This is a genomic window from Psychrobacter sp. MF31 (assembly GCF_012847335.1).
Classification (GTDB): Bacteria; Pseudomonadota; Gammaproteobacteria; order Pseudomonadales; family Moraxellaceae; genus Psychrobacter.
The window spans coordinates 1-57,671 of the sequence record NZ_JABBDX010000007.1; the positions used below are offsets into that span (position 1 = coordinate 1).

Annotated in this window: 46 protein-coding genes, 3 tRNA genes and 1 rRNA gene (1 of these 50 running past the window's edge); 25 read left to right on the top strand and 25 right to left on the bottom strand. The window is 46.4% G+C overall.

All coding sequences use genetic code 11. From position 1 onward, the window contains the following. Position 1: 1 nt before the first annotated feature. The 3 genes from rrf to parE all read left to right on the top strand — a co-directional run bounded on the left by rrf (position 2) and on the right by parE (position 2,965). Positions 2-115 (top strand): 5S ribosomal RNA (gene rrf, locus HF322_RS09460). Positions 116-340: 225 nt separating this feature from the next. After that, entirely contained in the window at positions 341-988 is a 648-nt protein-coding gene (locus HF322_RS09465) for a YqiA/YcfP family alpha/beta fold hydrolase (protein WP_169393208.1), read from the top strand. A 90-nt stretch (positions 989-1,078) separates the two neighbouring features. Beyond that, positions 1,079-2,965: a DNA topoisomerase IV subunit B gene (gene parE / locus HF322_RS09470; RefSeq protein ID WP_169393209.1), complete on the top strand. Its 1,887-nt coding sequence runs from the start codon at positions 1,079-1,081 to the stop codon at positions 2,963-2,965. Between the two features lie 34 nt (positions 2,966-2,999). Here the strand turns inward: parE and HF322_RS09475 are convergent, their stop codons facing one another. Both HF322_RS09475 and HF322_RS09480 read right to left on the bottom strand, forming a co-directional pair. Continuing rightward, positions 3,000-3,755 (bottom strand): SDR family NAD(P)-dependent oxidoreductase, encoded by a 756-nt coding sequence (locus tag HF322_RS09475; protein WP_169393210.1) that lies wholly within the window; start codon positions 3,753-3,755, stop codon positions 3,000-3,002. Between the two features lie 205 nt (positions 3,756-3,960). Next, positions 3,961-5,691, bottom strand: coding sequence for a mechanosensitive ion channel (locus HF322_RS09480; protein ID WP_169393211.1), 1,731 nt, complete (start codon positions 5,689-5,691; stop codon positions 3,961-3,963). 551 nt (positions 5,692-6,242) lie between these two features. On the opposite strand from HF322_RS09480, the gene HF322_RS09485 reads away from it, so the two are divergent. Next, positions 6,243-6,983, top strand: a complete 741-nt coding sequence (locus HF322_RS09485; RefSeq protein WP_169393212.1) for an FKBP-type peptidyl-prolyl cis-trans isomerase — start codon at positions 6,243-6,245, stop codon at positions 6,981-6,983. 81 nt (positions 6,984-7,064) lie between these two features. Here HF322_RS09485 and argA read toward each other — a convergent pair whose 3' ends face one another. Next, positions 7,065-8,387 (bottom strand): amino-acid N-acetyltransferase, encoded by a 1,323-nt coding sequence (gene argA, locus HF322_RS09490; protein WP_169393213.1) that lies wholly within the window; start codon positions 8,385-8,387, stop codon positions 7,065-7,067. Between the two features lie 293 nt (positions 8,388-8,680). On the opposite strand from argA, the gene HF322_RS09495 reads away from it, so the two are divergent. Beyond that, positions 8,681-9,256: a hypothetical protein gene (locus HF322_RS09495; protein ID WP_169393214.1), complete on the top strand. Its 576-nt coding sequence runs from the start codon at positions 8,681-8,683 to the stop codon at positions 9,254-9,256. Positions 9,257-9,317: 61 nt separating this feature from the next. Here HF322_RS09495 and HF322_RS09500 read toward each other — a convergent pair whose 3' ends face one another. After that, the gene (locus HF322_RS09500) at positions 9,318-10,376 is read right to left on the bottom strand and encodes a patatin-like phospholipase family protein (protein ID WP_169393215.1); all 1,059 of its coding nucleotides are present in this window, start codon (positions 10,374-10,376) and stop codon (positions 9,318-9,320) included. A gap of 196 nt (positions 10,377-10,572) precedes the next feature. On the opposite strand from HF322_RS09500, the gene recG reads away from it, so the two are divergent. The 3 genes from recG (at position 10,573) to HF322_RS09515 (ending at position 17,360) form a co-directional block, all read left to right on the top strand. Further along, positions 10,573-12,852 carry an ATP-dependent DNA helicase RecG gene (gene recG / locus HF322_RS09505; RefSeq protein WP_169393216.1) on the top strand — a complete coding sequence of 760 codons (2,280 nt, stop codon included), beginning with the start codon at positions 10,573-10,575 and terminating at the stop codon, positions 12,850-12,852. A 66-nt stretch (positions 12,853-12,918) separates the two neighbouring features. After that, positions 12,919-14,271 carry an efflux RND transporter periplasmic adaptor subunit gene (locus HF322_RS09510; RefSeq protein WP_169393217.1) on the top strand — a complete coding sequence of 451 codons (1,353 nt, stop codon included), beginning with the start codon at positions 12,919-12,921 and terminating at the stop codon, positions 14,269-14,271. Further along, the gene (locus HF322_RS09515) at positions 14,271-17,360 is read left to right on the top strand and encodes an efflux RND transporter permease subunit (protein WP_169393326.1); all 3,090 of its coding nucleotides are present in this window, start codon (positions 14,271-14,273) and stop codon (positions 17,358-17,360) included. The genes HF322_RS09510 and HF322_RS09515 overlap by 1 nt, the downstream gene beginning before the upstream one ends. Positions 17,361-17,441: 81 nt before the next feature. Here the strand turns inward: HF322_RS09515 and glmS are convergent, their stop codons facing one another. From glmS to hisF, 8 genes are all read right to left on the bottom strand, one after another. Next, entirely contained in the window at positions 17,442-19,286 is a 1,845-nt protein-coding gene (glmS, locus tag HF322_RS09520; protein WP_169393218.1) for a glutamine--fructose-6-phosphate transaminase (isomerizing), read from the bottom strand. Positions 19,287-19,445: 159 nt separating this feature from the next. Then, the gene (locus HF322_RS09525; RefSeq protein ID WP_169393219.1) at positions 19,446-19,817 is read right to left on the bottom strand and encodes a hypothetical protein; all 372 of its coding nucleotides are present in this window, start codon (positions 19,815-19,817) and stop codon (positions 19,446-19,448) included. Between the two features lie 33 nt (positions 19,818-19,850). After that, the gene (gene glmU, locus HF322_RS09530) at positions 19,851-21,227 is read right to left on the bottom strand and encodes a bifunctional UDP-N-acetylglucosamine diphosphorylase/glucosamine-1-phosphate N-acetyltransferase GlmU (RefSeq protein WP_169393220.1); all 1,377 of its coding nucleotides are present in this window, start codon (positions 21,225-21,227) and stop codon (positions 19,851-19,853) included. A gap of 130 nt (positions 21,228-21,357) precedes the next feature. Beyond that, on the bottom strand, positions 21,358-21,957 hold the full coding sequence (locus HF322_RS09535) for a phosphatidylglycerophosphatase A (protein ID WP_169393221.1): 600 nt from the start codon (positions 21,955-21,957) through the stop codon (positions 21,358-21,360). A gap of 40 nt (positions 21,958-21,997) precedes the next feature. Further along, positions 21,998-23,020, bottom strand: a complete 1,023-nt coding sequence (gene thiL / locus HF322_RS09540) for a thiamine-phosphate kinase (protein ID WP_169393222.1) — start codon at positions 23,018-23,020, stop codon at positions 21,998-22,000. Positions 23,021-23,023: 3 nt separating this feature from the next. Further along, positions 23,024-24,172: a transcription antitermination factor NusB gene (gene nusB, locus HF322_RS09545; protein ID WP_223193258.1), complete on the bottom strand. Its 1,149-nt coding sequence runs from the start codon at positions 24,170-24,172 to the stop codon at positions 23,024-23,026. A 333-nt stretch (positions 24,173-24,505) separates the two neighbouring features. Beyond that, positions 24,506-25,021, bottom strand: a complete 516-nt coding sequence (gene ribE, locus HF322_RS09550) for a 6,7-dimethyl-8-ribityllumazine synthase (RefSeq protein WP_169393223.1) — start codon at positions 25,019-25,021, stop codon at positions 24,506-24,508. A gap of 101 nt (positions 25,022-25,122) precedes the next feature. Further along, positions 25,123-25,905 (bottom strand): imidazole glycerol phosphate synthase subunit HisF, encoded by a 783-nt coding sequence (gene hisF, locus HF322_RS09555; RefSeq protein WP_169393224.1) that lies wholly within the window; start codon positions 25,903-25,905, stop codon positions 25,123-25,125. A 110-nt stretch (positions 25,906-26,015) separates the two neighbouring features. Here hisF and HF322_RS09560 point away from each other — a divergent pair, with 110 nt between their 5' ends. The 4 genes from HF322_RS09560 to HF322_RS09575 all read left to right on the top strand — a co-directional run bounded on the left by HF322_RS09560 (position 26,016) and on the right by HF322_RS09575 (position 29,371). After that, on the top strand, positions 26,016-26,876 hold the full coding sequence (locus HF322_RS09560) for a class II glutamine amidotransferase (protein ID WP_169393225.1): 861 nt from the start codon (positions 26,016-26,018) through the stop codon (positions 26,874-26,876). Between the two features lie 172 nt (positions 26,877-27,048). Beyond that, positions 27,049-28,089, top strand: a complete 1,041-nt coding sequence (locus HF322_RS09565; protein WP_169393226.1) for a homoserine kinase — start codon at positions 27,049-27,051, stop codon at positions 28,087-28,089. A 63-nt stretch (positions 28,090-28,152) separates the two neighbouring features. Continuing rightward, positions 28,153-28,440, top strand: coding sequence for a DUF2007 domain-containing protein (locus HF322_RS09570; RefSeq protein ID WP_169393227.1), 288 nt, complete (start codon positions 28,153-28,155; stop codon positions 28,438-28,440). Between the two features lie 25 nt (positions 28,441-28,465). Then, the gene (locus HF322_RS09575; RefSeq protein ID WP_169393328.1) at positions 28,466-29,371 is read left to right on the top strand and encodes a class II glutamine amidotransferase; all 906 of its coding nucleotides are present in this window, start codon (positions 28,466-28,468) and stop codon (positions 29,369-29,371) included. Here HF322_RS09575 and HF322_RS09580 read toward each other — a convergent pair. Beyond that, the gene (locus HF322_RS09580) at positions 29,368-29,916 is read right to left on the bottom strand and encodes a YchJ family protein (RefSeq protein WP_169393228.1); all 549 of its coding nucleotides are present in this window, start codon (positions 29,914-29,916) and stop codon (positions 29,368-29,370) included. The genes HF322_RS09575 and HF322_RS09580 overlap by 4 nt on opposite strands. Then, positions 29,916-30,647: a metal-dependent hydrolase gene (locus HF322_RS09585; RefSeq protein ID WP_169393229.1), complete on the bottom strand. Its 732-nt coding sequence runs from the start codon at positions 30,645-30,647 to the stop codon at positions 29,916-29,918. Before HF322_RS09585 ends, HF322_RS09580 begins: the two co-directional genes overlap by 1 nt. 123 nt (positions 30,648-30,770) lie before the next feature. Here HF322_RS09585 and HF322_RS09590 point away from each other — a divergent pair, with 123 nt between their 5' ends. After that, entirely contained in the window at positions 30,771-31,727 is a 957-nt protein-coding gene (locus tag HF322_RS09590) for a DUF3025 domain-containing protein (RefSeq protein ID WP_169393230.1), read from the top strand. A 202-nt stretch (positions 31,728-31,929) separates the two neighbouring features. Next, the gene (gene acnA / locus HF322_RS09595; protein WP_169393231.1) at positions 31,930-34,776 is read left to right on the top strand and encodes an aconitate hydratase AcnA; all 2,847 of its coding nucleotides are present in this window, start codon (positions 31,930-31,932) and stop codon (positions 34,774-34,776) included. Positions 34,777-34,892: 116 nt separating this feature from the next. Here acnA and HF322_RS09600 read toward each other — a convergent pair whose 3' ends face one another. The 4 genes from HF322_RS09600 to gltX all read right to left on the bottom strand — a co-directional run bounded on the left by HF322_RS09600 (position 34,893) and on the right by gltX (position 38,266). Continuing rightward, complete coding sequence (locus HF322_RS09600; protein WP_169393232.1) at positions 34,893-35,933, bottom strand: hypothetical protein; 1,041 nt, start codon at positions 35,931-35,933, stop codon at positions 34,893-34,895. A gap of 413 nt (positions 35,934-36,346) precedes the next feature. Next, a tRNA-Glu gene (locus HF322_RS09605) sits at positions 36,347-36,422 on the bottom strand. Positions 36,423-36,527: 105 nt separating this feature from the next. Further along, positions 36,528-36,603 (bottom strand) — tRNA-Ala (locus tag HF322_RS09610). 145 nt (positions 36,604-36,748) lie between these two features. Beyond that, positions 36,749-38,266, bottom strand: coding sequence for a glutamate--tRNA ligase (gene gltX, locus HF322_RS09615; protein ID WP_169393233.1), 1,518 nt, complete (start codon positions 38,264-38,266; stop codon positions 36,749-36,751). Positions 38,267-38,473: 207 nt separating this feature from the next. Between gltX and rsmH the strand changes: the two genes are divergently transcribed. From rsmH to HF322_RS09650, 7 genes are all read left to right on the top strand, one after another. After that, complete coding sequence (gene rsmH / locus HF322_RS09620; RefSeq protein ID WP_223193259.1) at positions 38,474-39,577, top strand: 16S rRNA (cytosine(1402)-N(4))-methyltransferase RsmH; 1,104 nt, start codon at positions 38,474-38,476, stop codon at positions 39,575-39,577. Positions 39,578-39,836: 259 nt separating this feature from the next. Then, positions 39,837-40,235: a cell division protein FtsL gene (locus tag HF322_RS09625; RefSeq protein WP_169393234.1), complete on the top strand. Its 399-nt coding sequence runs from the start codon at positions 39,837-39,839 to the stop codon at positions 40,233-40,235. Beyond that, positions 40,232-42,427, top strand: a complete 2,196-nt coding sequence (locus tag HF322_RS09630; RefSeq protein ID WP_223193260.1) for a penicillin-binding protein 2 — start codon at positions 40,232-40,234, stop codon at positions 42,425-42,427. Before HF322_RS09625 ends, HF322_RS09630 begins: the two co-directional genes overlap by 4 nt. A gap of 31 nt (positions 42,428-42,458) precedes the next feature. Then, a complete protein-coding gene (locus HF322_RS09635; RefSeq protein ID WP_169393235.1) occupies positions 42,459-44,078 on the top strand; it encodes a UDP-N-acetylmuramoyl-L-alanyl-D-glutamate--2,6-diaminopimelate ligase in 1,620 nt (539 codons plus the stop codon). Between the two features lie 42 nt (positions 44,079-44,120). Continuing rightward, complete coding sequence (gene murF, locus HF322_RS09640; protein ID WP_169393236.1) at positions 44,121-45,566, top strand: UDP-N-acetylmuramoyl-tripeptide--D-alanyl-D-alanine ligase; 1,446 nt, start codon at positions 44,121-44,123, stop codon at positions 45,564-45,566. Positions 45,567-45,569: 3 nt separating this feature from the next. Beyond that, positions 45,570-46,688: a phospho-N-acetylmuramoyl-pentapeptide-transferase gene (mraY, locus tag HF322_RS09645; protein ID WP_169393237.1), complete on the top strand. Its 1,119-nt coding sequence runs from the start codon at positions 45,570-45,572 to the stop codon at positions 46,686-46,688. 96 nt (positions 46,689-46,784) lie between these two features. Beyond that, the gene (locus HF322_RS09650; protein WP_169393238.1) at positions 46,785-47,681 is read left to right on the top strand and encodes a putative RNA methyltransferase; all 897 of its coding nucleotides are present in this window, start codon (positions 46,785-46,787) and stop codon (positions 47,679-47,681) included. Positions 47,682-47,696: 15 nt separating this feature from the next. On the opposite strand, the gene cls is transcribed toward HF322_RS09650, so the two are convergent. The 5 genes from cls to HF322_RS09675 form a co-directional block, all read right to left on the bottom strand. After that, positions 47,697-49,148 (bottom strand): cardiolipin synthase, encoded by a 1,452-nt coding sequence (gene cls / locus HF322_RS09655; RefSeq protein ID WP_169393239.1) that lies wholly within the window; start codon positions 49,146-49,148, stop codon positions 47,697-47,699. A gap of 77 nt (positions 49,149-49,225) precedes the next feature. Next, a complete protein-coding gene (locus tag HF322_RS09660) occupies positions 49,226-49,504 on the bottom strand; it encodes a YfhL family 4Fe-4S dicluster ferredoxin (protein WP_169393240.1) in 279 nt (92 codons plus the stop codon). A 40-nt stretch (positions 49,505-49,544) separates the two neighbouring features. Continuing rightward, complete coding sequence (yegQ, locus tag HF322_RS09665) at positions 49,545-50,957, bottom strand: tRNA 5-hydroxyuridine modification protein YegQ (protein WP_169393241.1); 1,413 nt, start codon at positions 50,955-50,957, stop codon at positions 49,545-49,547. A 146-nt stretch (positions 50,958-51,103) separates the two neighbouring features. After that, complete coding sequence (locus HF322_RS09670) at positions 51,104-51,904, bottom strand: amidohydrolase (RefSeq protein ID WP_169393242.1); 801 nt, start codon at positions 51,902-51,904, stop codon at positions 51,104-51,106. A gap of 27 nt (positions 51,905-51,931) precedes the next feature. After that, a complete protein-coding gene (locus tag HF322_RS09675; protein WP_169393243.1) occupies positions 51,932-53,221 on the bottom strand; it encodes an SLC13 family permease in 1,290 nt (429 codons plus the stop codon). A 189-nt stretch (positions 53,222-53,410) separates the two neighbouring features. Here HF322_RS09675 and HF322_RS09680 point away from each other — a divergent pair, with 189 nt between their 5' ends. After that, the gene (locus tag HF322_RS09680; RefSeq protein ID WP_169393244.1) at positions 53,411-54,136 is read left to right on the top strand and encodes a GntR family transcriptional regulator; all 726 of its coding nucleotides are present in this window, start codon (positions 53,411-53,413) and stop codon (positions 54,134-54,136) included. Between the two features lie 107 nt (positions 54,137-54,243). Here HF322_RS09680 and HF322_RS09685 read toward each other — a convergent pair whose 3' ends face one another. Beyond that, positions 54,244-54,960: a hypothetical protein gene (locus tag HF322_RS09685; RefSeq protein ID WP_169393245.1), complete on the bottom strand. Its 717-nt coding sequence runs from the start codon at positions 54,958-54,960 to the stop codon at positions 54,244-54,246. Positions 54,961-55,209: 249 nt separating this feature from the next. On the opposite strand from HF322_RS09685, the gene HF322_RS09690 reads away from it, so the two are divergent. Both HF322_RS09690 and HF322_RS09695 read left to right on the top strand, forming a co-directional pair. Beyond that, complete coding sequence (locus HF322_RS09690; protein ID WP_169393246.1) at positions 55,210-55,905, top strand: M15 family metallopeptidase; 696 nt, start codon at positions 55,210-55,212, stop codon at positions 55,903-55,905. 240 nt (positions 55,906-56,145) lie between these two features. Then, positions 56,146-56,409 carry a hypothetical protein gene (locus tag HF322_RS09695; RefSeq protein ID WP_169393247.1) on the top strand — a complete coding sequence of 88 codons (264 nt, stop codon included), beginning with the start codon at positions 56,146-56,148 and terminating at the stop codon, positions 56,407-56,409. Positions 56,410-56,647: 238 nt separating this feature from the next. Here the strand turns inward: HF322_RS09695 and HF322_RS09700 are convergent. Further along, positions 56,648-56,738 (bottom strand) — tRNA-Ser (locus tag HF322_RS09700). A gap of 177 nt (positions 56,739-56,915) precedes the next feature. Between HF322_RS09700 and HF322_RS09705 the strand changes: the two genes are divergently transcribed. Beyond that, positions 56,916-57,671 carry the 5' portion of a DNA/RNA non-specific endonuclease gene (locus HF322_RS09705; RefSeq protein ID WP_169393248.1) on the top strand. Its footprint extends 135 nt past the window's final position, so 756 of the gene's 891 nt are visible here — the first part of the coding sequence; its start codon is at positions 56,916-56,918; the stop codon falls past the right edge of the window.

Consider the following 57,671-nt stretch of genomic DNA (forward strand, 5'->3'; position numbering starts at 1 on the left):
TGCTGACGACAACAGCGCGATGGAACCACCTGATCCCTTCCCGAACTCAGAAGTGAAACGTCGTAGCGCCGATGGTAGTGTGATTCGCTCATGTGAGAGTAGGTCATCGTCAGCTCCTTATTCCAAAAGCCCTCAGCATTAGCTGGGGGCTTTTTTTATGCGTTAATTTTTCTATTTTAATTCGTTGATGTATTTATGCCATACTATTTCATGATTAACGAATAACGATGCCCTGTTTTGTTGATATGGTTATTATAATTGCTGTGATATGCTGATAGTTAACCGCATTTTTTATTTATATATTTTTATCCTATAACAAACATAATAAGTGAGTAAATTTATGAACCTTATCTATATTCATGGTCTAGATAGTGATGCTAACGCGACAAAAGCGCTTTTGTTAGAAGATTACTGCAAAAAATATCATCCTGATATCAACGTATATCGACCCGATTTGAACCAGCCGCCGCAAGTTGTGTTTGATAAGTTATTAAAATTAGTCGCGGCGTTGAGTAAAGACTCTAGCGTGGTATTGGTCGGTAGCTCATTAGGGGGCTATTTTGCAACTTTAGTGAGTAATGAGACGGGCTGTTCTGCGCTACTGGTTAACCCTAGCACCCAGCCGCATTTGACGTTGCAGCGTTTTGATAGTGAAATGAAAGCTGATACTTTGACCTCAGATTTTAACAAGGATAAGGTAATTCATACCACTTCTGGTGGTTGGGAAATTACTAAAGCTGATTTGCAATGGTTTGCGAATCATCCATTATTAGCCGTTGAGAACCCAAGCCAAATTGCAGTGATGCTCAAGCAAGGGGATGAGCTTTTGGATGCCAACTTATCAGCAGCGTTTTATGGTCAGCAAGGCGCGAAAATTATTTTGCAAGATGGCGGCGATCATCGATTTAGCGATTTTGCTGAGCAGTTGCCTTTGGTTTTATCTGAGATTCAAGCATTGGTTAATAAAATGCCAAGCGACACAGTTTGACGCAAAGTTTTAGTGGGTGGCGATAGCGGCATGAATTTTGGTTATAATAGAGCCATGAAATAATTTTTATTTATGCTCAAGGAAGTTGTTGTGAGTCAATATACGACGCAGTCGCTCGAAGTTTTAGAAGGTCTAGATCCGGTTCGCCGCCGTCCAGGAATGTACACCGATACCACGCGCCCCAATCATTTGGCGCAAGAAGTTATTGATAACGCGGTCGATGAAGCGCTTGCTGGGTTTGCCAAAACCATTAAAGTTCAGCTTCATGAAGATGGCTCGCTGTCCGTCGAAGATGACGGTCGCGGTATGCCAACGGACATTCATCCTGAATTTAATCAATCCGGAATTGAGCTGATTTTAACGCGGCTTCATGCCGGTGGTAAGTTTTCAACCTCCAATTATCAAGTTTCAGGCGGTCTTCACGGCGTTGGCATTTCAGTGGTCAACGCGTTATCAAAGCGCGTTGAGGTCACCGTTTGGCGCGATGGCAATCAGTTTGACATGGACTTTGCAAAAGGGGTTCCAACGTCAATTTTAAAGCAGTCGGTCAGCTCAAATAAGCGCAAACGCGGAACGAAGGTGCAATTTTGGGCAGATGAGCAGTTTTTTGATTCCGCTAAATTTAATGTCAAACAGCTCAAGCACAATTTAAAAGCCAAAGCGGTGCTTGCTGCAGGATTAACGATTGAATTTATTGATGATATTCATGATGAAAAGATCGTTTGGCAGTTTGCCGACGGCATGGTTGAGTATTTAAACGAGCAGCTTGATGGGCTTGAGACTTTGCCTGAGCCGCCGTTTTATTATCATTTTGAAGCGAAAGCTGGAGATCGTACGGGGCTTCGCTTTGTTTTATCATGGCTTCCTGAGGGCGGAGCGCCTATTCAAGAAAGTTATGTCAACCTTATCCCGACCGCTCAAGGCGGCACGCACGTCAATGGGCTGCGAACCGGAACATTAGAAGCGCTTCGTGAATTTTGTGATATTCATAATTTATTGCCGCGAAATGTAAAATTGACCGCTGAAGATGTTTGGGATGGGGTAAATTATATTTTATCGCTGACCTTTTCTGAGCCGCAATTTTCTGGGCAAACCAAAGAGCGCTTATCGAGCCGAGAAGCTGCGGGCGCTGTTCAGACGCTTGCCAAAGATGCGTTTAGCCTTTGGCTTAATAAACATGCCGATTTGGGCGCTCAAATTGCAGAACTTGCGATCAATAAAGCCGGTCGACGCTTAAAGTCCGCCAAAAAAGTCGCTCGTAAAAAAATCACCCAAGGTCCTGCGCTTCCTGGAAAGCTTGCGGATTGTCGCGGCGATTTGCGTGATGGCGCGGAGCTGTTTTTGGTGGAAGGGGATTCGGCAGGCGGCAGCGCCAAACAAGCCCGTGATCGTCATTTTCAAGCAATTTTACCGCTTCGTGGTAAGATTTTGAACACTTGGGAAGTGTCCTCCGATACGGTGCTGTCCAGCCAAGAAATTCATGATATTGCCATTGCTATTGGGGTAGATCCGGCGTCTGATGATCTATCCGAGCTGCGTTATGACAAAGTTTGTATTTTAGCGGACGCTGATTCGGACGGGCTGCATATCGCCACTCTAATTTGCGCGCTGTTTGTAAAGCATTTTCCGGCGCTTGTTGAAGCAGGGCATTTATTTGTGGCGATGCCACCGCTTTATCGTATCGATATTGGTCAAAGCGTTCATTATGCGCTCGATGAGGACGAACTTGAGCAGGTCTTAGCAAGCGTTCCCAAAAACAAAAAGGCGCAGATTACCCGTTTTAAAGGTCTTGGAGAGATGAGCGCCGATCAGCTTCGCGAAACCACCATGAATCGCGATACGCGCCGCCTCGTTCAGCTGGATATGGATGACATGGCGGCAACCAGTAGCATGATGGACATGCTGCTTGCCAAAAAACGCGCCAGTGATCGCAAATCTTGGCTTGAGCACAAAGGCAATCTTGCTGATATCGTTTAAGAATGATTTGCTAGATCAAGTTTTAATCACAATGTTAAAAATCATCGTCGCTAATATCAAAGCCGCCATCAACGGGCAAGCTGACGCCTGTAATGGCGGCGGCATCTTGACTGGCTAAAAAGGCAGTCGCCGCCGCAATGGCTTTTGGCGTTGCTGGACAATCCAGTGGCGAAATCGTTGCAAGCGGCGGTTGGTGATCCGCATTTGCGACCAACGCATTAGAATGGACAAGGTTAACGCGAACGCCGTTTTTAGCAAATGACAACGCTAATCTTTGGGTCAAGGTTTGAATGCTGATCTTAGCATCTTGGTAGGCGGCGGATTGATTATTAAAACTGGTTAAAATATTAATAATGCTACCACGGCTTTTTGTAAGCTCGGGCAAAAGCTTTTGGCAAAGCGCTTCAAAGCTTTGGCGGTCGGTTTGGATGGCATGATGCCAGTCATTTTCGGTAGTTTGAGGCGTGCTGCGTACTTCAGCGTTATCTTCAATAGCAAATCCCACTTTATTCACTAAAATATCAATCTTGCCAAAGCGCTGCTTGATTTCTTGAATCATCGTTTGAACTTGGTTTGGATCTTTAATGTCGCAAGTGATGGTTAAATAATTATCGCTTTGAATCCAAGTATTATCATGAGGCAGTTGTTTTGCTGTGCGCGCAAGCTCGTTTGATAAATGCCCAATAAGTACTAAATTTGCGCCTTCACAAGCAAAACGGATGGCAGCGGCTTGACCGATAGTAGATTCCGCACCAATGATAACCACGGTTGATTGCTTAAAGCGCTTCATAATTTTTCATCCTTGATTGTTAGCTTTGATTGTTAAAAGCATATCAAGAGGCACCTAAAAAAGCGAGGGCAGTCAAGTTGTGTAATTGTTGAGATTGGATTGAAGCGTTCTATAAAATGATAGCGGTTTAAATTAAGACAAATTTAGCTACAAAAAAAGACAGCCGAAGCTGCCTTTTTTATCTAAACCATTTTGGTTAAAAAACTTACGACTGAGAGTCATCATCCAATAAATGGTTTAACTCATCGCTCACCTCACGACTGCTAGGGTTAATCGCTGATGGGGTTTGACCCTCGACATGACGATTGCCAAGACTGCTGGTATCAACCGTATCGGTTTTGATATCATGAGCATCAACGCTTGCGGCAGTCGGCGAGGCGCTTCTTGCCGTTGGCGTTACATTAGGCGTGTTGTCGCGAACTGAATCGGCAACTTTATCCATGGTCGTAGTTTTGGTATGGCGCGTGGTATGAACTTTTAAGCCCGTGCGCTCTTCATCCATTTTATCTTGCATTTTACGTAAAAATCTTGCCGCGGCCTCTTGACCGCCAAGACCAAAGGACAAGGCAAAGGCAACTGCAACTGCGCCTAACGTTAAGCCAAAGGCTAAGTTAACGATAGAATCTGCGATTCCCATGGCACGAAGTCCCATGGCAAGCACCAATCCCATGATAAGTACGCGAACGATATTGGCTAAAAATTGTGAGCCTTTTTCTGAGCGCTCAACCACGCCTGCGATAACATTGGCAAGCCAAAAGCCAATAAATAGGATGATGGCGCCCAAGATAATGTTAGCACCAAAGGCAATAAACATACCAATCAAGGCAGAAATCGGCTCAAAGCCAAGCAGATCAGCGGCGGCAATGGCAGCAAACAGCATCGCAAAGAACATGATGGCATGACCGACCAAATCGGCAACCGTTTGATTGCCCATCATTTCTTGTAAGCCGACTTTGGCAGGAAGCTGGTTTAATTGAGTGTTGTTAATCAAGCCTTTGATGATGTCCGCCACCATGCGAACGACATAAAAAGTCACAATCAAAATCGCCGCTGCCATAAAAATATTGGGCAACGCTTCCATGATTTTGTTGAGCATATTGGTGGCTGGGCGGGCAATCACATCCACTTTCAGCGCATTTAATGCAGCAATAATCGTTGGGATAATGACCACTAAAAATGCAAGTGATCCTGCAATATTGGGCACGCTGTTTTGTTCGCTAAGACCAGCTTTTGATGCCAACGCCTGAACATTAAAGGTGGACACCAAATTGGTGACGATACCGCGAACGACTTTGGCGATGATATAGCCCACCACAAAAACGACGCCTGCGATCAAAATGTTCGGGATAAAGCTGAAAATCTTATCAATCATATTGGTAAGCGGGGCAAATAAGCCATTAAGCTGCAACTGACCTAAAACCATCGTCAAAACGACCAGCAAAATGAACCAATATACCATATCAGCAATGGTGCTGCTCATGGGTTTGACGCCCGCTTGAGCGCTTAATTTTTCATCCATCGTGGTTTTTGATAGCGCCGCATTAATCGCCGTTCTTACCACCGTAGCTACCACCCAACCGACGATACCGACTGCAATGGCGCCAATTAGGTTAGGAATAAAGGCAAGCACTTGGTTGACCATATTGGCAAATGGCGTTGAGATGGCGTTTAAATTAAGCTGATTGAGCGCCCCTGAAATGGCAATGATAAAAATAAACCAGAAAATAACTTTAGAAATGATGCCTTCTAAGTCATAAGCTTTTCCGGTGGAGGAATTCATGCGCTCGTTCAGATGAATTTTTGCCAACACGTTTTTCACCAAAGCGGCGATGCCAAGCGCAACCAGCCAGCCGACAATAAAAATTAAAATTGCGCCGATGATCGAGCCGATAGGGCCGCCCAAATAACCATTGAACGGGGTATACATAGGGTTCATGATATCCTCCTTAATAATCATTGCCAGCGTTTATAACTATTATTTCAATAAGCGCTGCAAGAAAAAGGCTGTTTAAGATGTTGTTTTAATTAGAATTGTATTTGAATGGAGATAAGCGCAAATTGGGAAATGAAATTGTATTTTTTACAGTTTTCTTAAAAGGTTAACGTATAAATTTCAAGAAAATTTTGTAAAAAATTACGGAACATTACCAATGACCAGCGCTAATTTAGCTTAACTAATAAGACTTAAAAGTTAAATACAGAAATCTTAACTTATCGCTATAGTTATGTGATAAGTTGTTATTTAAACAGAAGATATTAACAAAGGTTATACATAAGCCGGATAATTTTATTCAATATATAGCCGCTGATTATAAGATTTGCTATGATGAGGGTTAGCTGACCAATCGCAGCTTGGGCGCAAACGCAATTGGTCAATTCAATTTTTTGGCAATTCACCGTAATTGCCATTTATCTGACGACAAACTCCACCTACGATTAAATTAAGTGTTCTAGGCGCTAAGCCTAAGCTTTTATTGAGAGTAATATATGAAAAAAATCACGACGTTGAGCTTAACTGCGCTGGTAAGTGCGATGATCTTAGTTTCAGGTTGCAGCACCAACAATGACGCCAAGCAAACCGCAGCCAAAAGCGTGGCGGTCACCGAACAAAGCCCTGCGACCGAAAAAGTCGGTTATAGCCTAGGCTACATGATGGCTGAAGGCAACAAAGATGCCGTTAAAGATTTAAACCTTGATACCTTTGAAAAAGGCTTTCGTGATGGCTACGAAGGAAAAGAATCGGCGCTAACCCAAGAGCAGATGCAAGAGGTGCTCATGGCGTACCAAAAAGAACAAGAAGAAAAGTTCGTTAAAGACATGCAGTCAAAAGCTGAAGGCAATAAAACCAAAGGTCAAGAATTTTTAGCGCAAAATGCTAAAAAAGAAGGCGTGAAAACGACCGCTTCAGGCTTACAATATAAAGTGATTAAAGAAGGAACGGGCAAATCGCCAAAAGCCACTGACGTTGTTGAAGTCAACTACGAAGGCAAATTGCTTGATGGCACCGTGTTTGATAGCTCGTATGAGCGCGGCGAGCCAATTGAATTCCCACTAAATCAAGTCATTGCAGGCTGGACGGAAGGGCTTCAGCTGATGAAAGAAGGCGGAAAATACGAGTTCTTTATCCCTTCAGATTTGGCGTATGGGGAAGCAGGAAATTCAGGAATTGAGCCAAACAGCACCTTGATTTTTACCGTTGAGCTATTAAAAGTCAAACCTGCTAAGTAAGCTTAGCTTTTTATTTTAAATGTTAAATAAAAAAGCCCTCAAATTGAAGGCTTTTTTATTAAGTCATCGTTAAAAAACCGATTACAGCAGTTTTTCAAAAACTTTTGAGTTGCGACCGTTGTGATACTGCTTTAAGCGCTCAGCTGGCAGGGCAGAAGCATCAACTTCAACAAAACCTTGCTCAACAAACCAATGCGCGGTTCGGGTGGTCAAAACAAACAGCTTTTGTAAACCATGACTTCGGGCTTGCTGCTCTAAAAACGCCAGCAAGTCAGCACCGCGATTGCCTTTTCGGTAGTCGGGATGGACAGCAACGCAAGCCACTTCAGCTGATGTGCTATCGAGTTGGTGCAGGGCGGCGCAGCCTAAAATCATGCCGTCGCGCTCAATGACGCTATAGCGATCGATCTCTTGCTCTAAGCGCTCACGCGAGCGCGGCACTAAAATGCCCTCAGCTTCAAGCGGCGCAAGCAGTTCAGTCAAGCCGACCACATCATCAATTTCGGCGTGGCGAATTTCTTCATAAGGGTCGTGGCTAATGAGCGTTCCTGAGCCATCACGGGTGAACAGCTCCTCAAGTAGCGCGCCGTCTTTGGCGTAAGAGATGATATGCGTTCTGTGAACGCCTTCACGGCAAGCTTTGGCGGCGCAATATAAAAAGTAGTTGATCTCGCAGTTTAAATCGCGGTCGCGTAAAAAGCGGTCGACTTCATTAGGAATCATTTCGCGAAGCAGGCGACCGTTGTCATTGATGCCGGTTTCTTCGCCTAAAAAGATCAGCTTATCGGCGCCTAAAGCCACCGCCGCGCTTAATGCCACATCTTCGCCCAATAAGTTAAAGACCTCACCGGTTGCCGAATAACCCATTGATCCTAAAATGACGATATGGTTGTGCTGCAAGTTATTTTTAATGGCATCAACGTCGATGGCGCGAACTTCACCGGTCATTTGATAATCAACGCCATCGCGAACGCCAAACGGTCTTGCGGTAACAAAGTTTCCTGAAACGGCATCAATTCTTGAGCCAAACATCGGCGAGTTGGCAAGTCCCATGGACAGCTGAGCTTCGATTTGCAGGCGAATGGAGCCGACGGCTTGCAGGATCGCTGGCATGGCTTCGCGCGGGGTGACGCGGATGTCATGATGAAGGGGTGAGGTAATTCCGGTGCCGGTTAGGTTTTTTTCAATTTGCGGTCTTGCGCCATGAACCAAAACCAGCTTGATGCCAAGGCTATGAAGGAGCGCAAAATCGTGAATCAGGTTGCTAAAATTGGGGTGATTGACCGCCTCACCGCCAAACATAATCACGAACGTTTTGCCGCGATGGGTGTTGATATAAGGGGCGGAATTGCGGAACCAATGAACGTAGTCGGGGTTGATTTGGGGCATGGCGTTTGTCATCATAAAAACGGTTAATCACTCAAAAAGCGGGCAAATCAGGCAGCTGCCGCGCAATAAAAAATTGTTGAAGGCTTTTGATTTACCATAGCAAAAAACAGCAAATTGGGCTATCTTTTATTTTAATAAGTAAAGGCATTACCCAACGATTTTGCAAATACATAACGGCAACAAGGCATTAGTATGATGCTAAAGGCTTTTTGTTATGCTAAAGTTTAAGTCACGTTGCTGACTTATCACATTCAAACGATGGTCGCATTTAGCCTGACCAAATCGATCTATTAGGAATTAACCGTATCATGAAAAAACGCAATCCTTTATCTCAGCCGTTCACGAAAGGCAGCGCTCATCGCTTATTTTTTGTCGTCGCAGGAACTTTGATTAGCGCGATGGCGGTCACACAAGCCTCAGCCATGCTGCCAACGCCTGAGCCTGTCATTGACAACCCAGCCGCCGTTCAAGCCGCCAGCAATTCAAACGCCCAAGCCGTTGCCACCAAAATTACCGCGTCTTTATTAAGCGTTGATGCCAATGGTCGTGAAACGCTCGTTCCGGTGACCGCAAGCACACGATTGCAAGCGGGAAATATCATTGAATATCAAGGCTATTTTACCAATACCAATCCTGATCGCGTTCGCAAAATGACGGTGACCATGAGCATCCCTGAGCAGGTCGAATTGCTGGGTAATGTCAGCCCTGATTTTGCCTTTGCCAGCACAGACAGTGCAAACTTTGCCCGAATGCCGCTTCGTGGTCAAGTCAACGGTCAAACTCAAGAAATCCCGCTGCAATATTACCAAGCGCTGCGTTGGGATTTAGAAGGTGTTGGATTGAACGATACGGTCATGGTGAAATACCGCGCCCGCGTGAAATAATCGCGATTAAAACTTAGGTTAAAAAAAGCGCTTGGTCACCTTGTCACAAGCGCTTTTTTTATTAAGGCATCGTTTTGGGGTAATTTGCAATGAGCTTTTGAATGTCAGGAAGTTTTGCCAAGGTAGCTTTTTCGCCCTCATGGATTAACGCGGCGCGCTCGCGGGTATCGACAAAGCTTATTTGACCGACCTCAGGGATAATCAGCACATCAGCGCGCAAAGCTTCGCGGGTGATGGGCGCGTTTGGTGCCGCTGTTGCATTAGCATGATTGACCGCCGCTTTATTTATGTTTTTATCGATCGCCGCGCCATTTTGCAATGGGCGATAAAGTCCGCTGGCGATACTTTGCTCAAACAATCCCCAAAAGCTGGCTAACGATTTAATATCGATGGGTTGACCGTTTTTTAGTTTTGCCAATTGCGCTTGAGTTTCTATAGGCGGTTTTGCGGCGGTGACATCCACGGCAATTACGATATCTGCGCCCAAATCACGAGCGCTATCGACGGGAACGAGGCTTGATACGCCGCCATCGATGTATTTTTTACCTACTTTTTCGGGAATTCTCGGGGCGATAAACAGATTTGGAACACTGCAAGACGCTTGAACGGCAAGCCCTGCGTCTCCAAAATCCAGCACCGTTTTTGCTAAAGTATCGCGCTCAGTGGCAAGGGCGGCAAACTTAATGGGAAAGGCTTCTATCGGTCGGTTATTGACTTGTTTATTGATAAAGTTTTTTAATTTAATCCCTTCAACAAAGCCTTGGTTGGAAAAGGTAAAATCCATAAGGGCGCTGTCGGGCGTGGCAATCGTGACTTTTTTTAACTGATCCACGCTCATGCCGCTGGCGTAAAGGCTGCCAACTAAACTGCCCATGCTGGTGCCAACGATGATGTCGGGCTTGATGCCATTGTCCTCAAGCGCTTTGATGACGCCGACATGAGCAATGCCTTTTGCCGCGCCGCCACCTAAAACTAAAGCAACTTTTGGGGTTTTAGAGGCGGGCGCAGCAAGCGGCTGGCTTGGCGGTGAGCTTTGGCAAGCGCTGGTGGTCAGGACGCTAAACGTAATAATCAGGGCAGTAGTAAAGCGCGAAAACGCCATTTGAGCAGAAAACATCATAAAAAACTCAGTAAATTGTGAATAAACCCAAGACCTTAAGCTAAAAAAGCACCATTGAGGTCTAAAGCGGTCATTTATAGACGCATGATTACTAAATTGCCTCTCATAATCAAGCGATTTGTCAGCTATAATGAATTCGATAAGCTGTTGATTATAGGGCGTTAACCAATTAATTTTATGAATTTAAGGTGAGTAAATGCCAGCGGCAACCTTTTCGTCTTCTCGATTGCAATCACCGCAAGCTTTTGATTTGCCCGTGACGGCGCTGGCGGGCGTTGGCGCGAAAGTTGCTGATCAGTTGGCGCAGCTGAACATCAATCGTGTGTTTGATTTGCTGCTGCATTTGCCGCGTGATTATGAAGACCGCAGCCGTCAGGTGATGATTGAGGACACCACGCACGGTCAATCAGCGCTGATTGTGGCGCGCGTTGTTCACGTTGAGCAAAAAAGTGGCGGTTTAACTGTCATCGTCGATGATGGTACAGGCGCGCTTGGGCTGCGGTTTTTCAAAGCGTATCCAAGTTTACTGCAAACCATGAGTTTGGGCGCGCGATTGCAACTGTTTGGCGAAATCAAAATCAGCCGTTATGGCAGGCAGCTGCATCACCCTGAATATCAAGTAATGAGTGAAAATCAGCCGCTGGTCAATTCAGGACTTCAGCCCATTTACCCCACGGTCAAAGGGCTTCATCAAAACAAACTGCGGACGCTGATTAAGCTTGCGCTGCAAACTGTTCGCCAAGAAGCGCTGCCGATGACGCTATTTACCAAAGCTGATTTTGAGGTGGTGGCAGATTTGCCATTAACCAAGCCGCAAGATGGAACGGTAAGCGAGGATAATCCGGTCAGCCTCATGATGACCCAAGATTTATTTTTAAGCCAACATGGCGCGGACAAACGCTCGCCCAATGAGCGCGCCTGCTTTCATGCAGCGCAAAGCCCGTTTAATTTGACGATTTTTGAGGCGCTGGTGCTGCTGCACACGCCGCCGCTTTATACCGATATTAACAAGCAGTTTGAACTTTTAAATCAACTGCTTGAGCGCTCGCATGCTGCTTGTCAGCGCTTAATTATTGAGGAGCTGACCGCGCATCAATTAAGCTTGCTGTATCGCCGCGAGCAGCTGCACCAGTTTAAGGCGCCAAAATGCAATAGCGATAGCCCCCTTTTCCAAAAGCTATTAAGCAATTTACCCTTTGCGTTAACGGGCGCGCAATCAAGAGTTATTGGGGATATCAGCCGTGATTTGGCAACCTCCATCCCCATGCTCAGGCTGATTCAAGGCGATGTTGGCGCAGGCAAAACGTTGGTTGCCGCCGCCGCCGCTTGTTTTGCCTTAGATAGTGGCTGGCAAGTGGCGATTATGGCGCCGACTGAGATTTTAGCCGAGCAGCATTTATTGAATTTTAAGCAGTGGTTTGCGCCATTAGGCATTGGTGTGGGCTGGCTTGCCGGAAAGCAAACGGCGCGCGAGCGAAAAGAGGCGCTGACGGCTATTATTGAAAACGATGTTCAAATCGTGGTCGGAACCCATGCGCTATTTCAAGAGCAGGTTCAGTTTGCCAAATTGGGACTGGTCATTATTGACGAGCAGCACCGCTTTGGCGTTGAGCAACGAATGGCGCTTGCCAATAAAGGCGTTGCTGGCAGCACCCCGCATCAGCTGATTATGACCGCAACACCGATTCCGAGGACGCTTGCGATGAGCGTTTTTGGGGATATGGACACCTCGATCATTGATGAGCTGCCACCCGGTCGAACGCCCATTACCACGGTGATGGTGGATCGCAATCGCCGCGATGAGGTCATTGAGCGCATTGCGGTGAACTGTGCGGCAGGTCGGCAAGCGTACTGGGTTTGCCCGCTAGTTGAGGAGTCGACCGCTTTGGATGCTCAAGCGGCTGAGGCAACCTTCGCTGATTTAAATGAGCGTTTAAACATTAATATCGGTCTGGTTCATGGCAAAATGAAACCGGCAGAAAAACAAGCAGTCATGCAGGATTTTAAATCAGGAGCGCTTGATTTGCTGGTAGCTACCACTGTGATTGAGGTTGGCGTTGACGTTCCTAATGCGTCTTTAATGGTCATTGAAAACGCTGAGCGCCTAGGGCTATCACAATTGCATCAGCTTCGCGGTCGTGTGGGTCGCGGCGCCGCAAAAAGCTTTTGCGTGCTGCTTTATCAGTCGCCTTTGTCGGAAACCGGCATTGAGCGCTTAAACGTGCTTCGTGACAGCACTGACGGCTTTGTCATTGCCGAAAAAGACTTGGCACTTCGCGGCCCGGGTGAACTTTTGGGAAAACGGCAAACCGGAAATGTCGATTATTACTTAGCGGATTTGGCGCGCGATGAGTGCTTGATTGCCATTGCCCAAAAATTGGCGGTGCATTTAATCAAAGACAAATCGCGAAAAGCAGATGTGAGCCGCTTGATTGCGCGCTGGATGCCCAAAGCCCACCAATATACCAATGCTTAAAATATCAACGCTAACCATCAACAACTAAAATATTGTAAAAATTGAAACACTGACAATGAGACCATTATGAGTAATGCCAATTTGCCTGAGGACAAACCCACTTTACCTGAGGAGGAGGTGGCGCAATTGCCGCCAAAAAACGTTGAGTTGCCAAATACCGAGCCGCTTGAGGTTCCGCCGTACCGTCAACCCGCGCAGGCTAAGAAAAACTTTTCCAACAACTGGTTTTGGCTTGCTGCTGCCATGGTTGCGATGCTGGCAATCGGCATTTTTTTTGGCAAATACTTGGGTAAAAATGACGATAATGCGCCTAAAGCAACGGCTACTCCCAACCAATCCGCGCCTGCTAGTGAAGCGTTGACCACCAACACCGAAGCCACGGCTGACGAGGCGGTGCTTTCGGTCGAAGCGATCAGCCCAAGTTTGGATAGTGTTGGCAGCACCTTAAGCGCGGATGGCACGATTGAACCTAAAGAAATCGCCAATGTGAGCGCCAAAGTCAGCGGCGTTGCCATTGAGCGCATTTTGGTTGAAGAAGGTCAAAGCGTCAAAGCCGGTCAAGTCTTGGCGATTTTTGATACCGACGCCATGAAGCAGCAAGTACTGCAAGCTGAAGCGGACGTTTCCGAAGCCGAAGCCACCCTTGCCAATGCCAAAACCGATGCCGCTCGCGTGTTACCGCTGCTTGAAATTGATGCGATCAGCCGCCAAGAAGCCGACCGCTATCGAACCCAGCAAGTCCAAGCAGAAGCAATGCTGCAATCCGCGCGAGCACGGCTCAACGCTCAGCGCCTAGCGGTGAATAACGCTCAAGTGGTCGCGCCGGTGTCCGGTGTCATCAGCGAAAAAATCGCCGAAGTCGGCATGGTTGCCGGTGGTGATCCGCTATTTACCATTATTAAAGATGGCAAACTTGAATGGCATGCCGATATTGACCCCAAACAAGTCGGTGAGGTCAAAGTTGGTACGGCGGTCAAAGTCAGCTTGCCGAACAACCAATCGGTCATGGGCGAAGTTCGTAAAATTGCCCCAACGGCGGACAACAACCGCAAAATCACCATCTTTGCCACGCTTGCTCAAAGTAATTCCGCCCGAGCTGGCATGTACCAAAAAGGCGAGTTTTTATTGGGAAATGATCAGCTGCAAACCGTACCAAACAGCGCGATTGTCAGCAATGATGGCTACGATTACGTCATGCTCATCACCGATATTAAAGAGATTGATGGCAAAAAATTAGGAAAAATCGTTCAAGAAAAAGTGACCGTTGGCGAGCATTTGGGCGATAAAGTCAGCCTAACCACCCCAATTGATGCCAAAAGCCAACTCGTCAAGCAAGGCGGCAGCTTTTTAAATGATGGCGATATCGTCCGTTTGGTTGCGCCTGATGACCAAACGGCGCCAAAAAAGGTCACCTCATGATGAACTTTTCGGCGTATTCCATTAAAAATCCGCTCGTCGCGATTTTACTGTTTGTCTTATTAACCATGGGCGGGCTGTTTGGCTTTCATCAAATGAAAGTTCAGCAGTTCCCCGATATTGACTTGCCTGCCGTGGTGGTCACAGTCACTTTACCGGGCGCGGCGCCCTTTCAGCTTGAAAATGACGTTGCTAAAAAAATCGAAAACCGCTTAACCAGCATCACTGGCATCAAGCACATCACCAGCACCCTGCAAACGGGCGCGGCAACGATCGTGACGGAGTTTGTCCTTGATAAAGACATTCAAGAAGCGGTCGATGATGTTCGCTCCGCCGTTGGCGAAGTTCGTGGTGATTTGCCCGCCGCCGCCAACGACCCAATTATCACTAAAGTATCGACCTCAGGGTTTCCAGTCGTCACTTATTCGGTGACCGGCGACAACATGAGCGTTGAGGACTTGTCTTGGTTTGTCGATGACACCATCACCAAGCGCTTATCGGACATCAAAGGCGTCGGTGCGATCAGCCGAATCGGTGGTCTTGAGCGACAAATTACCGTGGCGGCTGACCCGATTGCCTTAAGCGGTCTTGAATTTCCCATTTCGCAGTTGTCGCAGCAAATCAGCGGCATTCAGCAAGACAGCTCAGGCGGTGAAGCGGAAGTGGGCAACACCACCCAAACCATCCGCGTGTTAGGCGCGGTTGAGCGCGCCCGCGAGCTGAACGACTTGCAAATCGCCATTCCAACGGGCGGCACGCAAGCGCTTGGTCGAATGGCGCAAGTGACCGATGGCGCAGCTGACCCAAGCTCGGTGGCTAAATTGGACGGTCAAACGGTGGTTGCCTTTAACATCAGCCGATCGCGCGGCGCCAGTGAAGTTGAGGTTAATAAACTGGTCGATATTGAGCTTGCCAAGCTTGAGCGCGAAATGGGTAAAATTAAAATCGAAAAGGTTTATGACCGCGCAACGCCCGTCGCCGAAGACTACCAAGCCTCGCTACGAATGCTGATCGAAGGCGGTATTTTGGCGGTCGTCGTAGTATTTTTATTTTTGCGCAATATCCGAGCGACCATTGTTGCCGCGGTGGCGCTGCCATTGTCGGTCATCCCAACATTTTTGGGAATGTATCTGTTCGATTTTAGCTTAAATATTATCTCGCTGTTAGCGCTGTCGTTAGTCATTGGCGTGTTGGTTGATGATGCGATTGTCGAAGTTGAAAACATCATCCGCCATTTACGAATGGGAAAATCGCCGTATGAAGCAGCAATGGAAGCGGCGGACGAAATTGGTCTGGCGGTGATTGCCACCACGTTTACTTTGATTGCGGTGTTTTTACCGACCGCCTTTATGAGCGGCATTGTTGGTCAGTTTTTTCGGCAGTTTGGTTGGACAGCGGCGATGGCAATTTTTGCCTCGCTGTTGGTGGCGCGACTGGTGACGCCCATGATGGCGGCGTATATTTTGCGACCCGAAAAGCCGCGAGCTGAAAAGCGCAGCCGCGTGATGGAGGGCTACCTAAAGTTGGTGGCTTGGACACTGCGCTTTCGCTGGTTGACCATTGGCGTGACATTGCTGCTTTTTATTGCCTCATTAAGCTTGGTCAAACTGTTACCGACCGCCTTTATTCCGGACAATGATATTGACCAAACCCGCGTTGAAATTGAGCTGACGCCCGATGTTGAGCTTGCTGATACCGAACGGGTGACCCAATTAGCAGCGGCTAAAATTGCTAAGTTGCCTGCCGTTCGCCATATTTTTTCCTCTGTTGGCGAAGGTCAAGCGTCGATGGGGTCAGATTCAAGCGGCGGTAAATCTAAAAATATCGCAGGGCTGGATATCGTTCTTGCGCCAAGAGCCGAGCGCGCCTCTAAATCCGAAGTCGAGCAGCAAATCAGCGCCATTGTTGCGGACGTTCCAAGCGCGCGCTTTACCGTTGGCTTATCCAGTGGCGGCGAGTCGGGGTATAACTTTTCATTGACCAGCAGCAACCCGCGCGTTCTTGAGCAAACGGTTCAAAAACTGATGAGCGAAATTCGAAAACTGCCGCAAGCAGGCGATGTAACCAGCGATCGCAGCTTACCGCGACCTGAACTTGCGGTCAAACCTGACCGCCTTGCGATGGCAGATTTTGGCGTGACCACCCAAGATGTGGCGACCACCTTGCGAATTGCAACCGTGGGCGATTACGAGCAAAGCCTATCGAAGCTCAATCTTGACTCGCGGCAAATCCCAATTGTGGTTCGCCTGCCGGATATCGCCAAGCAAAATATCAATCAGTTAGAAGCGCTTTATGTGCCAAGCGCTCGTCCGCAAGGTCAAGGCGTCCGCGTCGGCGACGTGGCGGATTTAAGCTTTGGTACAGGGCCTGCTCAAATCAAACGGCTAGACCGTGAGCGCGCCATCAGCATCACCGTTCAGCCATCAGGCGGCGAGCTTGGCGACTTGGTCACGGCGGTAAAAGCGCTGCCAACCATGCAAAATCTGCCGGCAAGCCTTAGTCTTATTGAACAAGGTCAAGCAGAAAACATGGCAGAGCTGTTTACCGGCTTTGTGGTTGCCATGTCAGTGGGGATTGTTTGTATTTTGGGCGTGCTGATTTTGCTCTTTGGGCGCTTACTTCAGCCGTTTACTATTTTGATGGCGCTGCCACTGTCCATTGGCGGTGCGTTTGCAGGGCTGGTATTGACGGGCAGCAGCTTATCGATGCCCTCGATGATTGGTTTTATTATGCTCATGGGAATCGCAACCAAAAACTCCATTTTGCTTGTTGATTATGCGCTTATTGCTCAGCGCAGGGGTCTGCCGCGCTTTGAGGCGATCATGGATTCTTGTAAAAAGCGCGCCCGACCTATCATCATGACCAGCATTGCGATGGGCGCGGGAATGATGCCACTGGTGCTTGGTTGGGGGGAAGCTGACCCGACGTTTCGCAGACCAATGGCGGCCGCCGTCCTTGGTGGATTGGTCACCTCAACGCTGCTGAGCTTGATTGTCATTCCGGTGATTTATATTTTAATGGATGACTTATCCAATTGGTTTGCTAAATGGCTGGTGCCGCATGGGAAGCATAAGACAGAAATTAAGCATTAAAAATTTGCCAATATAACAAAAAGCCCTTATACTAAAATAAGGGTTTTTTTATAAAAAATATAATTAAATCAAGGACTTATATCATTCAACCGTAACCGATTTTGCGAGGTTCCGAGGCTGATCCACATCCGTTCCGCGCATGACCGCAACGTGGTAGGACAGCAGCTGAACCGGAACGCTATAAACAATCGGCGCTAAAGTTTCGCAAACGTCAGGGACACTGACCACATGGGTGCGCTCATCGGCGCTCATTTGGCTGCTTTCACTGGCAAACACAAACAGCTCACCGTGACGGGCGTGAACTTCTTGCATGTTGGCTTTGAGCTTATCAAACATACTGTCTTTTGGCGCAAGAACCACAATCGGCATGTCTTTATCAACCAAGGCTAGCGGACCATGTTTCAGCTCTCCTGCTGCATAGCCTTCAGCGTGGATATAAGAGATTTCTTTAAGTTTGAGCGCGCCTTCTAAGGCGATCGGGAACTGCAAACCGCGACCTAAAAACAAGCAGCTTTTTTTATCTTCAAAGCGCTCGCTCATTTCTTGAATGGCGCCGTCTAAATGCAGGCTTGCATACAACTGCCCAGGTAGCTCTTGAATTTGAGCAAGTAGCGTCGTTAAAATATCGGGTTGAATGCGCTCTTGGGTGACGCCAATTTTCAGCACCAATAGCATGAGCGCTGCCAATTGCGTGGTAAACGCTTTGGTTGAGGCAACGCCAATCTCAGGACCTGCAAGCGTTGGCAAAAAGATATCCGTTTCACGAACTAACGAGGACGTTGCAACGTTACAAAGCGCTAGCGTGACTAAGCCTTCAGGCTCTTGGCTTTGAATATCGCGAAGCGCAGATAAGGTGTCCGCCGTTTCACCCGATTGTGAAATGCAAATCACCAGCGAGTGATCAACGACTACCGGATTGCGGTAGCGAAACTCGCTTGCCACTTCCACCGAGCAAGGCAGTCGCGTTAGATTTTCAAACCAATATTTTGCCACAAGTCCTGCGTGGTAACTGGTGCCGCAAGCAATGACTTGGATATGGCGAACGCCTTTGAGCGCGGCTTCATGACGCTGCAAAAAGTCCGCGCGAAGCTGCTCCGTGTTGCCATTATCGATTCCCATTTCAAGCGTTTTGGCGACGGCATCCGGCTGCTCGTAAATTTCTTTAAGCATATAATGTTTAAATTCGCCTTTATCGGCGTTGTGCTGTTTGGCATCAATTTCATGGATTTTGCGGGTCACTTTTTGACCATCAGCAAAGACTTCAATGCCATGACGGGTGAGTTTGGCAATGTCGCCTTCTTCTAAATACATAAAACGGTTGGTAACTGGAAGTAATGCCAACTGGTCGGAGGCGATAAAGTTCTCACCAATCCCAACGCCAATGACCAAGGGTGATCCCAAACGAACGGTAATCAGTTCCTCTGGGCAATCGACGTGAATAATCCCTAAGGCAAATGCGCCATGAAGTCTTGGAATCACCGCGCGAACGGCTTCTAGCAAATCAGGATTTTGCTTATAAAGGTCGTGGATTAAATGAGCGACCACTTCGGTATCGGTTTGCGAAGTGAACGTATAGCCTTTGGCAATCAGCTCATCTTTAAGCTCGCTATAGTTTTCAACGATGCCATTGTGAACGACGGCGATTTTGCCCGACACGTGCGGATGGGCATTTTTTTGCGCAGGCTCGCCGTGGGTTGCCCAGCGCGTGTGCGCAATACCGATATGACCGTTAAAAAACTCAGGATTTTCGTTTACCGCATCGACCAACGCTTGAACTTTTCCCACTTGGCGTTCACGGTGCAGCTCGCCATTTTGAATGACGCTGAGTCCCGCTGAGTCATAGCCGCGGTATTCTAAGCGCTTAAGACCTTCTAATAAAATATTGGCGATATTGCGCTCAGCAACTGCTCCGACGATTCCACACATGGCTTATCCTTAATAGCTTTCATTAAATAGGGGTAATCACTTTAATGCGTTTTTAGGCACTAAAGCTTAATCGCTAACCTAGCGTTTATAAACAATTAAGCAGCCCCACAATCATTGCCGCGCTGCTTAAATTAAAATAAGTTAATTGTTAAAAGTTATTTAAAATTCTGAACCTTTGGTAAATTCAAACCGCTCGCCTTCTACCGTTTTGATCCGTTCTAAGCCATTTTTCGGCGCAAGCAATTTTGCTGGGATATCATTGACCACGCCCTCATTGCTGCCATAGGTAAACACCACAATTTCAGCGCCATTAGGGTAAGTAATAATATAGCGCTGATAAGTTTGGCTTAAATTATCAGGAAACATCCCAACGCCCCAATTGGCTTTGCAAGTTCCTGAGTATTTAAGCACGTTTTTAGCGTTAACATAGTTGCAATGAGCATCATATTCAATGGTAGTTCCGGCAACGGCTTGCAAGCTTGACCCAAAAATGACCACAATCAATAAACGTTTTAATAAATCATTGATCATTGCCGTCTTCTTTTGGGTCAATTTGACCCGGCGCTATTTTTTTGTGGGTCGCTCCCAATTGTCTTTTTGAGTTTGGCGAGCGCGACCAAAGGCTAATGCGTTTTCATTAACATCATGCGTAATGGTTGATCCAGCAGCAACGGTTGCGCCTTTGCCAAGGGTCACAGGAGCAACCAAGCTTGAATTAGAACCCACAAAAACATCATCTTCAATGGTCGTTTGTGACTTATTCACCCCATCATAATTGCAAGTGATGACGCCGGCGCCAATATTGACATTGTCACCAACGATCGCATCGCCAATATAGCTTAAGTGGTTGACCTTGCTGCCTTCGCCGATGACTGATTTTTTCACTTCAACAAAGTTACCGATTTTACTGCGGTCAGCAAGCTTTGACTTAGGTCGCAAATGCGCAAAAGGTCCCACATCGACGCCTGCGCCAACTTCTGCTTCATCAATCACGCAATACGGCTTGATATGGCAAGCATTACCGATGGTGGATTGTTTAATCACGCAGCCGGCTTCAATATAAACGTTGTCGCCAAGCTTGCAGTCGCCTTCAAAGACGACGCCAACATCCACAAAAACGTCCTGACCGGCAGTGACGCTACCGCGAATATCAACGCGGGAAGGGTCGGCAAACTGAACGCCGGCAACTTGCAGGTCTTCAACCAATTTACCTTGCCAAGAGCGCTCAAGGGTGGCTAATTGCTGACGGTTATTGACGCCTTCAATTTCAAAAGCATGCTCAGGCTCAATGGTGGCAATCACAAGATTATCCGCGACCGCCAATTTAACGATATCAGTTAAATAGTATTCTTGTTGAGCATTGTCATTGCTAAGTTTTGGTAAGTATTTATGCAGTAGCGCATTGTCCACGCAATAAATGCCGCTGTTAATCTCGCAAATAGCGCGCTCGGCATCACTGGCATCTTTTTGCTCAACGATGGCGGTAACCAAACCTTGATCATCACGCTTAATCCGACCAAGACCAAACGGATTATCAACGGTTAAGGTGAGCATTGATAAGCCGTCTTTATTCGCAGCTTTTAGCGCCGCCAAGGTTTTTTGGCTAACGAGTGGCACATCGCCATATAAAATGAGGCTTTGACCGTCTTTTGGCAGATGCGGCAGTACCATTTTGACCGCATGACCCGTTCCTAATTGCTCGGACTGAGCCACCCAAGTGATTTGGCTACCCGTATAGTCGCGGCTGATTTGCTCTTGGACTTGGTCGCCGCCAAAACCAAACACCACAATGGTATCATCGACCGTCAGCTGCTGGCAGGTATCAAGAACGTGACCTAAAAGCGGCTTTCCAGCAAGTGTTTGTAATACTTTAGGTTTTGCCGATTGCATCCGCGTGCCTTTGCCCGCAGCAAGAATAATCACAGATAAAGAGGAGGTCATAAAAGCCCTACAAATGTAACAAAATATCGGTGATTATAACGTAAATTCGATTTTAAACAAATGCTTTGCTGTCGCTGCTTTGTATCATTAAAACAACGCGATATTAAGAACTTTAGAGCGTTAAAAGCTATTACTTAGCAATATAGAAAATCACATTATAAATGATGACCCAAGTTGCCGCGGCCATCACTCCAGCAATGATGTCATCAAGCATAATGCCAAGACCACCCGCCACTTTTTTATCTGCCCAAGCAATCGGTGGCGGCTTTAAAATATCGAAAAAGCGGAATAAGACAAATGCGGCAATAAGCGCAACGAGAGAAAAAGGCTGTAAAATATTTTGCCAGTAACTTCCTAGCATCGCGTTTTGAAAAGTCAGCAAATACGACAGCGGAAGCAAGGTAATCCAAATTCCCGACCACTCATCCCAAACGATGTGCGGATCGTCGTGAACGCCCATCATTTCAGACGTTCGACCACAAAACCAAACGCCGATAACGCAAGATAAAATCGTTAACATTAAAAACGGAACAAAGCCAAGCGCCATCAAGATCACACCGGCAATCAAGCCACCAACCGTTCCCCAAGTCCCCGGAGCGTGTCGCGGCAAACCACTACCAAGACCAAGCGCGAGCCAATAAACCGCCGTATCCAAAGCGCTGGCATCTTTAGGAAGGGGCGGGCAATCATTGGCTTGTCGAATATCGGGCTTGGTTAGCTCATCGCTCATAGTGTTCCTTTAAAAGTTATCTTAAAAAGTAACCTTAAATTTAACTGTTAAAATGTTGATAGCCGGACAATGGCGGCAGTTTGTCAAAAGGTGCGGGATTTAAGCTTGATAACCTTGAGTTTTGATAAAAAAGTTGCGGCTGTGATGGCGAATAAAGACTTGGATTACCTTCAACTTGCTGAGCAATCACCTCGCCAATACAAGTCACTTGAGTATAACTATCAGGCGGAGCGATATGTGCAGGCAAAGTAAATGCCAACTCATAATCATCGCCGCCGGTCAATTGGCAAAATAGCCGCTCGGTAAGATTAGCTTTTGCAAGCTCTGAACTGGTCGGCAATTTTTCCAAATCAATTCGCATATCAACGCCGCTTTGCTGGCAAATATGGCTTAAATCTTGATAAAGTCCGTCTGAAATGTCAATCATTGCTCCGGTGACTATTTTGCCCAAACGTTGACCTAACGCGGCGCGCGGTGTTGGCATATCAAGGCGATGGCGTAAACTTTTGCCAATGTCGCTATGAGGGTTTTTCAGCGCAAAGCTAGCATCGCCAAGCGTTCCTGAAACGTAAACCTTATCACCAACGTTTGCGCCCGAGCGATAAACCGGCGTGGCATCTTTGGTCAAAATGCCTTGAGCGCTGACGCTAATCACCAACTGCTCGCTGCGCGTGGTATCGCCGCCAATGAGCGCAATATTAAACGCATTGCAGGCGTGAAAAATGCCTTGAGCAAACTCGTTGAGCCAAGATTTTTTTGCTAAGCGCTCAGGCAGAGCAAGCGCCAACAGTAAGCTGTGCGGCGCTGCCCCCATTGCGGCAATATCAGAAACATTAACCGCAACGGCTTTATAACCAATGGCAAAGGCTAAGCGCTCAACCGCGTCCCAATCGCCGCTAAAATGCCGACCTTGAACGAGGGTATCGATGCAGCTGACCAAGCGCGCGCCAATAGGCAGGATCGTTACCGCCGCATCATCACCGATGCCTTTTTGGATATCGCTTTGGCGCGTCAAAGTTTGCTTTTGGTTAAAAATCTGCTCAATAAGGTCAAATTCGGTCATGGCTTAGCTATTATTGTCGTTGTTGGAGTTGTCGTCATCACGGCGCGGTCTATCAGAGCGCGGCTTATCAAAACGTGGCTTGTCCGATTTTGATTTATCAAAGCGCGGCTTACCACCATTTGACGGCGATTTTTTAAACGGTTTTTTATCGCGATTTGGGGTGTCTTTATCGCGGCGTTTATCATCGCGATTCGCGCTGCCGCGTTTAGAGTCATCGCGATTAAACTTGCCGCTTTTTGGCTTATCGCTTCTGTTTCTGCCGTCTTTGCCTTTTCCGTCTTTGCTTTTATCGCCTCGGTTGAAACTGCCTTTTGGTTGGTCTTTTTTTACAAAGTCGCGATTGCTACGGTTGTCTTTGTTATCGCGAGCGCTTGCCAAATCACTTGTTGAATTTACCGCTTCATTGTCAAGATTGTGTCTTTCGCGCTTGATGCCAGTTTTATTGGCGCTGATTCGCGGTTTGTCGGAGGGCACGTCTTCACGTGGCTGATTTTGTTCGGCAAGCAAGGTTTTTTTATTGATGATGGTGACGTTTTTGGCGTTGGGCAGCGCTTTGGCAGTTGAGGATTTTTGAGTGCGCGGATTGACATCGTTTTCAGCGGCAACTTCAACGGCACGAAGGCTTGCGGCAAGTTTATCAAGGACAGCATTGATGAGTTTATGAGCGTCAGTGGCGCCAAAATGGTTGTTGAGCTTCATGGCTTCATCAAGAACCACTTTATAAGGGATTTCAAGGCGCGATTGCAATTCATAAGCGCCAATCAACAAAATGGCGTGTTCAACGGCGTCAATTTGGGTCAAGTCACGGTCAAGCTGCTCGCGGATCAGGGTATCAAGCGCGTCGATTTGCTCAGGGATGTCGCGCATCATTTCGTGATAATAGCCCAAATGCACGGTATGCATGGCGTTATTGGCGCGCGTTCTTGCGGCGATATCATGCGGCGCATTGCTTTTCCAGTCGCGCAGACCTTCAACGTCGAACCGATGGTCGGTCATGAGCCACTCATAAATGCCTTGCAAGGCAAAACGGCGTGCCTTTCGCATGGCGGCGTGACCGGTTTTGTAACTTGATTCGCTCATATCAAAGCTTTGGTCGGATTCACTTGCCGGAGTCATAGGGGCAGGTTGAGGGCGATTGAATTGGTCAGTCATAACTAAAAAATACCTAATGAGATTTGGTTTTTAAAAATCGCAAAATCAAAAGCTTATCGCCATGATAAAGCAAAATGTGCCGCAAGATGTTAAATAATGGTAAGGGGTTGCCAATTTTGGCAAATAAAACCAATTTGGCAAATCCTTGTCACAACGTCGCCAAAACGTGATGACTTTAAATTAAAAAAAGCAAAAAATAACAGGACAGATCTTTTAATAAAAGCCGTTATTTTAATAAAAAATGAAAAAATTTACCGCTAATTTTTTACAAAAGCGGTAAATTTATAAGCAATACAATAAAAAAGCCGATCTAAATAACAGGCAAGCTAGCAATTATTCGTCGTCAACGCCATTATCAAGCTGCGACAATACCGCAATCATTTCAAGGGCAACCATGGCGGCTTCCGCGCCTTTGTTTCCGGCTTTAGTTCCTGAGCGCTCAATGGCTTGCTCAATGCTGTCGGTGGTGAGCACGCCGTTGGTGACCGGAATGTTGTAGTCGGTTGCCACTCGCGATAAGCCTTTTGCCGACTCGCTTGCGACGAAATCAAAATGCGGCGTACTGCCACGGATAATGGCCCCAAGTGCCACAATCGCATCAAAACGGTCAGATTCTGCCGCTTGCTGAGCGACCAATGGCAACTCAAACGCACCTGGAACACGAATGACAGTGATGTTGCTTCCTGAAACGCCGTGACGAAGTAGGGCATCAATGGCGCCATCAACTAAAGATTCCACCACAAAGCCGTTAAAACGAGCAACGACGATGCCAATACGAGCATCGGTGTTTTGGTGAAGCGCGCCATCAATATGGGTGACCGCTGAGCGCTCATCTTGTAAATTGGTCATAACTTGTCCTTTTGTAATCAGATTTGGGAATTGGCAATTTTTAATGTTAATTAGGCTTTTTTGAATAAAACAAATAAGTTAGCGCTATCATAGCATTTTTTTTAAAATCGCATGGGAATTCCTTTGGCTGCCATAAATTCTTTGGCTTCTAAAATGGTGTGCTCGCCGAAGTGAAAAATACTTGCCGCAAGAACGGCATCCGCGCCGCCCTCTAACACGCCGTCTGCCAAATGCTGCAAATTGCCAACGCCGCCTGACGCAATAACCGGAACGCTCACGCGGTTAGTAATCGCGCGCATCAATGCCAAATCGTAGCCTTTACGTGTGCCATCGCCATCCATTGATGTCACCAGCAGCTCACCTGCGCCCAATTCCGCCATTTTTTGTGACCAGTCAACCGCATCAATTCCGGTAGGCTTTCTGCCGCCGTGGGTGAAAATCTCCCATTTTGGGGTTAATACGCCATCGACCATCACGTCATCAACGCGTTTGGCGTCAATGGCAGCAACAATACATTGGTTGCCAAATTTTTGCGCCGCCTCGCCAACAAATTCAGGGGTGAAAACCGCCGCCGAGTTAATCGCCACTTTATCTGCGCCTGCATTTAGCAAATTGCGAATGTCCTCAATTTTGCGAACGCCGCCGCCAACGGTTAGCGGTACAAATACCGTTTCGGCAATGCGCTCAACCATGTGGTAGGTGGTATCGCGACCGTGATGGGTGGCGGTAATGTCCAAAAAGGTAATCTCGTCCGCGCCTTGCTCATTGTAGCGTCGGGCAATCTCAACAGGGTCGCCCGCGTCTTTGATATCGACAAATTGAACGCCTTTGACCACTCTGCCATTGTCCACATCAAGACAAGGAATAATTCGTTTTGCTAGCATAAAACCGCCTACTCGATCGCGCCATAATACCGCGCAAGAATTCAAAGAAAATCACCGTGAAATGCTATAATACGCGGAACTATTTTACAAAACAAACGCTAAGGTCGACTATGTGCCAACTGCTTGCCATGAATAGCAAAAATCCTGCCGATATCGGCTTTTCGTTCACCGGATTCCGCGCTCGCGGCGGTCTGACCGACAGTCACACCGACGGCTTTGGCATTGCCTATTTTGAGCCAAATGGGCTTCGGCTATATTGCGACGACCATTCAGCGGTTGAGTCGCCACTTGCCGAGCTTGTGAGCCAAACCAAAACCCAAGCTTGTAATGTCATCGCCCACATCCGAAAGTCCGACGATGATTTACTTTGTAACGCTCACCCCTTTACCCGCGAGATTTGGGGCGAGTCTTGGGTGTTTTCGCACAATGGTAAAATGACGATTCAAGACGCGTTAAATGGTGATCCCGTTCCTAACGACCATCATCAAAACGCAGCTTGCCATCATCGCCCGATTGGTGATACTGATTCTGAATTTGCCTTTTGTTATTTGCTCAATCAGCCCAAAGCCCGCTTTGATAGCAAGCCGGATGAGCAAACGCTGTTTAAATTTTTAAAAGATCAGTGCCGCTTTTTGGCGCAATTTGGTATTTTTAATTGCCTGCTTTCTAATGGCGATTGGCTGCTGAGCTACGCCAACACGCTGCTGTTTTATGTCACGCGGCAAGCACCGTTTAGCAAAGCGACCTTGATTGATGTGGACTTACAAATAGATTTTGCAATAATGAATGACACTGATGATGTCATGACCATTATCGCGACGACGCCATTAACTCATGATGAATCGTGGCAGCAATTGGCAGTCAATGAGTGCGTCATCTTTAAAAATGGCGATATCGTTTATCAAGATATGCCAAACCCACCTGAATATTTATCCATTGAAGAAGGGCTAGAAATTGCTCAAAATGCTTAAATTTTAAGAAAGCCAATTTTAACATTTGCTAATCTGCCGGTTAACGGTCACTATTATTCAACCGTAACCAAAACAACCCAAGCTAAAACCTTCAAAAACGCTCGTTTTTACGTTTAATTTTTTTCAATATTTATTTTTTAATGTTTATTTTTAATGCCAAAAGTGAGAAGCCATGTCCGTCTATACCCAGCTAACCGATGACCAGTTTTCAGAATTTTGCGCCCAATTTGGCGTTGATTTTGCCCGCGCCATTCCCATCACTCAAGGCATTAAAAATTCCAACTGGTTTATTGAAACCACGGCAAATACCGACGGCAAGCCTGACTTTGTGTTTACCTTATTTGAAGAACGCCCGCCAAGTGACATCGAAAAAATGGCAGTGATTTTAAATCAATTGTCAGGAAAATTGCCCGTTGCTGCCCCAAAAGCATTGATTAATAGCGAAAAAAATGACGTTAATAATGCTAAAAATGGTAAAAGCAGCGGCAGCCAATTTGTCATCCATTATGACAATAAAGCGATCACTTTAGTGCCGTGCTTGGCAGGCGAGCACCCTAATCAGACCACCGAAACAATGTGCTTTGATATGGGAGCGGCTTTGGCGGTGCTTCATGAAACCTTGCAAAGTCTGCACCCAATGGAAGATTTTGGTGTGGCGCTTTATCCGTGGGACAGCGTTCGTGATCGTGAAATGCAGTTTATGCCAAGTGACGAAGCCAAACTTATGGGCGATATTTGGCGCGCTTATGATGTCTTGCCGCTAAGTGATTTGCCAAAAGGGCTTTGTCATCTCGACATGTTTGCTGACAACACGCTTTGGGATTTAACGGACAACAGCGCCACCTTAACCGGACTGCTTGATTTTACCGAGGTCAGCGTTGAGCATTACGTCATGGACATTGCCATTACCATCAATGATTTTTGCACCACTTGGGGCTTTGCAGAAACAGGCGAATCGGTTGATTTTGACCGCAAAAAAATGACCGCGTTTTTACAAGGTTATGAGTCCAAACGCGCCCTTGATAACAATGAAAAAAGCGCGCTGCCCGTGATGCTGGCACAAGCGGCGGTAATCTTTTGGCTACTTCGCTTAAACGTCATTCACTACAACCGAACCGAAGGGCGAACTGGCGACAACATTATGGTGAAAAATCCGGATTTAATGAAACGCTTGGCGGCGTATCATTGGTCGCATGTTGAAAAAGCCAATTAACTACTAACAATAAGCGCTAACATAGCTAAAATAACAGTAGCCATCAACGAAAAGGATATTCAAATGACTAATAAGGTCGATAACTGGCAAAAGCTTGCGCGCTACGACACCAACATTCAAGGCGAATTGCACGCCAATTTATTAAAAAATAATGGCATTGAGGTGTCGTTGCAAGCACTAAGCGCCTTGCCGGGGCTAAATTCTGGCATCGTGCTTTGGGTTCAGCAGGATGATTTGGCAAAAGCTCAGCGCATTTTAAATGACATTGCCGTTGATGTGGATATGGATAGCGCTGATATGAATGGCGACGATGACTTAGGCGCGATTGATGAGCGCGGCAATGGGAAATAGAGACAATCAAAGCGGTAGCGAAACTATGTGTCAACTGTTAGGAATGAACTGTAACAACCCAACCGATATCGGCTTTAGCTTTTCGGGGTTTCGGCAGCGCGGCGGCAATACTGACCGCCATGAGGACGGCTTTGGCATTGCCTTTTTTGAAAAAAGCAGCTGTGAATCCCAAAACGGCGGCAATTCGGCAACCGGACTTCGCGTGTTTCATGACAACCGACCCAGCCATTTGTCGCCGGTTGCTGATTTGGTCAATCATTATCCGATTAAAGCGATGAACGTAATTGCCCATATCCGAAAAGCCACCCAAGGTCAAAACTGCTTGGCAAATACCCATCCGTTTGTCCGAGAAGTTTGGGGCGAGCAGTGGGTGTTTGCCCATAACGGTCAGATGAATAAAGCCTTTGTTGAGCGCTGCCGCCGGCTTCAAGACAATGGCAACGCAGTTCATTGTCAGCCGGTTGGTACGACCGATTCGGAAGTGGCGTTTTGCTACTTGATTAACCGGCTAAAAAGCACCTTTAAATCACGACCGGACGACAAGGTATTGTTTAACTTTTTGACCACGCAATGCCGATATTTGGCAGCAAATGGCTTGTTTAACTGCTTATTGTCAAATGGCACTTGGCAATTGGCTTATGCCGGAAGTTTGCTGTTTTATCTCACAAGGCAAGCGCCGTTTGGCGAGGCAAAATTGTCTGATGAGGACTTGTCGATTAACTTTAGTGATGTGACCACTGACAATGATCGCGTGACCATTTTGGTGACTGTACCGTTGACCCAAAACGAGAAATGGCAACAGCTTGCGGTCAATGAGTGCCTCATCTTTCAAGATGGCGCGGTCATTCATCAAGACAGCCCAAGCCTTCGCAAGTTTTTGACGATTGACGAAGGTATAGCGATTGCAAGGGCGGTTGGGGCGAGTGTTTAGGGTAAAAACCGCCCACAACACCGCTTAAACCTCTCCCCTGAGCCGCAACTACAAGGCTGCTTTTGGCTAATTTTAAAGTCAACGGTGGGGTCTAAAAAATACCACTGCGTCCTTTGGTTACGGTTTTCAATTAAATTACTTTTAACCAAAACAAAGCTTGATAACTCATGATGCGCTTGCAAGCCGTTGTTATTCTTAAAGTACGCTTTAAATTCAACTTGATCGTGGTGTTTGCCGATGGGTTTATGATTAATAATTTCAAGCCCTGACCACTTGGTATCTTTTGCCCAAGCTGCAATCGCGTTTTTATCCAAAAGCGACTGCTGAGCGGGCAAGGTCGTTTTAACAATATAATCGGGATTGACCATCACAAACGCGCTATAGCGGCTGCGCATCAGCTGTTCGGCGGTTTTGGGCAGCTTGCCCTCATGAAACGGCTTGCAGCAGTCAAGATAACTTTTGTACTCTGTTAAGTTTTCTAAACTTGAGTTTTCAGCGTCTGAACTTGACAATAAATCAGGCGTGATTTGACAGGGGCAGCGCATTAAATGACCTCCGAACCTTGTAAAAAGTCTTCAATAATATCAGGCAACACACCAACTTTGAGCTGTGACCACGGTTTTGGATTGGCAACGGTCTGCCAAAACGGCGAAAACGGCGGCGCGGCAAACAGCAATAGCGCAAGCAGCGCGTAAATGATGCCGTAGCGCCAGTTGTCTTTGTGCTGATAAAACTTCATTGCTGTTCCCGCCGAGCGTTTGAGCGTCATTCCGGACAAATTGACGCTGTACATCTCATCAAGGGTTAAATGAACAAGCGCGCCCAAAAACAAAAACAAACCATAAAACCAGCTTATCACCACGTCATTTTCAAAGCCGTAATAGCTCAGGCAGGTCAAAAGCAGCCCCAAAATTGCCATATACGGCACGGAGTGAATCACGCCGCGATGAACGGTCACTTTTTTAAACCATTTGAGCACCAAATAGCGCATCACCCCATAGCCCATAAACCAAAGCAAAATCAAAGAGATAAGGCTTAACTGACTGCGCCAATGCATCACGAGGGCAAAGGCGACGATAAGCGAGGCGATATTAAAGCCAAATTTCACTGGCGTTGAGTGGTCGGAATCCAAATCTGGCAACAAGCCGCCGACCGTTCCAAGCGCGGTGCAGATTAAAAACCCCGAATCATTGACCAATCCTGCCTTATACACCGTAAGGCTGAGAACGGCGCTGACCGCAAACGCGCCGGTTAAGTGGGTATTAAAATTTGCCATAACGTCCAAACTATGAAATTAACTAAATCAGGCAAATCAAGCGTTTATCCACTGCTGATCATCCCGATAAAAGGTGCGCTATGATACCATGATGCCCATTTTTCGGCGAAAGGCGTTTTGACAATGACCTCAAAAACTTTAGAAATTGCAGTAAATCCTAACCAAGCTGATTTTGCAGACATCAACTGGCAAGCGCCTTGGCTTTGGCATCTCAACCATCGTGAGATATTAGAAAACGGTGTGAAGGCAATCATTAACGATAATTTAAAAAATCCCTCTACCCAGCCGCCAAATTTTGACAGCACCGAAATTGCCGAGATACTCAATCAAGCGTTAGCAAAAATAAACGCAGAAAAAGGTAACGCGGCAACCACTTTTCCAACTGCTGGCATGGCGGCAAAACCGCTGCAATTTGTCTCGCAAAATGCGCTGACTGAGGGGGAGGGCTACGAAGCGTTTATCAGCAAATCAGGGCAAATCCCCACCCGCGATAACTTGCATGATTTGTTCAATGGCAGCATTTGGCTAACCTTTCCCAAAACCAAAGCTCGGCTCAATTTTCACCATATGCATCAAATTAATCAAATTGGCGAGGCGCAAGGTCGCGGCAGGGTTCGCGATACCATTACCGTTTTTGATGAAAATGGTGCGATTTTGGTGACGGCAAATCCCAATATTGGCGAGGCGCTCAAAAATTTTAATTGGCAAGACTGTTTGGTCAATCCGCGCGCCGATTGGGACAATCCGACCGCCCCAAAAGCGGACGCCAAAGCTGCTGTTTATATTTTTGGTCATGCCTTACTTGAGCAGCTGATTGCCCCGCGAAAGCCGCTTTGCGCTCATAGCTTAATCATTCACGTTGACGCCAGTTTTTTTGCCAAATCGATGATTGACAAAATGGCGTATTTGGATGAGGTGTTAGCCACCGCCGTTGATGAGTTGTTATCAAAGGATAACGTCACGCCCAAGCAATTATCGCCGCTACCGATTTTGGGCGTTCCAAATTTTTGGAAAGAAAACGAGGATAAAGAGTTTTATAACGATAATTTTGTATTTCGCAGTGGTCGCCGAAAATCATAAATCCTTTATAAGAAGATAAAATAATAACCGTTCTTAGTAAGCGCTTGTTTTGGTTACCATTGTGCCACGATTTGCTTCTTAGTTGGCGTTAACAAAGGTTCGGCAATTTGATAAGGTAAAGGGATGAATGATGCCAATTTGGGTCATTTTAAGCCACTTTGATAACGATAAAAATCTAAAACCAAAATAAAAGGACGCCACCATGAGCGATATTTTTAATGTCAAATCCAAGCTGAGCGCGGCAGGGAAAGACTATTCTTATTTTAGCTTGACCAAGCTTGCTGAGCGCTTTGATAACATCAATAGCTTGCCATACTGCATGAAAATTGTTCTTGAAAATCTGCTTCGCCACGAAGATGGCGGTCAGTCGGTCGGTCAAAAGCACATCGAAGCGGTTGCCAAATGGGACTGCGGCGCCGAGCCCTCCCAAGAAATTGCCTTTATGCCGGCGCGAGTAGTGCTTCAAGATTTCACCGGCGTGCCCTCGGTTGTCGATTTGGCAGCGATGCGTGATGCTGTGGTCAAGCTTGGCGGAAACGCTGAGCAAATTAACCCGTTTATCCCAAGTGAGCTGGTTGTTGACCATTCGGTTCAGGTGGACGTTTATGGCCGTGAGGATGCCCTTGATTTAAATAAAAAGATTGAGTTTGAGCGCAACAATGAGCGTTATGAGTTTTTGCATTGGGGCAAACAAGCATTTAAAAACTTTGTGGTCGTACCCCCTGCTACTGGAATTGTGCATCAAGTCAACCTTGAGTATTTAGCGCGCGTGGTCATGGAAGCTGAAACTGATTTCGGCGATGGCAAGGAATTAACGGCGTATCCGGATACCGTTTTTGGCACGGACAGCCATACGACGATGATTAATGGCATTGGCGTGTTAGGCTGGGGCGTAGGCGGCATTGAAGCTGAAGCGGCAATGCTCGGTCAGCCGTCCTCGATGCTCATTCCACAAGTGGTTGGCTTTGAGCTGACGGGAAAATTAAGCGAAGGCGTCACCGCTACCGACTTGGTGCTTCGTGTCGTTGAAATGCTGCGCGCTCATGGCGTCGTGGGCAAATTTGTGGAATTTTTTGGCGAAGGTCTTGCGCAAATGCCGCTTGCTGATCGCGCCACCATTGCCAATATGTCGCCTGAATACGGTGCCACTTGCGGGATTTTTCCGATTGATGAGGTGGCGATTAACTATTTGCGACTGTCCGGTCGTGATGAAGCGCATATCGAATTGGTCGAAGCTTACGCCCGAGCTCAAGGGCTTTGGCATGATGAAAATAGTGAAAGGGCGTGCTATTCAAGTATGCTGCATTTGGATATGGCAACGGTTGTGCCGTCGCTTGCAGGACCTAAACTGCCGCATCAGCGCATTGCTTTAGCTGATATGCACCAAAGCTTTGGCGAAACGCTGCATACGATGAAAAAAGACCGTAAAGCGGAGGTTAAAGGCAAAGTCCGCTTTGACCAAGAAGGCGGCAAACAAGAACAAGCCAAAGAGCTTGCCGTCAATCCAAAACTAGAGGTTGCCACCGAAGTTCCCCACGACAAAAACGCCCCAAAAGGCGTGTTTTCAACGGTAACGATTAACGATAAAGAACATAAGCTTTGCGACGGCTCAGTGGTTATTGCTGCGATTACCTCGTGTACCAACACCTCAAACCCTGCCGTGATGATTGGCGCAGGATTGGTTGCCAAAAACGCGGCGGCAAAAGGACTGAAAGCCAAACCTTGGGTCAAAACCTCCTTAGCGCCCGGTTCTAAAGTGGTCACCGACTATCTTCATAAAACCAACCTGATGGATGAGCTTGAAAAAGTGGGCTTTTACCTTGTTGGTTACGGCTGTACCACCTGTATTGGCAACTCAGGACCCCTGCCGGATGTCATCGAGCAAGGTATTAAAGACAACGATTTGGTCGTGTCATCCGTACTGTCAGGTAACCGTAACTTTGAAGGTCGAATTCATCCGTCGGTAAAAACCAACTATTTAGCCTCACCGCCCCTTGTAGTTGCTTATGCTTTAGCCGGAACGGTTGATATTGACTTAACCCATCAGCCGCTTGGCATAGACTTGGAGGGCAACGACGTTTATTTAAAAGACATCTGGCCAACCTCAAGCCAAATTGATGAGCTGATTGCTAATAATATTGATGCCGACATGTTCCATAAAAACTATGGCAAAGTCTTTGAAGGTAGCGAAGAGTGGAACGCCATTCATTCCTCATCAAGTCAGCTTTATCCGTGGAATGAAGCGTCAACCTATATCAAAAACCCGCCATTTTTTGATGACATGGCAATGGAACCGGAAGGTATTAGCGATATCAAAGACGCTCGGGTTTTAGGCATCTTTGGTGACAATATCACCACCGACCATATCTCTCCTGCTGGCAGCATTGCCCCTGATTCTCCTGCTGGAAAATATTTGCAAGATCGCGGTGTCATGCCTGCTGACTTTAACAGCTACGGCTCACGTCGTGGCAATGATGCCGTGATGACGCGAGGTACTTTTGCCAACATCCGCATTAAAAACCTCATGATGGACGGTGAGGAAGGCGGCTATACGTATTACTTTAAAGGCAATAACGCTACTCTTAGCGATGGCGAAAAAATGCCCATTTACGACGCCGCCATGAAATATAAAGAAGATAAACGACCGCTTATCGTCATTGGCGGTGAGGAATATGGTACCGGATCAAGTCGCGATTGGGCAGCAAAAGGCACCAACTTACTTGGCGTAAAAGCCGTTCTTGCCGCGTCGTTTGAGCGAATCCACCGCTCAAACCTCATTGGCATGGGCGTGCTGCCACTGACTTTTATGGAAGGTGAGAGCGCCCAGTCGCATCAGCTTGATGGCTCAGAAGTCATCAGCATCTCAGGGCTTGATGACCCAAACAGCCACACCGCAACGGTCACTGCCACCCGAGCCGATGGCAGCACGACTCACTTTGACGTTCATATCATGCTACAAACGCCAAAAGAGCGCGAGTACGTTTGCCACGGCGGCGTCTTGCATTACGTCCTTCGGCAATTGGCTTGTGAAAATAAGCAAGCCTCTTAACGTTTATCAAAAGAATAAAAACCTGACTAAATGGTCAGGTTTTTTATGGAGTTAACCTAGCCAAAAAAAAGACCCAAATCACAGTTGAGTCTTTTTTATTATTTTTTAAAATCTGCTTACTTAGTATTATGACCCCAAGTCACAATGGGTTTTGCTAAGCGATAATTGGCAGCGGCTTTTTTCGCGCCAGCAATGCTCGCAATAAAGGTTAAAATGGTGCTAATTAACCAAAACAGACCCGTAAATAGCGCCGCTTTTCGAGCCGCTTTTTCAGCTTGTTGCAATTTTTCTTCGGCAGTTTGTTTGGCATCGTTAACGTACTGCTCAGTTTTTACTTGATACTCTTTAAACGATTTGACAATTTCTTGACGCGTTTGGATTGCTTCAGATTGGCTTAAGCCTTGTTGTTGCAAGCGCGCGATAAATTCAGGACCTTCAAGCGTTTGTTCGACACTGGTCATGCGCTGTTTGGCATAATCATCGATATGACGCCACGTATCAAGGTCGGTAAAGTCCATATTAGCCACTTGAGCTTTGGTATTGTCAAAAATGTCCTGCAACACATTGCTGACCGCCGCAACTTGACGCTGATCTAAATTGTCCGTATTTTTAGCAACGATCGCTTGAACGTCTTCTTTGCTAATATTTCCTGAAACTTTTTGGTAAACTTCTTCTGCTTTTTGCTGAACCGAACCATTTTGCGCCGCCGCTCCAGCGCCTGCCGCGCCAATGGTTGCAGCTCCTGCTGCAGTTTGGGCAACGGTACTTACTGTGCCGCCAACGGCATTTCCCGCGCTTGCTAAAATCCCAGTGGCGCTGCTTAAGGTAAAAAATGTGGTCAATAAAACAATACAAGCTGCGGTGAGCATTCCGGTTAAGGTCGCATCTTTTTGATCGATATCAGTACCATCTCCAAAAAGCGCTTCTGGCGCCGAATATTTAATCGCAAAATAGCCTGCGATAAACGCGCTGACAATCGCTGTAACGGCAGCATAAATGCCAGCGGCAATGCTGGTACCTTTTAAATCAAATGGCAAAAATGAGCTGAGTACCAACGCCAAAGCAATCATTGCCATGACAACCATCAGCCCCATAATCAATCCGGCGATCACGCCGCGCCAAGAAGGGCGCCTTTGTGGTGAATAAGTCATTAACATAATCATTCCTTATTATAATCTATTGTAGTTTTGTTCTAAAACAAGAAGCGCTTTAAGTAAATTAAGCTAGGTTATTAATCAGTAATATAAAATCTTTGATGACAATTAATATTAAAAATTAATTTAACAAGTCTTTAATAACCCTTAGCGTAAAGCACTTTGCAACAAATGAGTAAGTGACTTCGGTAGGAAAACCATAGCATTGTGTATATCACTGTAATGATGTGTCACAAAGCAACAATCATGTAAAAGAAGTTTGGAAAATTATCAGAAAAGATAACTAGGCTTTTGAAATTACAAGAAAAATAGCAGAAAACAAAAAGATGGGCATAAAAAAAGCCCAATCTTTATGATTGGGCTTTTTGTGGCAAATCACTTCAGTCTGACCAATTGCTGAGTTGACGCCGAAATAGTGGCGTCCCCACGGGGATTCGAACCCCGGTTACCGCCGTGAAAGGGCGATGTCCTAGGCCTCTAGACGATGGGGACGCAAAGAGTGATATATTGCTATATCGATCAATATCAGTTGCTTTTTCAAGCTTGCCTAGGTGCTGATATTGAATCTTAGCAAGAAAGTTAATAAATTAACTAGCTTGGTGGAGCTAAACGGAGTCGAACCGTTGACCCCTTGCATGCCATGCAAGTGCTCTACCAACTGAGCTATAGCCCCTCGCTAAGAGTGATGCGTATTTTAGGGAATGCTTGTGGGGTTGTCAACACTTTATTTTAAAAAAAGTTTAAAAAAACAGCGCCGAGTGAATAAAAAACTATCCTTATGACCTCGGCGCTGATTTAAGACTTTGATTTTAATAAACTTATTCAGCTAAAAAATCAGGAAGCTCCGCCGCTTGTTTTTCTAATTTTTTAAGTTTTTTCTTGCCAAGACCGCCTAAGACTTCAATAGCATGGCGCAATCGGTTCAACGTCATGTCCGCGCCAATGATCGCCATGGAATTCATCACCGGCGTTGAGGCAGTACTTCCGGCAATCGCCACAAAAAATGGCGCCATAAAATCGCGAAGTTTGATATCAAGGGCGCCTGATAAGCCTTTCATGATGGCAAAAATGTTGTCTTCTGTCCAAGCAGGCAAGACTTCAAGCTGCCAAAGCGCCAATTGTAAAATCTCGATGATCTGCTCAGGGCTTAGCGATTTGTGGGCAAAATCGTCAGCGGTGATATTGGGTAGATTTTGAAAATAAAACCCACCCCAATTGACCGCATCCGACAACAGCTCAATTCGTGGCTGAATCGCGGCGGCAATGGCGGTCAATTTGTCGCTGTCATTTGCCCAAGCTAAGATTTTATCTTTTAATTCGCTTGGGGTTAATGCTCGCAGCCATTCGGCGTTAAGCCAATTTAATTTTTCAATATCAAAAATAGGACCGCCAAGCGAGACGCGCTGAATGTTAAAGCTTGCAATCATCTCATCTAAGGTAAATTTTTCGGCGTCATTGGGTAGGGAATAGCCCATGCGTCCTAGATAGTTTAATAGCGCTTCAGGCATCACGCCGGCATCACGGTAATAGGTGATGGAGGTAGGGTTTTTACGTTTGGACAGCTTTGATTTGTCGGGGTTTCGCAGTAGCGGCATGTGGCAAAGGGTTGGCATCTCCCAACCAAAATAGTCATAAAGCAGCTGATGCTTGGGCGCAGAGTTGAGCCATTCTTCGCCGCGAATGACGTGGCTAATTTGCATCAAATGGTCATCAACGACGTTGGCTAAATGGTAGGTCGGCAGACCATCGGCTTTGAGCAGCACTTGCATGTCCACTTGTGACCACGGAATCTCAACCACGCCGCGAAGCATGTCGTCAACGCGGCAGACGCCCTCGGTCGGAACGCGCATCCGGATAACAAACGGTTTGCCTTCAGCGACCATTTTGTCAGATTCTTCGCGGCTCAAATTGGCATATCTGCCATCATAGCGCGGCGTTTCGCCATTTGCCATTTGCGCCGCTCGCATGGCGTCAAGCTCATCGGTGGTACAAAAGCAGCGAAACGCATGACCGGCATCAAGCAATTGCTCCGCATGTTGTTTATAAATGTCCGCACGCTCGCTTTGGCGATAGGGCGCATGGGCGCCGCCAACGTCAGGACCTTCGCTCCAATCAAGCCCCACCCAGCGCAGGGCGTCCAAAATCATTTGCTCAGATTGGGCGGTTGAGCGCTGCTGGTCGGTGTCCTCAATGCGCAAAATAAACTCGCCGCCATGAGCTTTGGCAAAGGCTAGATTAAATAAGGCAATATAAGCGGTTCCTACATGTGGAAATCCGGTAGGGGAGGGCGCAATTCGTGTACGAACAGGGCGAGAGCTTGCGATGGTTTGGGTCATAAAATTCTCATCATTGAAAAGGGGAAAATCAGGTCGAAAAATGCGCTAAAATAGCCTTATTATAACAAAGTTGCGGATTATTTTCGTGAAAAGCTCAGTTGCTGCTTGACTCGCGGTGTAGGCTTGCGATAATAACGCCTAAAAAAACCTAACTCATTTATTTTCTTCTAATTATTGAGCCAATTTTCGCTCAAAAGTGAAGAAAATTTGGCAAATGTTCCTCCAAAGGTTGTGCCCGAAATGCAAAAAGACGCAAGTTTGACCACGTTGCCAATCAGCAAGACGATTGCAGAATCCAAGATCAACTCCAAGCAAGCTTTGACAGCCGATGACTTTTCTCATGATGCCGTGCTGTTAACTGAAACCGTAGCGGCGGTTTTGGGCGTCAAAAAACTGGCGCAAGAGAACGTGGCAAAGCCCGAAGCAAAACAGCACGAAGGTATTTTTGTGGATGGCACGTTTGGTCGCGGTGGTCACAGCCGATTGCTGTTGTCGCAATTAAGCGCGGACTCAACGTTGATCGTTTTTGATAAAGACCCCACAGCAATTAGCGTTGCCAAGGATTTGGCGGCAACAGATCACCGAGTTCAAGTGGTTCATGACAGCTTTGCCACGCTCACTCAAAGCTTGGCGGCGCTTGATATTGATCGCGTTGATGGGATCATGGCGGATCTTGGCGTGTCCTCGCCGCAGCTTGATGATGGCAGCCGCGGCTTTAGCTTTATGCGAGATGGGTTGGTTGATATGCGAATGGACATAAGCCGTGGTCAGTCGGTCGGTGAGTGGCTGCAATCGGTGGATGAAACCACGCTTGCCGATGTGCTTTATGAGTTTGGTGAGGAACGCCACAGCAGACGGATTGCGCGCGCGATTAAGCAAATGGAAAGTTATGATTCCACGTTGAAATTAGCAGAAGTCATTAAACAAGCGCACCCCAACTGGCAAAAAGGCAAGCATCCGGCGACCCAAAGCTTTCAAGCCATGCGTATTTTTATCAATAACGAATTGGGTGATGTGGATGATTTTTTGGCGCAAAGCATTGGGGTATTAAAGTCAGGCGCTAATCTTGCGGTGATCAGCTTTCACTCTTTAGAGGATCGCCGAATTAAGCAGTTTTTTGCCCGCCACAGCAAAGGTCAATATCCTGAAGATGAGTTTTTGCCGATGCCGCCCAAGCGACCACGCTATTTTACGAAGCCCAAACGCGTGGCGGCAAGTAGCGCTGAGATTGCTAACAATCCGCGATCAAGAAGTGCTTGGCTGCGATTTGCGACGCGAACTGAGGTACTATTAGCAAAAGATTGCGAATAATTGATGAATTTTTGCAAAAACTATGTATCAATGCGCCACTGACTGTTAAAATTCTGTAATTATCGTCTGTTATTCTGCTTAAAATTTATCATTAAAATTTGTACAGAAACGAAAGCGGTCATTCAACGTCAATTGCGGGTAAATTTGCAAATTGACCCAAACATTTTATCAGCAAAAGACCCTGAGATCAGGTCGTCTTATCGGCTGATATTGGTATTTATGGTAATTATATTCAAGCGTGTTAATTTTTGAGAGCATCATGGCAGGATCAAACAAACCAAAAGCCACGTTCGCCAACAACAGCATTCATAACAGCATCGATGGCTTGGTGGGATTTCATTTTAATGCCGTGGGACTTTATGTGGCAGTGCTGTTGGCGATGGCGGTTCTCATCGTTTGGAGTGGCATTCGCACCGCAGAGCAGGTTCAGCAGTATCATCAGGATTATAAAACATTGCAAGATATGAAAAAACAAGAGCGCCTTTTGCAAGTTGAGCACCAGCGCTTATTGATCGAGCAGCAAACCTTTAGTGCCACCCCGCAGATCGCTAGCCGAGCGGTGACCGAGCTTGGAATGTTCTCCCCAACGCTTGATGACAAGCTCATCATTCAGCCTGCTGCACCAAAATCAAGCCAATCAGGAGGAGCGGGACAATGAGCAAATCCCCAATCACTCCTGATGACAGCAAAACCAAAAAGCAAGCAAGCGCTGGTCTTAAAAAGTCAGGGATCAAAGCCACGCCAAAAAGCTCTAAAAAATCGATCATTAATGGCACGATTAAAGGCGCTGCGCCATCAAATGCCGCTCGCAAAAAGCAGATCAGCCAAGGCACCAAATCAGTCACCTCAGGAAACAAATCGCGAAGCAATAAAACCAATCAGCGCTCAAGTAAGATTGCAGGGCGGATCAAAAAGCACGACAAGCGCGAGCTTCAAGGCGCTTATACCAGCGTTAAAAACCGTGATCGCAACAAACAAGTCTTTAGTAAGCCCTCAGGCGCCTCCAAACGCGGCAGCATCGACAGCGATAAAAACCGCTTTTTTACCATTTGGATTTTAGCGGGGTTATTATTGGTAGGATTGACGGGTCGCGCGTATTATTTGCAAGTTGCCAATGCTCAATTTTACCAAGATAAAGGCAATCAGCTCATCACCAGCGTTCGCTCGCAGCCCTCTTATCGCGGCATGATTACCGATCGTAATGAGTTGCCGCTTGCGGTAAGCGCGCCGCTTGCGACCGTATCGTTTAGCCCGCATGATTATGCTCGTGAATATTACGAATTAAAGCGCATCATTGCTGCCAATCCGGACAAGCCAAAAATGCAAGAGCGCATGCAAAAGCGCTTGGATAAAATGGATTTGAACCGCTTAGCGGCGGTTGTTGGTATTCCAGTTGCCAATTTGCAAAAAGCCGTTGCCATTGATCCAAACGTTGATGTCACCAACGAGGAGGCAGTAAAAGCTGCCTTGCCTTCAGGGGCAGGATCGCATTATTTACCGCTTCTTAGCAAAGTCACCCCTGAGATCGCCCAAAGTGTCAGCGACCTTGATTTTGTGGGCGTCAATGAAAAACACTTCTTTCAGCGCTATTATCCGCAGCCACAGCCAAACGCTCAGCTTTTAGGATTTATGGGTCAAAACGCCAACGATCCAGAAGGCGGCTATGAAGGTCGCGCCGGAATTGAGCGTCAATTTGAGTCAAAGCTTGCCGGCGAAGCAGGAAAAGTTTTGGTGTTAAAAGATGCCAAACAAAACAGCTTAAAAGAGCTTAAGCAAATCAAAGCAGAAGTTCCGGGGCAAAATGTTGCATTGACCATCGACTCGCGATTGCAGTATTTGCTTTATAAAGAGCTTGAAAAAGCAGGTCGCTTGCAGCAAGCGCGCTGGTCAACGGGAATGGTAGTTGATGTTCAAACCGGCGAGGTGCTGGCGCTTTCCACCTGGCCGTCATTTAACTCCAACAATTTAAATGAGATGACCGGTGAAAATCAGCGCAACCGAGCGCTGCTTGATGTGTTTGAACCAGGCTCGGTGATGAAGCCATTCACCGTTGCCGCCGCTTTAGATTCTGGAAAATATACTGCGCGCTCCTTGATTGACACCAATCCTGGATCGATTCGCGTTCCAGGCTATACCATCCGCGATCATAACAATTTAGGCATTATTAATCTTGCCACTTTGCTGCAAAAATCAAGTAACGTCGCCTCCACCAAAATTGCGCTATCGCTACCGCCTGATGGCATCACCAACATGCAAAAGCAGTTTGGTTTTGGTGCCAAAACGCCGCTAAATTTCCCAGGAGAAGGTAGCGGTCTTGTCGCCACGCCAAAAGAAAAAGAAATCGCGCGCCGAGCGACCGTCAGTTACGGTTATGGTCTGCAAGTTACCTTAGCGCAAATCGCGCAAGCTTATGCCGCGCTTGGAGCAGGCGGCGTCATTCATCCGCTTAGCATCGTAAAAGACGACAAGCCAACGCCAAGTCGTCGCATCATGGCGCATGACCAAGCTATGGCGATCGTTCAAATGCTCGAGTCGGTCACGGTTCCGGGTGGAACGGCAACGGCGGCGGCAATCGATGGCTACCGCGTGGCAGGCAAAACTGGAACCTCGCGCCGGATCAACCCTGAGGGCGGCTATTATACCGATCAGTACCGAAACGTCTTTGCCGGCATCGTCCCTGCGTCAAACCCAAGGCTTGTTGGCGTGATTTTGGTGGAAGACCCGCGCGGTCAGCTTTACGCTGGTTTGACCTCAGCGCCTGTGTTTCATAACGTGATGAAAGAGGCGCTGCGACTTTATAACGTGCCGCTTGACAAACCACTTGCCATTAAAGCGCCAAGCAAATCATAACTAGGTTTTGCCAATCGATGAGGATGTTTTCATGTTGCCTGCTTCTCAACACTCCATTACGGTGACTTTGTCGCAGTTGTTATCAACAGTGCCCAATTTAACGGCTGAACCTTTAACCGATATCTTGGCAAATGATCCTGAAACTTGGGCAAAAATAAAAGACATTTCGTTTGCAAGTTTTGTTTTGGATAGCCGAAATCTTGCGCCAAATGATGTTTTTGTGCTGTTAAAAAGCCACTCCAATAACAAGACTAAAAGCGCGGATTATTTACGCCAAGCAGCAACGACGGCGGCAATGATCCTAACTGAGATTGACCCAAAAACGCTGTTGGCAAAGGATGAGTTGGAATCACTGAGCTTATCTTGCCCGGTTATTTTTGTGCCCCATATTCGCCAAATTTTGGGAAGCCTGATTCAATTAAACTTGCAAGCAAACTTGCCGCAAGTGCTGCCAACTGTGGTGGCAGTGACCGGAACCAATGGCAAAACGACGATCAGTCAGCTGGTCGCTCAGCTTAGTGAGCTTGCTGGTAAAAGCAGCGCGGTGATGGGAACGGCGGGAAATGGCAGGCTCAATCACTTGGTTCAAGCAAGCCATACCACAGGGGATGCCAGTCTTGTTCAGCAGTTTTTATATCAACTGGGACAAGAGTGTGCGGCTGTGTTGGCGCTTGAAGCCAGCTCGCACGGTTTGGATCAACTGCGATTGCAAGGCGTTCCGATCAGCACCGCCATTTTTACCAATTTAAGCCGCGATCATTTAGATTACCATGCTTCAATGGAGGAGTACGCGGCAGCAAAAGCGCGCCTTTTTGACAAAACGTATTTTCCGACATTAACCCATGCCATCATCAATCTTGATGATGACTTTGCCGCATTAATGATCCAAACCGCGCAAAAAAGCGATCTTGAGGTTTGGACTTATAGCTTAAATCCTACCGCAAAAGCCACGTTTGTTGCCACCAATATTGCCCCAAGTTTGGATGGCGTCACCATTGAGATTCAAAGTCCGTTTGGCAAGTCTCAAGTCACAAGTCCGCTATTAGGGCGCTTTAACGTTGCCAATTTAATCGCAGCAATGGCAGCGGTAGCAACTTTGGGGGTTGATTTTAATGAGCTTCAAGCGCTCGTTCCCAAACTTCATGGCGCGATGGGTCGGATGCAGCGCGTGGCGTCAAATGAAGGCTGCTTTATCGTTGATTATGCCCATACGCCCGATGCGCTCACCCAAGTGCTTACCAGCTTAAAGGCGCATTGCAGCGGTACACTTTGGGCGGTGTTTGGCTGCGGCGGCGACCGTGATCGCGGTAAGCGACCTTTAATGGCACAGGCAGGACTTGCCGCGGCTGATCGTGTGGTGTTGACTTCGGACAACCCAAGATCGGAAGACCCTAAGCAAATTTTAGCAGACATGCAAGCTGGATTAACCTCGGCGCAATTGGCAAACGCAAAAATTGAGCCGAACCGAAAAGCGGCGATTGATTGGGTCGTCAGCCAAGCTTGTGCCGATGATATCGTGGTCATCGCCGGAAAAGGTCATGAAACGTATCAAGAAATTAAAGGCGTTCGTTATGATTTTGATGACAGCCAAGTGTTGGCTGATGCGCTTACGATTCATCAAAACCGCGCTTTTTCAGCATCGCCAAATTAAAAAATTTATCGTGTAAATAGGTCAGTGACCAAGGGATGTATTATGACAGCGCAAACCCAGCCTCAACACTTAGCCGCGCCTAAGCTGTTTGATTGGAATTCACAGCGATTATTGCAAGCGACGTCATCGCTTTTGGGGCAGTGGTATGAGCCAAATCTTGCTGCCATTGATCATATTAATAGCCCGTTTATTATCACGGACACCCGAAAATTAAAATCCGGCGACCTCTTTTTGGCGATCAAAGGCGATCATTTTGATGGTCACGATTATTTGCAAACGGCGGCAGATTTGGGTGCGGTGGCAGCAATTGTCAGCACGCCAACTCAAGCGGATATCCCGCAATTGGTTGTGAGCGATACGCGATTGGCGCTTGGGCAGTTGGCGGCGTTTCGGCGGCGCGCTCATCCTGATTTGACCGTGATTGCGCTGACCGGATCAAGCGGCAAAACGACCTGCAAAGAGATGCTTGGCAGTATTTTTGAGCGCCTATCCCCAACGCTCATTACCCGTGGCAATCTCAATAATGACTTGGGCGCGCCCATGATGCTGCTTGAATTGTCTGATCATCAGCGCTTTGCCGTGATCGAGCTTGGTGCCAATCATGTTGGCGAGATTGCGTATTGTGCAGCGATCGTTGATCCTGACGTGGCTTGCGTGTTAAACATTGGCAGCGCGCATTTGGGCGAATTTGGCAGCCGCGATGCCATTTGCCGTGCCAAATCTGAGATTTTTCAAACGCCAAATCACGATAAAGTAGGCATCGTTCCTGATAATGATGAATTTGCCGCCGCTTTACGACAAACGGCGCAGCAATATTGCCGCCAAGTGATTGGCTTTGGAAAAACGCAGGTGACAGCCAACCAAGTTCAGCTCAATGCTGAGGGCAGTGAATTTGTGTTAACGATCAATGAGCAATCCATGCCAGTCAAATTGCCATTATCAGGCGCTCATAATGTAGAAAATGCGCTTGCTGCGGCTGCTTGCGCCCATGCCGTTGGCATTGACATTCAAGACATCATCAGCGGTCTTGAGCGCGCCCGACCAGCAAAAGGTCGTTTGGTCAGCAAAGCCTTTGGTCAGCATCAATTGATTGATGACACGTATAATGCCAATCCGCATTCCGTTCGCGCCGCCGCTCACGTGCTAGCCGCGCAATCAGGTCACAAAATTATGGTATTAGGCGACATTGCTGAGCTTGGAGACGCCGCCGCCGAGGAGCATTTTGAGGTCGGCAAAGCGGTTGCTCAATCTGGAGTGGATCACTTTTTTGCTGTAGGCGAATTTGCAAGCGACAGCGTTAAAGGCGCGCAATCGGCAGGATTAATCAGTTCGGCGGCATTTTTAACCAAAGCTGAGCTTTTAGACGATCTTAAGCGCTATTTGCAAGACCAAGCCTCAACGCCTGATGGCAAGCCTTGTACCATTTTATTTAAAGGGTCGCGAACCATGCAAATGGAAACCCTGATCGATGCGCTAGTTGAGGAGTAGACGGTGTTATTTTGGTTGTTTAGCTGGCTTGGTCAGTATTATTTGCCGTTTTCCGCGGTGTCCTCATTAACCTTGCGAGCGCTGCTTTCTGTGATCACCGCGCTTGGCTTTAGCATGGTTTTTGGCAAGCAAGTCATCAATCGCTTGCGAGCGCTCAAATACGGTCAGGCTATCCGCAACGACGGTCCGCAGTCGCATTTGGCAAAAACTGGAACGCCGACCATGGGCGGGGTGCTGATTTTAAGCGCTATTGGCGTCTCCACCTTACTTTGGGCGCGGCTGACCAACCCTTATGTTTGGATTTTGCTGGTGGTCATGGTTATTTTTGGCGCGGTCGGCTGGGCAGATGACTGGCTTAAAATCAAGTATAAAGACCCCAAAGGCTTAATTGCCCGCAAAAAATACTTTTGGCTGTCCATGGGGGCGCTGTTTGTTGGCATCTCTTTGTATTATATTGCCATTCAGCAGCCAAATCCCATCACCACGCGCGAGATGCAAGACTTATTGATCCCAATTTTTAAAGATTGGATGATTGCGTTTTCTGCCGTGCCGTTTGGTATTGGATTTATCATTTTCACCTACTTTGTGATTAATGGCGCATCAAACGCAGTGAACTTAACCGATGGTTTAGACGGCTTGGCAATATTGCCCGTCGTTTTGGTTGCCGCAGGGCTTGGCGCGATGGCGTATGTGTCAGGCGATGTTCGCTTTGCCGATTATTTGCACGTGCCTTATATTGCTTACAATTCAGAAGTCATCATCGTTTGTGGGGCAATGATTGGCGCAGGGCTTGGCTTTTTATGGTTTAACGCCCATCCGGCGCAAGTATTTATGGGCGATGTCGGCGCGCTGGCTTTAGGTGCGATGCTTGGCACGATCGCGGTGATGACCCGCCAAGAAATCGCCTTTGCCATCATGGGCGGGCTGTTCGTTGCTGAAGCGTTGTCTGTTATGCTTCAAGTGGGTTCATACAAACTTCGTAAAAAACGCGTGTTTCGAATGGCGCCCTTGCATCACCATTTTGAAGAAATTGGCTGGAAAGAAACGCAAGTGGTGGCAAGGTTTTGGATTATTGCCATTGTCCTTGTCGTGCTTGGACTCATGACTCTAAAATTGCGCTAAAAAAACAAGCAAAAAAAAGCCATTTGAATCAAAATGGCTTTTTTTTTGGTAAACGGTTAAGATTGCGCTATATTTTTAGCTGCTATTGAGGCGATTTTGAGCTTATTTTTATGCCCAATTTGTGGGTCAACCTTGACGCCGGATGCCAGAACGTGGCGCTGTGAGGGCAGCCAAACTGCCGCGAAAACTGTGCATACCTTTGATGTGGCAAAGCAAGGTTACGTCAATCTGTTACCCGTCAATCAAAAAAAGTCCAAAGCCCCAGGCGACAGTGAAGCCTCGATCCAAGCTCGGCAACGGTTTTTAGCGGCAGGATTTTACGCGCCGCTGAAACAAGCCCTTGTTAAGATTGTCACTGAATTAACCAAAAATAAGGGCAATATTAATTGGCTAGATATCGGCTGCGGTGAGGGTTATTATAGCCAAGCCTTAGCAAGTTCAAACCTGAATCAGTTAATTGCTGCTGATATTAGCAAACCTGCGCTGGTTGAACTGGCTAAAAAAAGCAAAGCAGCAGGTCAGCTTTGGTATCAGCAAAAAGAAGGTAAGAAAGCTGCCATTGTTCCTATGGTCGCAAGCGCGGCGCATTTGCCTATTAAGACTAACAGCTTATTTGGCATCAGTAGTATTTTTAGCCCCATTTTACCCAAGCCTTTTTTTGAAGTTTTAGAATCGGGCGGCTATTTGCTGATTGCAAAACCTGATCAAGGTCATTTAGCAAGCGTTCGCCAAGCCTTATTTGACGACGTTCGTGAGCACGATTCGGACAAGTTTTTACAAGAGTTAGCGCCGTATTTTGAGCTGATTGATCGCGTTGAGGTCGAAACGACGCTCAATTTGTCTCAAAATGAGCTTACCGATTTATTGACCATGACCCCTTACAGCTACCGCGCTAAGCTTGCAAATCGTGAAGCACTTCTCAATTCAGCTTTAAAGTCAAGCTTTAAAACGCAGGCGCGATTTGTGATTTTTGTTCTTCAAAAACGCACCTAACCCCTAAAAATACCGTTATAAAATAGGTCCCATGGTTGCAATGACGTTGTTCCAAATTCGGTGCGGCAGCGACCAGTTTTTGACCTCATCAAAGGTGATCTCATCTGAGTCGGCGATATAATCTGCTTGGCGCTCGATGATTTCACGGGTAAGTTTTTGGTCATAAATTAAAATATTGTTTTCATAGTTTAAATCAAAGCTGCGCAAATCAAGGTTGGTTGAGCCAATAAGGCTGATTTGACCGTCAATGGTCAAGGTTTTGGCGTGAAGCAGTCCCGGATTGTATTCAAAAATCTTCACCCCTGCATCAAGCAGTTGCCAATAATGGCTGCGACTGGTGGCGGCAACGACAAATGAGTCATTATTTTTTGGAAAAATCATCGTGACATCAACGCCGCGCTGAGCGGTAGCACATAAAATGCTAACCAGCGAATAATCCGGAACAAAATACGGCGTCGAAATGATCAACGTATCTTGAGCCTGACTGATCAGCGCCCCTAAAAACTGCGGCGAAGTATCCCGCTTTTGGGTGGGACCATCGGCAAAGACTTGCGTGACAAAGCCGTTTTGGGTCTTGGTCGTGTCATAATAAAAGCTGTCAAGCGGCGTGTCAGAATTATACGTGAGCCAATCGCTTGCAAACAGCAGCTGATTTTGCGCGACAATGGGACCTTCAACCCGAAGCATAATGTCAATCCATGGCGCATATCTGGGCTTTTCGCGAAACTCAGGATCCGCGCAGTTGCGACTGCCGCAATAGGCAATGCGACCATCAATCACCGTAATTTTGCGGTGATTGCGCAAATCAATTCGGCTAAACAAAATCACCTTGATAAAGTTTTTAAAAGGCAGGGCAACGCTGACCTGAACGCCGGCATCTTTCATATCTTGCCAAAGCTTTGAATGAATGAACTTTCGCGATCCCAAGCCATCGACCATCGCCCGGCAAGTGACGCCGCGTTTTGCCGCCCGAATGAGCGCCTCTGCCGTAGCCGTTCCCATATCATCTTCAAGCCAAATATAATACAGCACGTGAATGTGATCCGTTGCCGCATCAAAGTCGGCAATCATGTGTCGGCGCGTATCATTGGCATCTTTCATAAGCGTTGCCGAATTTCCCAAAACTGGAAAATAACCGGTGACAGCAGCAGAATAAGCAAATGCGGCTTGGTATTCCGGTGGAATGGTTTGCTCTAGCACTTGGCGGTCACCTAAAACTTCAGGGTGCTGACTGTGAAGCGTGTCGATGATTTGCTGATATTTTTTAGTAAATTCGGGACCTAAATGAACCTCGCCAAACAACCAATAAATCACCACCCCAAGATAGGGCAGTAAAAATAGCACCACAAGCCACGACAGTCTTGCCGGAGAGGTCAGATCATCACGGGCTAAAATGCGCAGCGCGATGATCATAAGCAGTAAAAAATGAATAAATAAAACAATATTAATAAATAAAGAGTAGTCCATGTCCTGCAAAATAATCCGTTAAATAGCAGGATTATAGCCCAGTTAATTTTGCCCTCAGTAGGCTTTTTATAACCAAACTATAGGATAAGGTTATCCTGAGACTTCCCCCAAATCGTTTGATATTTCGCTAACAGCTCATCTGGCGTTTCAAAATGCGCCTCATCTTTGATAATACAATCAATCGGGCAGACTTTATCGCAAGTTGGCTTGTCATAAAACCCCACGCATTCGGTGCAAAGCTCAGGATTTATCACGTAGGTTTTTTGACCTTTTTGGTCGTAAAAAATGGCATCGTTTGGGCATTCAGGCTCGCAAATGTCGCAGTTGATACAGTCTTTGGTGATTTTTAACGCCATATTGACCCGCCTTTTAACCTTTTTAATGAAAATGTAGAAGTTAAGAATAAATCGGCGCGTTAATATTTTTCATGATTAAGGCAAATTGTAAATCGTCAGCGCTTAAGTCTTGAAACGGATTATTAATTTGCGCCTGCCAACCTGAACCAAGCGCGGCGTCAATCGCGTTACCTTTGTTGTCCCAAAGTTCGGTCAAGATGGTGGTCAAATTGCCTTTTGGGGTCATGATTTCAATGGTATCACCCATGCTTAATTTATTTTTAATCTCTAAAGTAAGCTTGCCTTGACTGACTTCAATGACTTCGGCAACGAATTGCTGTTGGTCAGTTTTGGACGCGCCATAGTCGTAGTTTTGGTAGCTGCTATGGATATGGCGGCGCAAAAAGCCTTCGGTATAGCCGCGATTGGCAAGACCATCAAGGGCGGCAATTAAGCTTTGGTCAAAGGGCTTTCCTGCGACCGCATCATCAATGGCGCGGCGGTAAACTTGAGCCGTTCGGGCAACGTAATAGTGTGATTTGGTTCGACCTTCGATTTTAAGCGAATGAACACCCATGTTAACAAGCTCAGGGACGAGTTCCACCGCTCGTAAGTCTTTGGAATTCATGATATAGGTGCCGTGCTCGTCTTCAAACATCGCCATCAGCTCGCCTTTGCGGTTTTGCTCTTCTAAAAGGACAACTTGGTCGGACGGCGTATTGAGTGGCGCAAATTGCTGAACGCTTGAGCTTTCAACCGCACTGCCAAGTGCATTTTCAAAGCCATTTTGGGTGTTTGTTACCGGAACAATATCGCCGGTTTCATTTTCAACGGCTTGATAAGTATTGTAATTCCAGCGGCAAGCATTGGTGCAAGTACCTTGATTGGCATCGCGTTTGTTGATGTAGCCGGACAGCAAGCAGCGACCTGAGTACGCCATACAAAGCGCGCCGTGAACGAAAACTTCGATTTCCATGCCAGGAACATGATCGATAATTTGCCCAATTTCTTTGATGGACAATTCGCGCGAGACAATGACGCGGCTGATTCCCATCGATTGCCAAAATTTGACCGTTGCCCAATTCACCGCATTGGCTTGAACGGATAAATGAATGTCAATGTCGGGAAAGTTTTCGCGAACCATCATAATCATTCCGGCATCCGACATAATCAGCGCGTCCGGTTTCATTTCAACAATCGGGCGAATGTCCTCGATAAAGGTCGCAAGCTTGGCGTTATGCGCTTGAATATTAACGACGACGTAAAACTTTTTGCCTAAATTGTGCGCATAATCAATGCCGCGGCGCAAATTGTCCTCATCAAAGTCATTATTGCGAACCCGAAGGCTATATCGCGCCTGCCCGGCGTAAACGGCGTCCGCGCCATAAGCAAAGGCGTATTGCATGTTTTTAAACGTGCCGGCAGGGCAAAGCAGCTCGGGGGTATTTGGGCTTGTTGAGGCAATTGGGCGCATATCTGTCCTAACTATGAATGACAAGGTAATAACGGACGATCAAAAAAACCAAAGCGCCGATACCATTCAGCGCTTAGGATTACCTTAGTATTATAAAGGATATTTTAATTGCAAAACAGCCATTCAAGATTTGCCTGTAATCAATATTAAAATTGAAATAAGCGGGCATTATTTTCTGTGATGATTTTTTTTACAAGGTCAGCGTTATCAACGATGGTTTCAAAATTATGAAGGGCTTTGCTAAAGCTCATTTGGCTTTCATATTGGGTGTGCGGCCAGTCGCTGCCCCAAACCAAGCGCTCACGCATCCCGCAATTTATCAGCTGATGAAAGGCATCAATGGCAGGTTGCAAATGTTGCTTGTGATCCAAGCGATAATATCCTGACACTTTAACCCAGTGCTGGCGCGGATCAAGCTGTGACAATAACTGCTGATAGTCAGGATCGGCTATGCCTAAATCTGCATCAACCCGACCAAAATGATCAATGACCACATCTAAATCGTAAGGACTTAATTGAGGGAGCAATTGAATCAAAAAACTTGGCGGCGCATGAAGCTCAAGTTGCCAGTCAAATTGACTTAACCGCGCCAAAAAACTTGACCACGGCTTTTGGCGCAAATCAGGGCAGGGCAGCCCAAATAAATTGAGCCGAACGCCCAAAATACCTTGAGCATTTAATGTTTCAAGCTCAGTTGGGCTTACCATAGGATCAAGAACCGCAACGCCTTTGAGCCGATCCGGAAATTTTGCAATCGCTGACAGCATCTCCTCATTATTCGTTCCCAAAAAGCTTGGCTGAATCAGCACCCCTTGATCAAAGCCATGATCATCAAGGATGTTGATATAGTCCTCAACACAAGCGGTATAATCAGGGCGATAGCGAGCGTTAGCAATAAATGCCGATTGCGCTGAGAACACATGAGCATGGGTATCGATCATTGACATAATAATCCCCTTTTAAATCAGCTTGGGCTAAAACACCCACTGAATGATGAATGTTGCTAAAAGCCCTGCGCCAACCCCGATTGGAACGGCTTTAAACAGCAGCGCATTTAACAATTTACTTTTATCAATGTCGGCGGGCGATGACCCCAAGATCAAACTGCCGCCGGATGAAAATGGTGAAATAGAGGAGCTTTGAGCGCCAACGATAATGCAAATAAACAGCAATAATGGATTTAATCCGGAAGCTGCCGCTAACGCAGGAACGATTGGAAATAAGGCGGGAGCTACCACACCTAACGTGCTGGCAAAAATGGACATAATGGCACTGATGATAAATACCAAAACGGGAATCAGCCAAACCGGAACGTTGGTACTTAGCCATTCGGTCAACTCATCGATAACACCGACTTTCACCCCAAGGCTGATGAGCATCCCAACGCCACAAATCATAATGAGCGTGTTCCAAGGCACCAAGCTGATGACCGTTTTTTCATCGCCCAATTTTAAAAATAAGCTGATAATGGCAAAAAATATCGCAATAAAACCAATATCAATCCGCGCATTTAAAAAGGCAATGGCGTCAACATTAGGCAGTAACAAATTTAGCACAGGAACGATCAAAACGATCGCCATCATGATAAAAATCAGCCAAATGGATTTTTTTTGTTTGGCATCTAACGGCTCAGGAAGCACCGCCTCAATGGCGATTTTATTGGTTCTGGCATTGATAAGGCTATAAACACCCATCACCACAATCGGAATAATAAACGTCGCCGCCCAAATTCCTGAAGAATAGCGAAACGCGGTATCTGTGGTCAGCCCTGCCGTATCCATAAGCCCGCGAAAAATCACCCCACTTTGCGAGGTCATAAAGTTAGCGCCTGCAAGCGCCCCATAGTTGACAGCAAGCGCGGCAATCACCACGTTCATCTTAGTTTTTTGGCAAAGCAGCAAGGTCATTGGTGCCATAAACGCGAGCACCGTATAATATCCTGCCCCAAGTCCTGAGATGATCGTTGCTACAAAAAAGATAGCAAGCGGCAGCAGTGAGGGGAATTTTCGGCATTTATAAATCAGCTGATTGGACAGCTTTTCAAGCGCGCCGTTCGCTAAAGAAAAATTGTAAAACAACGTGACCGCAAAAATGATAAAAAAGATCTTAATGGGCCAAAGCTCAATCACCTCACTGGCTTTTAACCCCATGCCAAAGCAGCCAATCAGATAAGAAAAGACAATGGCAAACAAGCCAATATTGATCTTTGTGGTATAGCCAAGCACGATAGATAAAATGATGGCGGCAAGAATATAAAAAGTCATGTCTGCTCCTTGACCTCGACGACGTGCTTTTTTGATATTGGTTTAAAATACATATAAACATATATATGAATTTATTTTATTATTAAAAAACATCATGTTATGATTGTCAAATCCTTTTTGATTGGTAAGAAAGCTATCAAGCGCTCAAAAGCTACTTCTAACATGGAGCCGAAGCCTATGGAATTTGATATGAAATCAGTCCTGCCCAAGCTAAAAATACCGCGCTATGAGCAGGTTCGGCTAAACATTCAAGACATGCTCACCAGTCGGCGCTGGGATGAAAATAAAGCGCTGCCAAGCGAGCAAGAGCTTGCTGACAGCTATCAGGTGTCGGTAGGAACCGTTCGAAAAGCGGTTGAGCGATTGGTTGACGATGGCATTTTGATCAAACATCAAGGCAAAGGCACGTTTTTAAAGCCGCCAAATTTTGATCAATCCTTGCTTCGGTTTTTTAAGTTTCGTCCTAAAGGCGCTGACAATGCGGCACCGATTGGTGTGGTAAAAACCATTAAAACAGTTTCGGCAATTGAGGCAATTAACCAACAGCTTAACCTGTTAGCCGATGAAGAGCTGATTTATTTAGAGCGCGTTCGATTGATGGAAGATAAGGTGGTGGTGAGCGAAAAAATTTGGCTGCCAAAGCGCTTATTTCAACCATTTACGCAATTGACGCCTGCCGATTTTGACAACTTACTTTATCCGTTTTACTACCAAACTTGCGGTCATTTTGTGGCATCGGCTTTAGAAAAGTTGAGCGTGATTAAAGATTACATCGATGATCATTTAGACAATAACAAAGAAGACAGTTTAGTAAAAATTTGCCGGATTGCCAAAAATCTTAATAATGAGCCGATTGAATACCGCGAGTCATTAGGAATGGCGGCGCATTTTAATTATGAAATTACGATTAACTAAGAAATTAAAAAGCTTCAATCATTACCATCCAAAGCTATGCGCTTTGTTCAATGATCACCATCCAAAGCCATGAGCCTTGGATGGTATCACCCAAAATAAATTTAAGATTAACGACTGTTAAAGACAATTGCGTTATTAATGTTGCCGCTAGGCGGGGTTAAGGTGACTTTACTGGCAAGAATATCGCCGCGAACGTTGATTTTATAGCACTCTGATGAGGTGCCTTCGCGCGGCTGGCTTGCTAGTAAATTGTCCGTGGTATCGATACAAAACCAAGCGGTGGTGTTGCTGTCACGCGACAATGACCAGCTTTGATGATAAGTGCCAACTTTTTTACGCATGCTGTTGTCGCTATAAACGTCTTCTTTTATCAAAAGGCTTGAGGCACCAATATTTGCCATTTTAGGAATGGCGCTGGTTTGGGTCGCAGTTGAGTATTGACCTTTGCTGTCAGTAAAGCCGTAAAAAGTGAGCGGATTTAAAGTAAAATAGTTAATAGCAACCGATTGGTCGGTGACTTGACCGTTAACCTTATTGATCGTGTTCACTTCAGCGCCTTGAACGGTTTTATTGTTAAAGCGCAAATTGCCTTTTGGCGTGACTTTAATATCAGCGGTCGCCGTTTGATTGCCGATATTGGCGACCAAAGACTCGCTTCGTGATTTGGTATAGATATTTAATATTGCAGTCTCAACGGGAAATTGAGTGACGAGCGATTGCCCTGATCCTGAAGTAGCGCCGCCTGACATCCCGCCTGCGCAAGCGCTCAAGCCAAGCACGGCTGCGATGCCCAATCCTAATTTGATGGTGACTGATTTTTTCATAATAAACTCCTCAAATTTTATCATGTAATGAACCGCTTAGATTTTCCTACACTATAATCGAACTTTAAAACGATGACAGCTACTTGGTATCCGAACTGATACTCTCCTTACATCAAAATAACATCTTGTGCGTTTTAAACGGTTTAACTCAATAAAAGCTAAAATAAAGCCCTTATCAAATTTTAAATTAATTATAATCAATGCGTTAATCGCTCAAATTTAAGATCAAATTATAAAACAAGGATTGTTATGACTTCACCTGCTATTCCAAATTTACCTCATTTTAGTTGGGAAACCACAAAGCAAGTTCCCATCATTGATTGCGATGAAGTGCTTGAGCCTATTCCTAATCATGAGCGCTTACGGTCTTATCCGATTTATTTTGCAAAAAATATCCCAAACGCCATTGATAGTTGCGTGGCAAGGTCGTCAGTGATCCAAAGATTGCAGCAAGCCGCCGCATTATTGCCGGATCATTTAGGGATTATGGTGCTTGATGGTTGGCGCTCGCGTGAGGTGCAAAGCGGCGTCCAAGATGATATTCGAAAAACAATAAAACGAGACTACGCGTATTTAAGTAAAACCGATCAAGAGCAATTGCTGCTAGATTTTGTCGCGCCAGTTTTGCCCAATTTTATCAGTCCGCATTTGACAGGCGGCGCGCTCGATGTAACGTTATTTAATCGGCAAACCAAAGATTGGCTTGATATGGGATCAGACTTTGATGAGCCCACTGAACGCTCGCACACCTCGTATTATGAAAAATTCCCCGATATTGATGCTTGCGAGTATCGCCGATTGTTATATCACGTGATGACGAGCGCTGGGTTCACCAACTTGCCGACGGAGTGGTGGCATTTTGATTTTGGCAATGCGCTTTGGGCGCTTTATACGCAAAACGATCATGCAATTTATGGGGCGGCGGATTGGGAAATCAGTCACTAATAAGTGATGAAAAAATCAGATTTTTGGTTTTATGATTGCTAATTTTTAGAAAACCTCACCCAAACCATGACAAGCGCATCATTTAAGAAAACTATCAAGATTATCTTTACCTTTCTTTAGGTTTTATGAAGCTACTTAACGTTGATCTTTATTATTATTAAGGGGTCGATAGCGGCGTTTGTATTATAAAAGCGCCATTAACTACGATCACTACGGTGATCACGCCAAAGGATAATGATAATGAAGAATATTTTGTTAAGTTCAGTAGTCGCCGCCACCGCTTGTTTTGCAATGTTGGGTCAAGCCAATGCTGCCCCGCAGCCTATTAAGCCGCATGCGCCGCAAGTTCATCATCAAAAAGAACATGCCAAGGTTAATAATAAACATAAACCCGTTTATCATGGCAAGCAAAAAGTAGTGGCGCCAAAGCATCAGCCAAAAAAAGCTGACCATGCACCTCATGCAAAAATTAAACACCAACAGCCCAATTATCACCGAGGTTAATCGGCAATAATCCAAATCAGCAATCAATCTTTAAAAATGGCGCTTTAATTGGGCGTCATTTTTTTTGTTTAGATTAATTACCTTGACCGTATTAGTTTTTAAGGAAATATTTTAGCGATTATTTAATAAAACAAAAAATCGTGATTACAGCGAAAAAGCTATATAAGATAGGATGTTAAAAGAATTTTTAGGTAGGAATGTTTCGGAAAACTTATATTTTATTGAGATTTCATAAGATTGGCGGTGAAGGAGGGATTCGAACCCTCGATACGCTATTAACGTATACACACTTTCCAGGCGTGCGCTTTCGACCACTCAGCCACTTCACCAATCAAAAAGCTAGTCGCTTTTTTAAGCGCCCAGTTTTTTGAGCGCTTAGTATAGCGAAATCTTCAAGCATTGTCACGTAAAGCAAGACTCAAAGCCTTAATTTTGTCAAATCAGCGCTTTGCAGCTTGCCATTTGGCTGCTAGGATAGCGTTTAAGTTAGTTATGAAAGCGCTGCTATGACGTTCATTTATCGCCAAGGTTTATCTTGTCTCACCTACATTTTTTTTAGTCTGATGCTTGTTCTGCCATCAACTGCTGCTTTGGCAGATGAGTTAAGTGCTTGTAGTGACTCATTTTATGGTGGCATTTATCCTGAATTTACCAACAAAAAGCTGAGTCAAGGCACTCAGCCTTTATGCTTTAGCGGCTTTGCGGTCATGTATTCAGGCGTCACTAAAACGCCCTTATGGTCAGCTGAGCACTTGACCAAAAAGCGCATCAATGATGCCAAAAAAATCAGCCGCGAAGATAATTTTCATGAAGAAAGCCGACTGCCAAAATCGATTCGCGCGACCTTAAGCGATTATTCCAAATCAGGATTTGATCGCGGTCATTTAGCGCCCAATGGCAATATGGCAAACCGCCAGCAGCAATATGACAGCTTTAGCCTTGCCAATATTGCCCCGCAGTCACCAAGAAATAACCGCTACATTTGGCGCAATATTGAAACGGCAACGCGGCAATTAACTCAGCAATACGGCGAAGTTTATAGCGTAACGGGCGTGGCTTTTTTAGACACCAAGGTGAAAACGCTCAAAGGTCGCGTTTTGGTGCCAAGCCATTTTTATAAAGCGGTTTATATTCCAAAATTAAACCAAGCGGGCGCCTACTTTGCGCCCAATGATGAGTCCGAGCGCATTGAGGTGATCAGCATCAATGAGTTGACTGACAAAGTAGGCATCGATGTGCTGCCAGTTTTGGATGGCAGAAGT

Coding starts and splice junctions, on each gene's coding strand:
- HF322_RS09465 (WP_169393208.1), top strand. CDS start 341: ATGAACCTTATCTATATTCATGGTCTAGATAGTGATGCTAACGCGACA.
- HF322_RS09475 (WP_169393210.1), bottom strand. CDS start 3,755: ATGAAGCGCTTTAAGCAATCAACCGTGGTTATCATTGGTGCGGAATCT.
- HF322_RS09480 (WP_169393211.1), bottom strand. CDS start 5,691: ATGAACCCTATGTATACCCCGTTCAATGGTTATTTGGGCGGCCCTATC.
- HF322_RS09485 (WP_169393212.1), top strand. CDS start 6,243: ATGAAAAAAATCACGACGTTGAGCTTAACTGCGCTGGTAAGTGCGATG.
- argA (WP_169393213.1), bottom strand. CDS start 8,387: ATGATGACAAACGCCATGCCCCAAATCAACCCCGACTACGTTCATTGG.
- HF322_RS09495 (WP_169393214.1), top strand. CDS start 8,681: ATGAAAAAACGCAATCCTTTATCTCAGCCGTTCACGAAAGGCAGCGCT.
- HF322_RS09500 (WP_169393215.1), bottom strand. CDS start 10,376: ATGATGTTTTCTGCTCAAATGGCGTTTTCGCGCTTTACTACTGCCCTG.
- recG (WP_169393216.1), top strand. CDS start 10,573: ATGCCAGCGGCAACCTTTTCGTCTTCTCGATTGCAATCACCGCAAGCT.
- HF322_RS09510 (WP_169393217.1), top strand. CDS start 12,919: ATGAGTAATGCCAATTTGCCTGAGGACAAACCCACTTTACCTGAGGAG.
- HF322_RS09515 (WP_169393326.1), top strand. CDS start 14,271: ATGAACTTTTCGGCGTATTCCATTAAAAATCCGCTCGTCGCGATTTTA.
- glmS (WP_169393218.1), bottom strand. CDS start 19,286: ATGTGTGGAATCGTCGGAGCAGTTGCTGAGCGCAATATCGCCAATATT.
- HF322_RS09525 (WP_169393219.1), bottom strand. CDS start 19,817: ATGATCAATGATTTATTAAAACGTTTATTGATTGTGGTCATTTTTGGG.
- glmU (WP_169393220.1), bottom strand. CDS start 21,227: ATGACCTCCTCTTTATCTGTGATTATTCTTGCTGCGGGCAAAGGCACG.
- HF322_RS09535 (WP_169393221.1), bottom strand. CDS start 21,957: ATGAGCGATGAGCTAACCAAGCCCGATATTCGACAAGCCAATGATTGC.
- thiL (WP_169393222.1), bottom strand. CDS start 23,020: ATGACCGAATTTGACCTTATTGAGCAGATTTTTAACCAAAAGCAAACT.
- nusB (WP_223193258.1), bottom strand. CDS start 24,172: ATGACTGACCAATTCAATCGCCCTCAACCTGCCCCTATGACTCCGGCA.
- ribE (WP_169393223.1), bottom strand. CDS start 25,021: ATGACCAATTTACAAGATGAGCGCTCAGCGGTCACCCATATTGATGGC.
- hisF (WP_169393224.1), bottom strand. CDS start 25,905: ATGCTAGCAAAACGAATTATTCCTTGTCTTGATGTGGACAATGGCAGA.
- HF322_RS09560 (WP_169393225.1), top strand. CDS start 26,016: ATGTGCCAACTGCTTGCCATGAATAGCAAAAATCCTGCCGATATCGGC.
- HF322_RS09565 (WP_169393226.1), top strand. CDS start 27,049: ATGTCCGTCTATACCCAGCTAACCGATGACCAGTTTTCAGAATTTTGC.
- HF322_RS09570 (WP_169393227.1), top strand. CDS start 28,153: ATGACTAATAAGGTCGATAACTGGCAAAAGCTTGCGCGCTACGACACC.
- HF322_RS09575 (WP_169393328.1), top strand. CDS start 28,466: ATGTGTCAACTGTTAGGAATGAACTGTAACAACCCAACCGATATCGGC.
- HF322_RS09580 (WP_169393228.1), bottom strand. CDS start 29,916: ATGCGCTGCCCCTGTCAAATCACGCCTGATTTATTGTCAAGTTCAGAC.
- HF322_RS09585 (WP_169393229.1), bottom strand. CDS start 30,647: ATGGCAAATTTTAATACCCACTTAACCGGCGCGTTTGCGGTCAGCGCC.
- HF322_RS09590 (WP_169393230.1), top strand. CDS start 30,771: ATGACCTCAAAAACTTTAGAAATTGCAGTAAATCCTAACCAAGCTGAT.
- acnA (WP_169393231.1), top strand. CDS start 31,930: ATGAGCGATATTTTTAATGTCAAATCCAAGCTGAGCGCGGCAGGGAAA.
- HF322_RS09600 (WP_169393232.1), bottom strand. CDS start 35,933: ATGTTAATGACTTATTCACCACAAAGGCGCCCTTCTTGGCGCGGCGTG.
- gltX (WP_169393233.1), bottom strand. CDS start 38,266: ATGACCCAAACCATCGCAAGCTCTCGCCCTGTTCGTACACGAATTGCG.
- HF322_RS09625 (WP_169393234.1), top strand. CDS start 39,837: ATGGCAGGATCAAACAAACCAAAAGCCACGTTCGCCAACAACAGCATT.
- HF322_RS09630 (WP_223193260.1), top strand. CDS start 40,232: ATGAGCAAATCCCCAATCACTCCTGATGACAGCAAAACCAAAAAGCAA.
- HF322_RS09635 (WP_169393235.1), top strand. CDS start 42,459: ATGTTGCCTGCTTCTCAACACTCCATTACGGTGACTTTGTCGCAGTTG.
- murF (WP_169393236.1), top strand. CDS start 44,121: ATGACAGCGCAAACCCAGCCTCAACACTTAGCCGCGCCTAAGCTGTTT.
- cls (WP_169393239.1), bottom strand. CDS start 49,148: ATGGACTACTCTTTATTTATTAATATTGTTTTATTTATTCATTTTTTA.
- HF322_RS09660 (WP_169393240.1), bottom strand. CDS start 49,504: ATGGCGTTAAAAATCACCAAAGACTGTATCAACTGCGACATTTGCGAG.
- yegQ (WP_169393241.1), bottom strand. CDS start 50,957: ATGCGCCCAATTGCCTCAACAAGCCCAAATACCCCCGAGCTGCTTTGC.
- HF322_RS09670 (WP_169393242.1), bottom strand. CDS start 51,904: ATGTCAATGATCGATACCCATGCTCATGTGTTCTCAGCGCAATCGGCA.
- HF322_RS09675 (WP_169393243.1), bottom strand. CDS start 53,221: ATGACTTTTTATATTCTTGCCGCCATCATTTTATCTATCGTGCTTGGC.
- HF322_RS09680 (WP_169393244.1), top strand. CDS start 53,411: ATGAAATCAGTCCTGCCCAAGCTAAAAATACCGCGCTATGAGCAGGTT.
- HF322_RS09685 (WP_169393245.1), bottom strand. CDS start 54,960: ATGAAAAAATCAGTCACCATCAAATTAGGATTGGGCATCGCAGCCGTG.
- HF322_RS09690 (WP_169393246.1), top strand. CDS start 55,210: ATGACTTCACCTGCTATTCCAAATTTACCTCATTTTAGTTGGGAAACC.
- HF322_RS09695 (WP_169393247.1), top strand. CDS start 56,146: ATGAAGAATATTTTGTTAAGTTCAGTAGTCGCCGCCACCGCTTGTTTT.